The 57671-nt window shown below is 44.7% G+C and carries 55 protein-coding genes, 1 tRNA gene and 1 pseudogene (1 of these 57 running past the window's edge); 43 read left to right on the top strand and 14 right to left on the bottom strand.

What is annotated here, in order from left to right; all coding sequences use genetic code 11:
- The 7 genes in view from L2W36_RS21460 to flgA are tightly spaced (at most 60 nt apart) and all read left to right on the top strand, a layout consistent with a single transcriptional unit that may run on beyond the window.
- A protein-coding gene (locus L2W36_RS21460; RefSeq protein WP_236111572.1) for a flagellar hook-basal body complex protein FliE crosses the window boundary here: on the top strand, positions 1-106 show its 3' portion. The gene continues 278 nt to the left of window position 1, outside the view; the window shows 106 of its 384 coding nt (coding positions 279-384); its start codon lies off the left edge, out of view; the stop codon is at positions 104-106.
- A 14-nt stretch (positions 107-120) separates the two neighbouring features.
- A complete protein-coding gene (gene fliF, locus L2W36_RS21455; protein ID WP_006074316.1) occupies positions 121-1794 on the top strand; it encodes a flagellar basal-body MS-ring/collar protein FliF in 1674 nt (557 codons plus the stop codon).
- A gap of 25 nt (positions 1795-1819) precedes the next feature.
- Positions 1820-2824, top strand: coding sequence for a FliG C-terminal domain-containing protein (locus L2W36_RS21450; protein ID WP_006074317.1), 1005 nt, complete (start codon positions 1820-1822; stop codon positions 2822-2824).
- A gap of 13 nt (positions 2825-2837) precedes the next feature.
- The gene (locus tag L2W36_RS21445; protein WP_198557442.1) at positions 2838-3845 is read left to right on the top strand and encodes a hypothetical protein; all 1008 of its coding nucleotides are present in this window, start codon (positions 2838-2840) and stop codon (positions 3843-3845) included.
- Positions 3846-3905: 60 nt separating this feature from the next.
- A complete protein-coding gene (locus L2W36_RS21440) occupies positions 3906-4193 on the top strand; it encodes a flagellar biosynthesis anti-sigma factor FlgM (protein WP_198557443.1) in 288 nt (95 codons plus the stop codon).
- The gene (locus L2W36_RS21435; RefSeq protein ID WP_236111570.1) at positions 4183-4602 is read left to right on the top strand and encodes a hypothetical protein; all 420 of its coding nucleotides are present in this window, start codon (positions 4183-4185) and stop codon (positions 4600-4602) included. Before L2W36_RS21440 ends, L2W36_RS21435 begins: the two co-directional genes overlap by 11 nt.
- Positions 4595-5302: a flagellar basal body P-ring formation chaperone FlgA gene (gene flgA / locus L2W36_RS21430; RefSeq protein WP_236111568.1), complete on the top strand. Its 708-nt coding sequence runs from the start codon at positions 4595-4597 to the stop codon at positions 5300-5302. Before L2W36_RS21435 ends, flgA begins: the two co-directional genes overlap by 8 nt.
- 68 nt (positions 5303-5370) lie before the next feature.
- Here flgA and L2W36_RS21425 read toward each other — a convergent pair whose 3' ends face one another.
- The gene (locus L2W36_RS21425) at positions 5371-5970 is read right to left on the bottom strand and encodes a thiol:disulfide interchange protein DsbA/DsbL (protein ID WP_124940750.1); all 600 of its coding nucleotides are present in this window, start codon (positions 5968-5970) and stop codon (positions 5371-5373) included.
- 63 nt (positions 5971-6033) lie between these two features.
- On the bottom strand, positions 6034-6387 hold the full coding sequence (locus L2W36_RS21420; RefSeq protein ID WP_236111566.1) for a hypothetical protein: 354 nt from the start codon (positions 6385-6387) through the stop codon (positions 6034-6036).
- Positions 6388-6579: 192 nt separating this feature from the next.
- On the opposite strand from L2W36_RS21420, the gene L2W36_RS21415 reads away from it, so the two are divergent.
- Positions 6580-7095 (top strand): glycine zipper 2TM domain-containing protein, encoded by a 516-nt coding sequence (locus L2W36_RS21415; RefSeq protein ID WP_124940752.1) that lies wholly within the window; start codon positions 6580-6582, stop codon positions 7093-7095.
- Between the two features lie 67 nt (positions 7096-7162).
- Here L2W36_RS21415 and L2W36_RS21410 read toward each other — a convergent pair whose 3' ends face one another.
- Positions 7163-9250 (bottom strand): flagellar biosynthesis protein FlhA, encoded by a 2088-nt coding sequence (locus L2W36_RS21410; protein ID WP_124940753.1) that lies wholly within the window; start codon positions 9248-9250, stop codon positions 7163-7165.
- Between the two features lie 165 nt (positions 9251-9415).
- On the opposite strand from L2W36_RS21410, the gene lafA reads away from it, so the two are divergent.
- The 17 genes from lafA to L2W36_RS21325 all read left to right on the top strand — a co-directional run bounded on the left by lafA (position 9416) and on the right by L2W36_RS21325 (position 25773).
- The gene (gene lafA, locus L2W36_RS21405) at positions 9416-10306 is read left to right on the top strand and encodes a lateral flagellin LafA (protein ID WP_124940754.1); all 891 of its coding nucleotides are present in this window, start codon (positions 9416-9418) and stop codon (positions 10304-10306) included.
- A gap of 66 nt (positions 10307-10372) precedes the next feature.
- A complete protein-coding gene (gene fliD / locus L2W36_RS21400; RefSeq protein ID WP_236111563.1) occupies positions 10373-11695 on the top strand; it encodes a flagellar filament capping protein FliD in 1323 nt (440 codons plus the stop codon).
- A 12-nt stretch (positions 11696-11707) separates the two neighbouring features.
- Positions 11708-12112: a flagellar export chaperone FliS gene (gene fliS, locus L2W36_RS21395; RefSeq protein ID WP_006074328.1), complete on the top strand. Its 405-nt coding sequence runs from the start codon at positions 11708-11710 to the stop codon at positions 12110-12112.
- The gene (locus tag L2W36_RS21390; RefSeq protein WP_006074329.1) at positions 12096-12398 is read left to right on the top strand and encodes a hypothetical protein; all 303 of its coding nucleotides are present in this window, start codon (positions 12096-12098) and stop codon (positions 12396-12398) included. Before fliS ends, L2W36_RS21390 begins: the two co-directional genes overlap by 17 nt.
- Positions 12398-13579 (top strand): flagellar hook-length control protein FliK, encoded by a 1182-nt coding sequence (locus L2W36_RS21385; RefSeq protein WP_236111558.1) that lies wholly within the window; start codon positions 12398-12400, stop codon positions 13577-13579. Before L2W36_RS21390 ends, L2W36_RS21385 begins: the two co-directional genes overlap by 1 nt.
- A gap of 2 nt (positions 13580-13581) precedes the next feature.
- A complete protein-coding gene (locus tag L2W36_RS21380) occupies positions 13582-14016 on the top strand; it encodes a flagellar biosynthesis sigma factor (protein WP_124940757.1) in 435 nt (144 codons plus the stop codon).
- 9 nt (positions 14017-14025) lie between these two features.
- A complete protein-coding gene (locus tag L2W36_RS21375; protein WP_006074332.1) occupies positions 14026-14733 on the top strand; it encodes a sigma-70 family RNA polymerase sigma factor in 708 nt (235 codons plus the stop codon).
- Entirely contained in the window at positions 14721-15587 is an 867-nt protein-coding gene (motA, locus tag L2W36_RS21370; protein ID WP_006074333.1) for a flagellar motor stator protein MotA, read from the top strand. The genes L2W36_RS21375 and motA overlap by 13 nt, the downstream gene beginning before the upstream one ends.
- A gap of 16 nt (positions 15588-15603) precedes the next feature.
- Complete coding sequence (locus L2W36_RS21365) at positions 15604-16572, top strand: OmpA family protein (RefSeq protein ID WP_124941227.1); 969 nt, start codon at positions 15604-15606, stop codon at positions 16570-16572.
- Positions 16565-16855: a hypothetical protein gene (locus L2W36_RS21360; RefSeq protein WP_006074335.1), complete on the top strand. Its 291-nt coding sequence runs from the start codon at positions 16565-16567 to the stop codon at positions 16853-16855. Before L2W36_RS21365 ends, L2W36_RS21360 begins: the two co-directional genes overlap by 8 nt.
- A gap of 418 nt (positions 16856-17273) precedes the next feature.
- Positions 17274-18731, top strand: coding sequence for a protein adenylyltransferase SelO (locus L2W36_RS21355; RefSeq protein WP_236111557.1), 1458 nt, complete (start codon positions 17274-17276; stop codon positions 18729-18731).
- 161 nt (positions 18732-18892) lie between these two features.
- Complete coding sequence (locus L2W36_RS21350; RefSeq protein WP_006074338.1) at positions 18893-19621, top strand: response regulator; 729 nt, start codon at positions 18893-18895, stop codon at positions 19619-19621.
- Between the two features lie 3 nt (positions 19622-19624).
- Complete coding sequence (locus tag L2W36_RS21345; protein ID WP_038229791.1) at positions 19625-21079, top strand: ATP-binding protein; 1455 nt, start codon at positions 19625-19627, stop codon at positions 21077-21079.
- Between the two features lie 98 nt (positions 21080-21177).
- Positions 21178-22434, top strand: a complete 1257-nt coding sequence (locus L2W36_RS21340) for an ABC transporter substrate-binding protein (protein ID WP_062462752.1) — start codon at positions 21178-21180, stop codon at positions 22432-22434.
- A gap of 242 nt (positions 22435-22676) precedes the next feature.
- Positions 22677-23675, top strand: coding sequence for a TRAP transporter substrate-binding protein (locus L2W36_RS21335; RefSeq protein WP_006075543.1), 999 nt, complete (start codon positions 22677-22679; stop codon positions 23673-23675).
- Between the two features lie 80 nt (positions 23676-23755).
- On the top strand, positions 23756-24409 hold the full coding sequence (locus L2W36_RS21330) for a TRAP transporter small permease (protein WP_006075544.1): 654 nt from the start codon (positions 23756-23758) through the stop codon (positions 24407-24409).
- A gap of 2 nt (positions 24410-24411) precedes the next feature.
- Positions 24412-25773, top strand: coding sequence for a TRAP transporter large permease (locus tag L2W36_RS21325; protein ID WP_006075545.1), 1362 nt, complete (start codon positions 24412-24414; stop codon positions 25771-25773).
- A gap of 32 nt (positions 25774-25805) precedes the next feature.
- On the opposite strand, the gene L2W36_RS21320 is transcribed toward L2W36_RS21325, so the two are convergent.
- The 3 genes from L2W36_RS21320 to L2W36_RS21310 all read right to left on the bottom strand — a co-directional run bounded on the left by L2W36_RS21320 (position 25806) and on the right by L2W36_RS21310 (position 29231).
- Positions 25806-25994 (bottom strand): hypothetical protein, encoded by a 189-nt coding sequence (locus tag L2W36_RS21320; protein WP_236111556.1) that lies wholly within the window; start codon positions 25992-25994, stop codon positions 25806-25808.
- Positions 25995-26090: 96 nt separating this feature from the next.
- Positions 26091-27437 (bottom strand): sigma-54-dependent transcriptional regulator, encoded by a 1347-nt coding sequence (locus L2W36_RS21315; RefSeq protein WP_236111555.1) that lies wholly within the window; start codon positions 27435-27437, stop codon positions 26091-26093.
- Between the two features lie 3 nt (positions 27438-27440).
- Complete coding sequence (locus L2W36_RS21310) at positions 27441-29231, bottom strand: sensor histidine kinase (protein ID WP_236111554.1); 1791 nt, start codon at positions 29229-29231, stop codon at positions 27441-27443.
- Between the two features lie 560 nt (positions 29232-29791).
- Here L2W36_RS21310 and tig point away from each other — a divergent pair.
- From tig to L2W36_RS21275, 7 genes are all read left to right on the top strand, one after another.
- Positions 29792-31096, top strand: a complete 1305-nt coding sequence (gene tig / locus L2W36_RS21305; protein ID WP_062462760.1) for a trigger factor — start codon at positions 29792-29794, stop codon at positions 31094-31096.
- Between the two features lie 105 nt (positions 31097-31201).
- Positions 31202-31825 (top strand): ATP-dependent Clp endopeptidase proteolytic subunit ClpP, encoded by a 624-nt coding sequence (gene clpP / locus L2W36_RS21300; protein WP_038229800.1) that lies wholly within the window; start codon positions 31202-31204, stop codon positions 31823-31825.
- A gap of 123 nt (positions 31826-31948) precedes the next feature.
- A complete protein-coding gene (gene clpX, locus L2W36_RS21295) occupies positions 31949-33229 on the top strand; it encodes an ATP-dependent protease ATP-binding subunit ClpX (protein WP_038229801.1) in 1281 nt (426 codons plus the stop codon).
- A 117-nt stretch (positions 33230-33346) separates the two neighbouring features.
- Positions 33347-35698 carry an endopeptidase La gene (gene lon / locus L2W36_RS21290; protein ID WP_236111552.1) on the top strand — a complete coding sequence of 784 codons (2352 nt, stop codon included), beginning with the start codon at positions 33347-33349 and terminating at the stop codon, positions 35696-35698.
- 195 nt (positions 35699-35893) lie between these two features.
- Positions 35894-36166, top strand: a complete 273-nt coding sequence (locus L2W36_RS21285; protein WP_006075676.1) for an HU family DNA-binding protein — start codon at positions 35894-35896, stop codon at positions 36164-36166.
- 185 nt (positions 36167-36351) lie between these two features.
- Entirely contained in the window at positions 36352-38211 is a 1860-nt protein-coding gene (gene ppiD / locus L2W36_RS21280; RefSeq protein ID WP_124940764.1) for a peptidylprolyl isomerase, read from the top strand.
- 171 nt (positions 38212-38382) lie between these two features.
- On the top strand, positions 38383-38676 hold the full coding sequence (locus tag L2W36_RS21275) for a ComEA family DNA-binding protein (RefSeq protein WP_236111551.1): 294 nt from the start codon (positions 38383-38385) through the stop codon (positions 38674-38676).
- Here the strand turns inward: L2W36_RS21275 and rrtA are convergent.
- The gene (rrtA, locus tag L2W36_RS21270) at positions 38659-39222 is read right to left on the bottom strand and encodes a rhombosortase (protein ID WP_236111550.1); all 564 of its coding nucleotides are present in this window, start codon (positions 39220-39222) and stop codon (positions 38659-38661) included. The two genes, L2W36_RS21275 and rrtA, sit on opposite strands and share 18 nt — an antisense overlap.
- Between rrtA and L2W36_RS21265 the strand changes: the two genes are divergently transcribed.
- Positions 39221-39841, top strand: a complete 621-nt coding sequence (locus L2W36_RS21265) for a tRNA-uridine aminocarboxypropyltransferase (protein WP_236111598.1) — start codon at positions 39221-39223, stop codon at positions 39839-39841. The two genes, rrtA and L2W36_RS21265, sit on opposite strands and share 2 nt — an antisense overlap.
- 20 nt (positions 39842-39861) lie before the next feature.
- Here L2W36_RS21265 and L2W36_RS21260 read toward each other — a convergent pair.
- From L2W36_RS21260 to L2W36_RS21250, 3 genes and pseudogenes are all read right to left on the bottom strand, one after another.
- Positions 39862-41192, bottom strand: a pseudogene (locus tag L2W36_RS21260) (anti-phage deoxyguanosine triphosphatase).
- An 18-nt stretch (positions 41193-41210) separates the two neighbouring features.
- Positions 41211-41795 carry a 5'-deoxynucleotidase gene (yfbR, locus tag L2W36_RS21255; protein ID WP_236111545.1) on the bottom strand — a complete coding sequence of 195 codons (585 nt, stop codon included), beginning with the start codon at positions 41793-41795 and terminating at the stop codon, positions 41211-41213.
- Positions 41796-41878: 83 nt separating this feature from the next.
- Complete coding sequence (locus L2W36_RS21250) at positions 41879-43093, bottom strand: pyridoxal phosphate-dependent aminotransferase (RefSeq protein WP_006075260.1); 1215 nt, start codon at positions 43091-43093, stop codon at positions 41879-41881.
- 228 nt (positions 43094-43321) lie between these two features.
- Here L2W36_RS21250 and L2W36_RS21245 point away from each other — a divergent pair, with 228 nt between their 5' ends.
- The 7 genes from L2W36_RS21245 to L2W36_RS21215 all read left to right on the top strand — a co-directional run bounded on the left by L2W36_RS21245 (position 43322) and on the right by L2W36_RS21215 (position 50923).
- On the top strand, positions 43322-44629 hold the full coding sequence (locus L2W36_RS21245) for an isochorismate synthase (protein ID WP_038223273.1): 1308 nt from the start codon (positions 43322-43324) through the stop codon (positions 44627-44629).
- Positions 44626-46338 (top strand): 2-succinyl-5-enolpyruvyl-6-hydroxy-3-cyclohexene-1-carboxylic-acid synthase, encoded by a 1713-nt coding sequence (gene menD, locus L2W36_RS21240; protein ID WP_236111543.1) that lies wholly within the window; start codon positions 44626-44628, stop codon positions 46336-46338. Before L2W36_RS21245 ends, menD begins: the two co-directional genes overlap by 4 nt.
- Complete coding sequence (menH, locus tag L2W36_RS21235) at positions 46331-47185, top strand: 2-succinyl-6-hydroxy-2,4-cyclohexadiene-1-carboxylate synthase (protein ID WP_236111542.1); 855 nt, start codon at positions 46331-46333, stop codon at positions 47183-47185. The genes menD and menH overlap by 8 nt, the downstream gene beginning before the upstream one ends.
- A gap of 3 nt (positions 47186-47188) precedes the next feature.
- On the top strand, positions 47189-48055 hold the full coding sequence (menB, locus tag L2W36_RS21230) for a 1,4-dihydroxy-2-naphthoyl-CoA synthase (RefSeq protein ID WP_006075264.1): 867 nt from the start codon (positions 47189-47191) through the stop codon (positions 48053-48055).
- 195 nt (positions 48056-48250) lie between these two features.
- Positions 48251-49252 (top strand): o-succinylbenzoate synthase, encoded by a 1002-nt coding sequence (gene menC, locus L2W36_RS21225; protein WP_107306236.1) that lies wholly within the window; start codon positions 48251-48253, stop codon positions 49250-49252.
- A 3-nt stretch (positions 49253-49255) separates the two neighbouring features.
- Entirely contained in the window at positions 49256-50641 is a 1386-nt protein-coding gene (gene menE / locus L2W36_RS21220) for an o-succinylbenzoate--CoA ligase (protein ID WP_236111541.1), read from the top strand.
- Positions 50642-50713: 72 nt separating this feature from the next.
- Complete coding sequence (locus L2W36_RS21215; protein WP_006075267.1) at positions 50714-50923, top strand: hypothetical protein; 210 nt, start codon at positions 50714-50716, stop codon at positions 50921-50923.
- On the opposite strand, the gene L2W36_RS21210 is transcribed toward L2W36_RS21215, so the two are convergent.
- The 3 genes from L2W36_RS21210 to L2W36_RS21200 all read right to left on the bottom strand — a co-directional run bounded on the left by L2W36_RS21210 (position 50868) and on the right by L2W36_RS21200 (position 54445).
- The gene (locus L2W36_RS21210) at positions 50868-51794 is read right to left on the bottom strand and encodes a YeiH family protein (RefSeq protein ID WP_236111540.1); all 927 of its coding nucleotides are present in this window, start codon (positions 51792-51794) and stop codon (positions 50868-50870) included. The two genes, L2W36_RS21215 and L2W36_RS21210, sit on opposite strands and share 56 nt — an antisense overlap.
- Before the next feature lie 170 nt (positions 51795-51964).
- Positions 51965-53839 (bottom strand): MFS transporter, encoded by a 1875-nt coding sequence (locus L2W36_RS21205; protein ID WP_236111539.1) that lies wholly within the window; start codon positions 53837-53839, stop codon positions 51965-51967.
- Positions 53840-53854: 15 nt separating this feature from the next.
- Entirely contained in the window at positions 53855-54445 is a 591-nt protein-coding gene (locus L2W36_RS21200; protein ID WP_006075270.1) for a TetR/AcrR family transcriptional regulator, read from the bottom strand.
- Positions 54446-54708: 263 nt separating this feature from the next.
- On the opposite strand from L2W36_RS21200, the gene L2W36_RS21195 reads away from it, so the two are divergent.
- The 3 genes from L2W36_RS21195 to L2W36_RS21185 all read left to right on the top strand — a co-directional run bounded on the left by L2W36_RS21195 (position 54709) and on the right by L2W36_RS21185 (position 57473).
- Positions 54709-55593: a Tim44 domain-containing protein gene (locus L2W36_RS21195; protein WP_062462786.1), complete on the top strand. Its 885-nt coding sequence runs from the start codon at positions 54709-54711 to the stop codon at positions 55591-55593.
- Positions 55594-55705: 112 nt separating this feature from the next.
- Entirely contained in the window at positions 55706-56878 is a 1173-nt protein-coding gene (locus tag L2W36_RS21190; protein ID WP_236111538.1) for a BamA/TamA family outer membrane protein, read from the top strand.
- An 82-nt stretch (positions 56879-56960) separates the two neighbouring features.
- The gene (locus L2W36_RS21185; protein WP_236111537.1) at positions 56961-57473 is read left to right on the top strand and encodes a GNAT family N-acetyltransferase; all 513 of its coding nucleotides are present in this window, start codon (positions 56961-56963) and stop codon (positions 57471-57473) included.
- A gap of 101 nt (positions 57474-57574) precedes the next feature.
- On the opposite strand, the gene L2W36_RS21180 is transcribed toward L2W36_RS21185, so the two are convergent.
- A tRNA-Tyr gene (locus L2W36_RS21180) sits at positions 57575-57659 on the bottom strand.
- Positions 57660-57671 lie beyond the last annotated feature (12 nt).

Below are 57671 nucleotides of genomic sequence, written 5' to 3'. Positions count from 1 at the left end.
CGCAACGGTAGCGTCGCAAAAAGCGCAATTGTCCTTTAACGCACTGATGCAAGTGCGAAACAAAATGGTGTCGAACTTCCAAGACATCATAAAGATGCCTATTTAGGCTAGGGAACGGCGATGGCTGCAGAATTAGAAACAAAACCAGCGTTAGCCAACAATATGGGAGCGGCGAAAGAGAAGCTCAACAAAGCCTCTGGCTGGCTTAATACGTTTTGGCAAAGCTCGCAACGCAACGTCATTATTATCACCATATTCGCCACGATTACGGCGGCGATCATTGTCATAATGCTGTGGACATCGGCGGAGCGGTTTCGGCCCTTGTATAGCAAGTCAGCCAACTTCGATTCTAGCCAAGTTTTGCAGCTCCTCGACGAAGAATCGATACGTTACCAGCTTAGTCAAGATGATGGTCAGATATTGGTTCCGGAAGGTGATGTAGCTAAAATTCGCATGATTCTGGCGTCAAAAGGGTTAAAAGAACAACTGCCAAGTGGCTTTGATTCACTCGATAGTTCAAAAAGCCTTGGTGAAAGCCAGTTTATGGAGAATGCCCGTTACCGTCATGCATTAGAAGGAGAGTTGGCGCGCAGTATAACCACTATGAGTGCGGTCAGCTTGGCCCGGGTGCACCTCGCTATTCCGAAAGAAAGCTTGTTTATGCGTGAAGACGGAGAACAACCAAGAGCGTCTGTTATCGTCCACATCATCAATGGAATGGATCTCAAACCGACTCAAGTTGAATCGGTAATCAATTTGGTATCTGGTGCTGTCATTGGTCTTAAGTCGGAACATGTGAGAGTCGTTGACCAGCACGGCCGCTTATTATCTAACGATGCTACCGTTGGCGATATCACGGTCACCACAGGTAAGCAATCTGACTATAAACGTAACCTAGAAAGAACCTTGGTTGCGCAAGCCACAGATATGCTAACTCCAATTCTAGGTGCCAGTAATTTCCGAGTTCAAATCGCAAGTGATATTGATTTCTCCCGCATAGAAGAGACAGAAGAAATTTATGCTGACCCCGTTGTGCGAAAGGAAACTCTTCTTAACGATGTAAATGAGTCCTCAATGGCTCTGGGTATTCCGGGTGCCTTGAGTAACACGCCCCCAGTGACCGATGGCGAGCCTCAGCCGGAGCCAAACGCTAAGGTGAATCGCAGCGAAACGTCACGAGATTATGCGGTGAGTGGCAAAGTACGTCATATCCAACATCAACAGGGCGTGTTACAAAACCTTTCTGTTTCTATTGTCGTCAATGACTTGGCCAACGCCAATCAAACCTGGACACCGGAAGAGCTTACTAATGTCGAAAATGTGGTTCGCTCTGCAATAGGGTTCAGCGAAACTCGCGGTGACACTATACACATCACACATTTCCCGTTTGTGGTTGCCAGTATTCCAGATCAAGCCCCCGTAGCTTGGTTTGAAAATACCAATATTATGCAGCCACTCAAGTATCTATTGGGTGTGATGTTGAGTGGTTTAATGATCATGGTGGTCTTGCGCCCGCTGGCTCAATACTTAACCAAGTCTGCTGAGCAGGAAGAACAAGAAGCCGAGAGCATGGAATACGATGATGTGATTACCAAAGAAGAGCGCGCAGCAGAAGCGGCCTTACAGTCGAAACTGGAATCACTAGGCATTGATGCTACGGGTATCAAAGCGTTGGACGACAATTTGCCATCGGCCGATAGCCCGCTAGAGGTGCAGATCAAGCACCTGAAACTTATCGCTAAAGAAGACCCAAATCGAGTAGCCGAGATTTTGCGAACGTGGATTCAGGCATAGCAAAGGATTATCAGAGGGGACGTGTATGGATGACAAACAAACTTATCAGTCTGTGGATGGTGTCGCCATGTTGGTATTGAGTATGGGCGAAGATATTGGGTCTGAGGTTCTCAAAGGATTCACCCATGAAGAGATCAAACAGATTACTCATGCGATGAGTAAAATGAAAGACATTAAGGCTAAAGATGCGCTGGTTTCGTTGTCCGGTTTTTTTGATGATTTTAGAAAGCACTCAGGCATTCTAGGTGGGACACGACAATATATAACCAATGTCTTGGAGAAGACGCTCAACGGTAACTTAGCACGAGATTTGGTATCCGAAATCTACGGTGATGAGATTCGTTCGCACGCAGAAAAACTGGCTTGGATTCCGCCTGATTTGTTAGTCAACGACCTCAAGAAAGAACACATTAATTTGCAGGCGTTACTGATTGCTCATTTGCCACTTGAGTACAGCGCTAGAGTCATGGACGAATACGATGAACAAGAGTGCCACGAGTTGATTCTGCAAATATCCAAAACACAGGTTTTGACCTCTGGGTTAATGGAGACGCTAAAGGACCTTATCGATCGCTGCAAAATCAATTATCACAGCGGCGGATCAGCAAGCCTACAAGGCTCAAAGGTGGTGGCAAACCTTATCAATCGCTATTCCGGCGATAAGAGCAACTTATTCCAATTTCTTCACGATCATGATGAAGAAGCTGCTGAGCTGGTAGAAGAGGCGATGTTTGACTTCTTCACTCTGTTTAATCAAGACCTTGAAACTATCAACCTCATTAATGAAAGAGTCAGTCTTGAGTTATGGGCATACGCCCTTAAAGGGACAAACAAAGATTGCCGCCTGTACATCATCAACTCTATGCCACAGCGGGTTTCTACCGAGCTAAAAGAAAATTTGGTACGTATCGGTGCTGTGCCCGTAAGTCAGGTAGAACAGGCTCGAAAAGAAGTAATCGACATTGTTAAGCAGATGCAGTCTGAAGAGATAATTAAGCTCAACTTTGCCAACGAGCCACGATTGACCTAGTGGGAGAGGTAGGATGAAGTTAACCGGGATTACACAGAGGAAAAATCAGGTCAATCCAGCGAGTGCGGGCAAGATAAAACGTCCGGAAAAGCTTTCGACGCGCCAACCCTCATCAGTCTTATTGCATCAGCAAATGATGCAGTTGAACTTGCAAGAACGCCCCAAGCTTATCGCAGAAGTGTCCGATTCGCACAAGATGTATAGCCGCTTAATGATGGCCGGAGAAGTTCTAAGAACTGTCGCTAGTGAACTTATCAAACTTAGACAGATTGCTGAGTTGGCGCATTACAGTCCAGATCAAGCTAACCAAATCGATACCATCAAGAAGAAGTTACTGTTTTGGAGTCAAAAGCGCTTGTTTGGTCACTATGTCGTGGATTCTAGCTTTGCTCCTATTCAAACCGATAATCCTCTCATTGAATTTACGATACCAGGGCTCGATTTCCAACGAGAGCGTTTGCGAGATGAGGTGGTGTCGCTCTACATCAATAATCGGCTGGTGGCGTTAGCCTTTGAGCGCACAGAAGACCGTGAAGTCTTGTTAGAGCAGTTTAAGATGATGTTTGCGTATGCCCATTTGCAGTTACGACTTAATCAACAACAAGAGTTTGTGATTGGAATGCGAGATGAGCATTGGCGTGCGTGGGACGGCCAAGTTTTCGTTTCCGGACAGGGTGGGCGTTACGCTGAAGGTGCTCCGATAGCCGTTCAAGCTCAAGCCTGTTATCCAGTGCTAGACACCATTGGTCGTTTACTGGTGAATGAATCGGGCGCGATACAACACATCGAAGCACTGCTTGAGCGAGTCAATAAGTTGTATTTAGCGCTATCGAAAGTACTAAAAACAAAAAAAGTACGAGCAAATCAACTCATTGCTTTTTGTACCCATCCTGAATTGGAGCAGTTTGGCAGCTTTAAACAGCATTTAGCAAATAACCCAGAGCTATCGTTGAAGTCCATTCATCGTGGTTTTAGTGGCCCTAGCCGAGACAACGTTATCAAGTTACTGAGAAAAAGGTGAAACAGACGTGAAATATTGCCGTTATAGTTAATTAGAAGTGAGCAAAGTGAGTAACGGGATATGAGTCAAATCAAGGTCGATAATGTGAAGCATATTGTTCCGCATACCCAAGTTGATGTGGTTCAAAACAAAAAGGTTGAGCCAGACCAAAAGGTCAAAGTGAAGCAAATCAACCTGTCACAACATGAAGTGGACTTGTTGGAAAATGCGAAGAGTTTTTTTGACGGAGTTGAAGAAATTGATAGCGCCAAGGTTGAACAAATCAAAGCGCAAATAGCCTCGGGGGAATTGGTGTTTGATATGGATGAGCTAGCGAAAGTTATAGCGAGACTAGACCATGGGCAATAAAAGCACGTTGATAGGCTACATTACCTATGGTCAGCATATTTTGGAGTTTTCTCGCCAGCTATCTTCTGGACTAGACGATATTCGCGCGGCGATACTCAATCGCGAATATCAAAATTTAGAGTCGCTTAACCAAACTATCACTTCACTAACTCATCGAATGGCTGAAGCCGACCTAAAGCGCTACGCAATGGCAAAGCGGCTGGGTTGTCAGGACAGGCAATACACCAAAGTGATACAGGCAAAACTACAAGGTGGGGTGCTGCAACGAGTTCAAGCTTTGGATAAGCAGATTGAACAATCAATTGGACAATGTAAGACCAAGCTGGAGCGCCAAGGTAATATCATGCTGATGCAGCACCAAGCGATGGAGGAAGCGCTTGGAAAACATAAGTTAAGGATTAATGTCTAAGACCGGATTATTACTCATATTGATTATCGCGTACGGCTGCATAACTAATATGCAAGCCGCAGTTGCTTCGAGTTCTGAGCTCGAGCAACACCTTTCCACTCGTATTCATTCGCTGATAGAGCAGACAGTTCGCTACCGTTACCCGCAACAGTATCAACTCGATGTCAGTATTCGTTTTTCAAAAGCTATTCATCAACTCGAGCCTTGCTCAAAACCAGTAGCAATTCATCATCGTAGTGAGATTAAACTGGGAAAGCAGAAGTGGACATTACGATGTGAAGCTCAGAGGTGGAGTTTATCTGCAACTTCGTCAGCCAGTCTCACTATCTGGGCTGTGACAGCCGATAAAGCTTTGCGAAAAGGCCAGCGCTTATCTCCCTCCGACATCGCAATAAAGCCAATTAAACTCTACACCGATAAAAAGGTATTTTTTAAACCCAGTGAAGTTGTGGGAAGTAAACTGAAGCGCTCGGTGAAAAAGGGCGAGCTTCTGACCACATCACGTTTGTATCTTGATTACGATGTGGAGAAAGGTCAGGCCGTTGATGTGGTTTACCAGTCAGAGACGATACGGCTAGAGACGTTGGGAACGGCTCTAGAAAGTGGTTTAGTCGGCGACACGGTATCGGTTCAAAATCAGCAGTCGGGGAAACTGTTGCGAGGTGTAGTGATCAAGAAAAATCAAGTGAGAGTGTATTAACGAAAAAACCTAGAGCGAAGGTGAAGCTCTAGGTTTTTCTTATGCTTGTCTGAGCAGAACTAAAGCCACTACAGCGTGAGCAGGTAATTCACTAATTCGTTGTACTCCTTATAACTTTTAATACCTGTCGGCTGAACGATGTATTTGTTGTTAACTAATACACCAGGTACGCCAGTTAATGTGCTCGCATCAAACTGCTTATCAAATTTCTTCTGCATTGAGTTGACGACAAAACTGTTGTACGCCGAGTCAAAGGCTTTGCCATCAATACCATTGCTGACAAAGATTTGTTTGAGCTCTTGCTCGTCAACTGGTCTTTTGCCTATTTCGTGGATCTGATTAAACATCGCAGGAACCATCTTATCTTCTACCTTTAAAGCAACCATGGTGGCGTACGATTTTGCCATTGGTACTGCCATATCATTGCCCATAAACGCAACGTGCACTTTCTCAAATTTAACGCCATCAGCTAGCGCAGGCTTGAGGTTTTCTACTACAGATTCGAATTTGTAGCAGTGTGGACAATAAAATGAAAAGAACTCGGTTACTTTGGGTGTGGCTGACTTTTCAACATCCAATACCTTGTAGTGAGTACCTTGCTCAAATTTAGCCGCATGAGCCGATACGCTGAGTAGTAGCGCAGAAAAAAGGGTAAACAATGCCTTCATAGGGATAACTCCGAAAAAATAAATAGGGTGCGAAATCTCGCGCTAAATGCTGGGGAAACGGAGTTATGCGATAGGAGGGCGGAAAAGGGTTTGAACTCTGCCAATTGCTTTGCCTATGTCATCAATTGACATTAAGGCGAGCGACGTGGTGCCCGAGTTAAGTACGACCAATGATTGTCCACAAGGAACTTTAAGCAAACAAAATGACGCACAGCATTGATGTGGATTAGCCATTTCCACTTTGTTTGATAGTGCTTTGTTAGAGACAGCTGAGTTGGTGTGGCTATCGAGCGTTGAGAGAGAATGGGAAAAGACTTCGTTTGACTCGTTACTGATCGCAACAAAACTCACTACCAGCATAATGACTGATAGGAACAGAGCTAGTGTAACGGTAAAACAACGAGAAAACATGGCCATCAAACAACGATTAGGACGCGAGCATCATACCCTAGGGACATTAAAAATACAGGTTTACCATCACAGTTTGACGCTGCGCTAATAGTGCTCTGATTCTTTACCAGACAATGACATAGAATTCATTCACCGCTGAAATACACGGTTCTTTTCTCCTTATCATGCAGCCGTAGCAACAATAACTAGGAGAATTCCATGAACAAGAAAGCAGTGGCGCTGGTAGTAATCACGATGTTGGCAATGTCTGGTTGTCAAAAAGAGCAAGAAGCTCCAACGGAAGCCAAAATAACTTTTGTAGAAGCGGTGACCAAGGCAATAAAAACACCGCATCAAGAGTGTAATGATGTAGTGGTGACTAGACAGGCTGAAGTTAGAGATGAGAATAAGCTCTTAGGGACGCTAGGTGGGGCGGCCGCAGGTGCTGCACTAGGTAATCAAGTTGGTGGAGGTTCAGGAAAAACCGTCGCAACGGCAGTCGGCACTGTAGCGGGTGCTATGACAGGAAGAAAAATCCAAGAAAATGCTCAGAAGAATGACACCATAAGTACAACAGAAAGACGCTGCACAACAAAATACACTACGTCTACCAAAGTGGTCGGCTACGATGTCACTTATGAAGTCTCAGGTACTCCAACGACTATCCGAATGGATAGTAAGCCAAAGACGGGTACTTTTCCGATTGTTTCAGGGCAAGTTGTTATTCCTCAATAAACGTCTCCACCCCCCAAAAAAAGAGTTGATTGATGCCGAGTTATTAACGTAACTCGGTTTTTTGACTCTACTCAACATCGCCAAGTACGTTTAACCCATACTCATTCGGAATTTCATTGTAGCTAAGCACTATAAGCTCTTTGGCAAAAGCCTTAGCTAATTTGGCCACCATAGGTCGTGTGGTTGGTGGAACAACGATAACGGGTGGCAGATTTTGGCTTTGCATGGTTTGTACTATGGTCGGCATACGATTTTGAAACTTCTGTAAGACAGAGGGCTCGACAGGGATGGCATCTAACGGAATGTTAGGATCGCTCTGTTGGCTAAGAGAAATCGCGCCCTTAAGCTCATTTTCCAACGCAGAACCGATAATAAAGGCGTTAATGGTTTTGCTGTTGGGTGATACCAAGTTTACTATGGTACGTTTTAACGCCACACGAATATTTGATGACAGCAAGATTGGATCTTTGACGGTATCGATACTTTCGATAATGGTATTCGCTATGGTTCGTACATTAATGATTGGCACTTGCTGAGCAAGTAACTGACGAATCACTTGCATTTGCAGGTTCGGTGAAATGATGTTGGCGAGGTTTTCTGCCAGTTCAGGGTGGTGAATAGCGAGTCGATGATTGATTGCCTTAACATCATCATAATTAAAGATATTATCGAGATGTTCACTGCATACCTTACTGACGTGAGTCGCAATTACGTCATACACCTCAATGACTTGAAATCCGAGGTTAATGGCTTTAGTTTTGTCTGCTTGATTAATCCATAGAGCTGGAAGCTGATAAGCAGGGTCGACGCCCACGATGCCATCTAAGTCTGGATGATCAATTCGGTTGCCCACTGCCATGGACTTATCGGCATAGACTTCACCACGTTCTATTTCATCACCATCAATGCTAATTGCGTATTCTGAGGGTTTGAGCGCGAGATTATCGGTGATAATCACTTCTGGAATCACAAAGCCAATTTGTTCGCTAAGTGTTTTTCGGCTGCCGCGAATACTCTTGATCAGATTGCCTCCTTTCTTGTTATTGGCAAGAGGTACCAATTTAAATCCCAGAGAGAGTGCTATCACATCGACATTGGGAATGATGCTCCAATCAATTGTGCTTTCATGATTGGTGCGAGGTAAAGAGCCCACATCAGATTCAACCTGTTCAGGGGTAGCCTGAAACTTTGACTGGCGCCAACCGACAAATGCCAGTAGGACAGTGAAAGTATAAAAAGCCAGATGAGGCATATTCGGCACGCTACCTATTACGAACATTACGCCCGCTGCCATATAAAGGTTGTTTGGCGAGGCGAGCAACTGCCTCTTTACGGTTTGTGCCATGTCATTATCATTGTCACTAATACGCGTCACGATAATGGCAGCGGAAGTCGCGAGTAATAGTGATGGGATCTGGGCGACGAGGCCATCACCTATAGTCAGTAAAGCGTAGGTTTGAAACGCTTCTTCTGCAGAAAGTCCATGTTCAAAAATCCCGATCAGCACGCCACCGATCAAATTGATGAACAGGATCAATAGTCCAGCAATAGCATCGCCTCGAACGAACTTACTCGCCCCGTCCATTGCGCCGTAAAACTCCGCTTCTTCACCGACTTCTAAGCGTCGAACTTTGGCTTCGTTTTGGTCTATGGCACCTGCATTGAGGTCGGCATCGATTGCCATCTGTTTCCCTGGTAGCGCATCAAGAGTAAATCGTGCAGATACTTCTGAGATCCGCTCGCCACCTTTGGTGATCACCACAAAGTTAATGATCATCAGAATCACAAACACCACAATACCAACAACGTAGCTACCACCAATAACGACTTCACCAAACGACTGAATGACTTTACCAGCGGCATCGCCACCGTTATGACCCTCAAGCAAAACGATGCGAGTTGATGCCACATTCAGCGTTAAACGAAGCAATGTCGCGACCAGAAGCAGGGATGGAAAAATAGAAAAGTCGAGAACTCGAGTGACGGTACTACTGACCAGCAGTACCACAATAGCTAGCATGATATTAAAGGTAAAAAACGCATCGAGCAGGATCGGTGGCAACGGCAGAATAACCATCGCGAGGATCATGAGTAGTACGATTGGAATCGTTAACCTTGATGCCACTGCCTTAAATACGTTTCCCATAACAGCCATTTTTGTGGTTATTGTTGATTAAAATACTAGGATATTTTTCACGCACTTCTCATTTTTGAGTCTTGCAATTTTAAGGTTTAGTGATTTTTTTCGAAAAAAATGAAATGGAATTTTTCCACTGTCGTTAGCAGTTACTGAACAGCAAACACAGATGGGGATCATCAGATGGCTATATCAGTACACACTAACTACGCAAGCTTGGTCACGCAGAACACTTTGCAGTCGACAAACAGTGCGTTAACTAAATCTATGGAAAAACTGTCTACCGGCTTTCGAATTAACTCAGCTGCGGACGATGCGGCGGGTTTGCAAATTGCTAACCGTTTGGAAGCGCAGTCTCGTGGTATGAATGTAGCAATGCGTAACTCACAAGATGCTATTTCGATGTTGCAAACAGCAGAGGGTGCCTTCGATGAGATGACTAATATCGCATATCGAATGAACGACCTAGCGACTCAAGCGGCTAACGGCACGAATACTACAGCAGATTTAGCTGCATTGGATTCAGAGTATCAGCAGTTAGGTGAAGAGCTGGCGAATATTTTGGCAAACACTAACTACGGTGGTAACAACTTGATGAGTGGTACAGGGGCTTTTGATGCCACTATCGATTTCCAGATAGGTAGCACATCAGCAGAAACGTTGACATTCGATACAACGGTTGGCGGAGGGTCATCGGCTCTAGCCGACATTCAGACTTTTGTAGGTACTTCTGGGTCATTAGGTATTGGTGATTTGACAACACAAGCTAATGCACTTGCCGCTATGGATGCTTTGACTGGCGTTCCAGCAACGGCAACGGACAATGGATTTGTCGGTAACCTAGGTGAAATTCGCTCTACATTTGGTGCCACAATCAATCGACTAGAACACACCATTACCAACCTTGGTAATATGACTGAAAATGTGGACGCTTCTAAAGGCCGAATTATGGACACTGATTTTGCCTCAGAATCGGGCAATATGAGCAAACAACAAATGCTAATGCAATCAGGGGCGTCAATGCTTAGTGCATCGAAAATGGTACCTCAACTAGCGATGAGCTTATTAGGATAACCATAGTCACAACATTCCAAGGAGGGGAGAGCTGTACCTCCTTATTGTACTAAAGAGGGAAGGATCATGAACGTTGATGCGGTGCAGCTCGCCAGTAATTTTGCAAGCTTAGATGTGCAGCCTTTTGAGCTGCGCTATAACCAAAAATTGTCAACGATTTCGTCTAAGACTTCTGCCATCAACAAAGTCAAATCTGCATTACAATCTCTCGAAGATAAAATCTACCAGTTTACAAAAACCGGCTCTAGTCTCACTCAAACCTCAACATCAATCTCTAGTGAAGACTACTTTTCGTTAACCACAAGTCCAGGTGCTGAAGACGTTAATCTTGATGTCTTCGTTAAGCAGATGGCTTCTAATCATCAAGTTGTATTTGATGCTAATTCTACCGACCCGAACGATGTTATGGCTGCGGCTGGAAGTTTTTCAGTGACTCAAGGTGGAGTCACGACCAACATCAACATTATGGATGCCGATACCGACATTAGTGGCGATGTCACCTACAGTGAATTTGTCACTTACTTCAACGATCAGTTTGACGGTTCAATTCAAGCAACGTTAGTGAAGTCGCAAGGGGCGATGAAAGTGTTGTTTGGCTCCGACAATGAAGGGGTTGATGCCAGTTTCACCTTATCTGCAGATGCGGCAAGTGGTTGGGATACTACGGTAGCAGCGGCAAGTGCGGCGCCGTTACAAGCTGGTCAAGATGCCATTATTACTCTCGGCAATGAATTTGGTACGCAGCTGACCAGCTCTAGCAATACTTTCGAAGACTTAATAGATGGTGTAGACCTCACGGTTCGCAAAGCCAACACCAGCGGTGATACTGCGACTAGTATCAATATAGGCGATGATATATCAGCCACCGTAGCATCGCTGCAAGAGTTTGTAGACGCCTACAACAACGCCGTCAGCGAAATCACTAACTTGACTCAATCAGGAAACGAAGATGAAGCACGGGGCGTGCTCGCTTCCGATAGCACAATACGCAATATCAAAAATCAATTATCTAATGTTATTAGAGCTGACTATGACGGAACTCGACTCTTTGAGTTAGGGCTGGAAATTGATCGCGACGGCAGATTGAGTTTGGACTCGGGTACGTTTGAAAGTGCGGCTCCTAGCATCGATTTTGAAACACTATTTACAGGTACGGGCGGCGTGTTTGAAGCGTTTGAAACGCAGTTAGAGAGCTATATCGACTTCTCAAATGGCTCGCTCAATCGCCGAATTGATACCTTGAACGATGAAAAAAGTCGTATTAACGACGCTCTATCCGTTTTGGATACGCGTTATGAAACCTATTACAACCGCTACCTTGCCCAGTTTACCCAATTGAACTCACTAAGTAGCCAATTGGATTCTGTTTCCGGACTTTTCACGGTTTAGGGAGAAACCGCCATGCTATTAGGAAAACAGCAACAAGCTAACTATGCCAATGTTCAAGTCGCTGCTAACGCATCGGTCTCATCGAGCTTTGAGTTGATATGTATGCTACATGAGCGTCTGATTCAAGAGTTAGAAAGCGTTAAATACGCGATAGAGCATAAGGATCTCGAGCTCAAATCCAAAGCTTCTCAAAAATCCATTGATATTTTAGTTGGGCTAGACGCTTCTCTCGATTTGTCGACAGGTGAAGCTTTGATTCAGAACATCCATGCGCTCTATGAACATGGTATTGCGACTGTATTTGAAGCATCTAAGGAGATGAATACCGAGCTGATCGACAAGCTTATTGAAGTGATGACTGATCTTAAAGAGGGATGGGAAGGCGCAATGGAGTGGCTTGATGAAGCCCAGTCCTGAGCAAGTAGAACGTCTTGTTCTCAAGCTAGAACAGGCGGTCAAAAACAGACAATTTTCTGAGATAGAAAAGTTAAATCGTTTGCTCAAACAGGTGCTGCTAACCATAGAGCAATCACATCCGAGCTATCTGCCTCTGGTCGTGCGATTGAAAAGTGTTCACAACCAATGCAGAGCATTAGTAGAGCATGAACAAGTCATCCTTAAACAGCAGCTTAGTGACAATTCAAGTCTGCGCGAGCGAGATAAAGCGTATGCCCAGACACAAGTGAGAGCAGGAGAACAGTGATGGAACTGCAAGGGAATATGGCATCAAATAGTTGGGCGACCAATGGATTGGTTTTTGATTTGCTGTCGGCGGTAGATGCGACGGTGAAGAGCAATTCGACCTCTACGGCTCTCAGTTCCTTGTCTTCTGAGCTTGGGGAAACCCGAATGACGCCACTCGCTCATTCATTTCAAACTCTGTTCTCAGTGCTTAATCAGGTGCAGCAGTCCTTGCCTATTGAACAAGACGTCGTAGTCTCTGAGAGCGTTATTCGCAGGGTTAATGAGAGCCGTAATTTAGAGTCTGTGAGTCTTGAAGAGCCTACGCGGACGTCAAGTGTTAACTTGCTTCTGCCAGCAGAACAGTTACCGCTTCGACTAAATGGAGTTGCACGCTCAATCGCAGATTCTATTAAAGTGCTAGAAGCGTCATCGCAGTCCCATCTTTTTTCTTTTGAAGCTGACGAGTACAAAAATGATGAAGTGCTAGTGACTTCAAACAATACCTCCTTTTCTCAACAGGTACTGAGTGCTGTGATATTGGATATTAAGGACAGATGGCTACCAAAGGGCCTTCCCCAGACTAATCCCAATTTGCTCAACTTGGAGTCGTCGTTGCCTAGCATTGCGTCTAAGGCTAGCTCTATGAACCCTTGGACACCAGCTAGCTTAAAGCTTAGTGCGCAATTACCGCTTGGATCAATCACCCATCAATCCATCGAAGCGCTGTATCTAGCCAATGAAACGACAGCAAGTCGATTAGTACCAACCATTGAGGTAAGTAAAGCGCTTGATGTAGATAGTCAAAGACAAATTCATCAAGTGTTGAGAGATAAAATACAACTTCAATTGGACACCATGAATCAAGCGGCTCGAATACGCTTTGATCCACCTGAGCTTGGAAAAGTGGAGATGCACGTAAGAGTTGATGGAGAGCGGGTCACGATACAAATGAGCGCTACATCTGCTGCCACGCGAGAGGCAATTTTAGCAACGTCAGAGCGTTTGAGGGCGGAGCTCGTCGCACAAAATAGTGAGCTGTCTGAGGTAAATATCTCTTTGGAACAATCGAACTCACAGCAGTTTCAATCTCAAGAGCAGCGCGATCATTCAGAGCAAGAGGTCAGCCCGCAAGCGAATGATCTTCCTTCTCAAGATAACGGCGATGTTTTGGAATATCGTGCATACATTGCGAGGGCTTAGAGATGACTAAAATTATCGTTACGTTCATCGTTACTCTCGCGCTTTCGGTCACAGGTTTCTGGTTGTACCAAAGTAATACGCTGAATATGGAGTCCTTGACCGCTTGGCTTTCACCGAAAGAACCAGAGCCAGCTAAAATGCAGCAGGTTGAAATTCAGCTAGAAAATGTACTGGTGCCTATTAACCTGGGCAATCGACAAAGCTTGCTTTTGCTTGATGTTTCGATGTTTACCCCACAGAAAAATGGCGCATACGTGTATGAGCAATTAAGCCGAATTAAGAACCGCATCATCAAAAAATTCAGTGTCAAAGAGGCCTCTTATTTCTACAACAAACAGTTTATCTATGTGATTCAGGATGATCTCAAAGATGACTTAGATGAGCTACCGAGCTTACAAGTTGGTGATGTACTTGTCACCAAAGCGGTATTTCAATAGGTCGCTACTATGTTGATGCAGCCCAAATACCAGCACACCCAAACTAACGACCAAGCGACGTTGCAGGAGTTAGAAAAATTGGTGCTGCAACAAAACATCAAGTTGATTAACGGACTGCTTTATCAATATCGCTACGCAGTTGATGAAGGAACGTTTGAGGATTTACGGCAAACGGCCATGATGACTTTGGTCATCGAGCTTAGGAAGTTTGACCATGTTGCTAATGATGATTTTCGACGGGCGGTAGCGGTACGAATTCGAGGCGAATTAGTCGATGAACTCAGACGTCGCGACTATATGGAGCGAGATAAACGCCAATTGGTGAATCGAATCAAGCTCGCTGAAAGACAATTAGTACAACAGTTGGCAAGACAGCCCACAACTAATGAGATTTGTCATTACTTAGGCATTGAAAGTAATGATTATCAACAAGCGATGACGTTAGTGGATGTGTTTGATGATATTGAGCTGGAAACGGTGGTGACAGCCGTTCCGGAGACAGACAGAGAAGTGCTTTTTAATGAGGTGAAACAAGTGTTGAATACTCTCCCTGAGATGGAGCAGCGCATTCTTTACTTGGTTTACGTGAAAAGTTTAAGCACCAAAGAGACGGCACTGGTCCTCGATATCAACGAAATCAAAGTGCATCGATTAAAACACCGAGGTTTAGACATTCTCAAGAGTAGAATGAAGGAGAGTGATGTATGCAAAAACTAATCGGTATTGTTATCGTGCTGAGCGTTATTTTTGGCGGCTTCATTTTTCTTGGTGGGAAGTTTGAATTTATTTTCAAGCTGTCGGAAATCATAATCATTTTTGGGGCGGCATTTGCCAGTCTATTAATGTCTACTACGTCTGCAACGATGAAATTGATGGCTCAGCAAGTTGGCATCGCTTTTCGTTCTACGCCTTATAACAAGGACTATTATCAACAGTTACTATCGTTAATGTTTGAGCTAATCAATACTGCACGAGTTCAGAATATCAAAGCGTTAGATATTCATGTTGAGAATCCTGATTCAAGTAAAATTTTCAGTAAGTATCCAAAGATCACGAGTGACGCTCTTACGACTCAATTCATTATTGATTCATTTCGACAAGTGATCACTGGTAAACAATCGCAACACGTATTGGAAGCATTTCTAGAAGAAGAGATCGAGCATCTCGAGGATGAATACACCAAGCCTTCCGAGAAACTACACGCTACTGCTGAGGCTATGCCGGGGCTTGGTATTTTAGCTGCAGTAATGGGGATCATTCTGACGATGCAAGGCCTTGACGGTGAGATCAGCGAGATTGGTCAGAATATCGCTGGCGCTCTGGTGGGAACATTTACTGGGGTTTTTGGTTGTTATTGTGTACTTGGGCCAATGTCTAGCAGTATCAAAGATGTTTCTGAGAATCAGTTAGCGCCACTACTGTGTGTGAAATCAATCCTGTCTGCTTACGCTCAAGGTCAATCGGCGCACATGTGTGCTAATGCTGGACGCAAAAACATCGAAACTCGTTATAAGCCGTCATTTGTTGAGCTAGAAAAAGCAGTCGAAGTGCTCAGACAGCAGCCTTCATAGAGCTAAGGAGCGAATGATGGAACAGCCAAATGTCATCATCAATAAAAAAGGGCGCCGTAAGCGCGGCGAGCTGCAACACGGCGGATGGAAAGTTGCCATGGCAGATTTGATGATTTCGCTAATGTGTCTTTTCCTCGTGTTGTGGATACTGCAAGTCGTCGATGTGGATGACCAGAAGAAATTGTTGAATTACTTTGCCTATGGCAATGATCCCATCATGCACTTAGGAACGAACGAAAGTGGCGGCAACTCAATTAACCCACTGCCATTACCTCATGTAGCAACCTCTCATTACGACGCTGAGCTGCATCGCATTAATGACACTTCTGTACTTGAGGGTGAGTTTAATAGCCAACAAGAACTGGAAGTTTTGGCGCAGCGAGTCAAACAAGAGTTATCCGGAATTGATGCCCTAGGTAGCGTCAGTGTGTTCGTAACACCTCAAGGCGTGAAACTAGTCATCGCAGACTCTGATAAAGGCCCGATGTTTTTCCGAGGAGGGGCCAAGGTAACGCCTTTCTATCAAGACTTATTGCTGAACCTAGCCGGATTACTAGAAAAAATCGAAAACAAAATGATTATCACCGGACACACGGATGCAAGTCGTTATAAAGGAAGTCGAATGACTAACTGGGAGCTTTCAAGCAATCGTGCTAATAGCGCTCGGTACTATTTGGATAAGGGCGGTCTTCAAGAGCGTCATATTTTTCAAGTAACGGGGATGAGTGATACGGCACCAATTGACTTTAATAACGCCAAATCCGGTATTAATCGCCGTATCGAGTTGTACATTTTAACCGCTGAAACTTTGGCGCAACTGAATAAGGTTTACAAAGCCTTTGCTCTAGAACAAGCGACCAGACCTTCGCCATTGGCAGAAAAAGAGCTCGACACAGTTTTACGAGAATCGCACCGTAAAGCGCTGCAAAAAGCAGATTATAATCAGCCAGTTACATCATTTGAAGTGATGAGCCGTTATGACTGAACTCATTCACTCTGTGCTGAACATGCGAAAGTGCTTAGCTTGGTTAGTGGTTATAGATTATGTATTAATTGGTTTTTACGTCTATTTGGCAACGAGCTTAGTATATTTTGATGTTTTTCTTATTGGAGTTTTGATCGCACTGTACAATATCCTATTGGTGACCGTTGTCATCAATCAGCCGCCAGGCTTTATTTCACTGGATAGAGACAAGCACCTTGTTATCCCAATCTGCTTTGCAACTTTTCTTGGTTGCACCATCGTTGTTTTGACCGTTTTCTGGTAATTTTTTGGCTCTATTTCAAAGATCTTTGCGAACAGCGTTGCAAAAATAACCATTTAGGCCTAAGTTGTAATGGTAGTGTAACAAAAAGGAGAGTTTGCCTATGCATCAAGAAATGATTCAACCTTCCAACCTCGGCGTTATTAGTCGCACTTGCCTGTTCTCTCTCGGTACAGTGGTAGCCATTCTGGCTATGCTCTAATAACTTAGACTTCTTAGGGGACAGCCCAAACGCAGACACTTTGTTTAGTAGATGGGCGTTCCTCTAGGCAACGTAAATCGTTTTTTCTCCCCGTTATAAAGTTCTCTTTTTTCTAATATCCTTACTTTTCGTTAATACCCACACTTTTCGTTTGTTTTCTATCCACCGCGACTCGCTATACTCTAAGTAATTGTTATTAAGACTTGTATAGAGCCGCCTATGTTTTCGCTGGATTCACTATCCTTTTCTCATCGTTTTTTAGCTCTGCCGAATAGCTTTTATACCCAAGTTGAACCGACGCCTCTCAACAATCCTCGTTGGGTTGCATGGAATCAAGAACTGGCAGGTGAACTGGGATTTCCAGAGATGGTTGAAGGCGAACAAGCCTTGCTTGATGTTCTTTCGGGCAGTGTATCGAGTGAGCACATCAAGCCACTCGCAATGAAATACGCGGGTCACCAGTTTGGTATTTATAACCCTGATTTAGGTGACGGTCGTGGTTTGTTGCTGGGTGAAGTCGCAGGAAAGTCAGGGCAGACTTTCGATCTTCACCTCAAGGGTGCGGGTCAAACACCGTATTCGCGAATGGGAGATGGTCGGGCGGTTCTACGCTCGACAATTCGAGAGTATTTGTGCAGCGAAGCCATGGCAGGGTTAGGTATTCCTACCACTAGAGCATTGGCAATGATGGTAAGCGATACGCCTGTGTATCGAGAGCAAGTGGAGCAGGGAGCGTTATTGGTTCGTGCTGCCGACACACATATTCGCTTTGGCCATTTTGAACATTTCTTTTATACCGCTCAGCATGAGCAGCTTCGCCTACTAGCGGATAAAGTAATTGAGTGGCATTTCCCTGATTGTTTGGACGCTGACAAGCCCTATGTTGCGTTCTTCGCTGAAGTTGTTCGATTAACTGCAGAAATGATTGCTCACTGGCAAGCCAAAGGGTTTGCTCATGGGGTGATGAACACAGATAACATGTCGATATTGGGTCAGACATTTGACTATGGCCCGTTTGGATTTATGGATGACTATGAACCGGGTTATATCTGTAATCATTCCGACTACCAAGGTCGTTATGCGTTCGACAATCAACCGTCCATAGCGATGTGGAATCTCACCGCGTTAGCTCATGCTTTGTCTCCACTTATAGATAGAAAAGACTTAGATCATGGATTGGAAACCTTTACGCCAATCTTGCAGACAGAGTACAGTTGCCAAATGCGCGACAAGTTTGGGTTGTCGACCAAGCAGAGTGAAGATGGAGATTTCTTTAATCGAAGCTTTGACCTCATGGAAAGTGAAAAAGTGGATTACACCCGATTTTTCAGGGCACTATCGAATATCGATAGTACCGGCATTGCTCCTGTTGTTGACCTGTTTATCGATCGTGCTAAAGCGCAAGCGTGGGTAGAAAGCTACCTGCTACGTTGTATGTTAGAAAATGATTCTGAAGCCGAGCGCTGCCGAAAAATGCGTTTAGCGAATCCAAAGTACATTCTCAGAAACTATTTAGCCCAACAGGCCATAGAACTTGCTGAGAAAGGCGATTTTTCACTGGTTCATCAGTTGGCGGACTTACTCAAATTCCCTTACGAGGAACAAGCAGAACATGAAGAATTTGCCAAGCTTCCACCTGAATGGGGTAAACGTATGGAAATCAGTTGCTCATCATAAAGATGAATGAATTTGTTAACCCTTTATGGCTAAAAAGTATCATCATGTCATTTTTGTGACCTTGCGCAAATTCGAGCTGCAAATTTTATAAACGAATCAATAATAAAATTTCCGCTAAAGCCTTACACTATAGGGAGTAAGTGCAGACTTAAGGAAATAAAATGCAGGCTAAGACGCACATTTTGGTTGTAGATGACGATGAAGAGATCCGTCTCTTACTCGATGAGTATTTGACGAAATCTGGCTTTCAAGTTTCTACTGCTGAAGATGGGGTAGAAATGGAGCTGTTTATTAAGGCTAAAGGCTACCCGGATCTTATTCTGCTCGACGTCATGCTACCGGGAGATGATGGTTTTACTCTTTGTCAGCGTGTACGACGAGACTCGCAAGTACCCATTATTATGCTAACCGCAGTATCTGATGAAACTGATCAAATTATTGGTTTAGAAATCGGTGCTGACGATTACATTGCGAAACCATTTAGTCCGCGTCAATTGATGGCTCGAATTAAAGCACTGTTGCGCCGGACCCATCTCAATGGCGATAAGGCAGAAGAAACGCCACCAAGAACGATCGATTTTGGCGACTGGCATTTGGATACCATTGCTCATCGTATGACCAATAAGGTGAATGGCCGCACGCATGATTTATCCGGTAGTGACTTTGCGTTGCTAATGCTGTTTTTGTCGCGCCCGAATGAAATTCTTGATCGCGATACTATTTCGTTTGCGACTCGTGGCCGTGAAGCCCTTCCTTACGAACGTGGCATTGACGTTCAGTTAAGCCGAATTCGAAATCGATTAGGCACTAGTAAAAACTTCCCTCACTATATTAAAACCATGCGTGGTAATGGGTATATTCTGTCTGTTCCAGTGGAATATGGCCAATAACACATGTCTAGAACTCATTGGCTAAAGCGTTTTAGCCCTAACTCTTTAGTCGCGAGAACACTGCTGCTGACTTTGTTGGCAGTCGTGTGCTCTCAAGGTGTACTCACGGCAATTTGGTACCAAAAAACTAAGCAAGATGAGCTATCAGGTATTCGTGATACCTCTGCTAGTATGGCGACCATGTTCGCTTCAACGGTGACCTTTTTCCAAAAACTCCCAATTAAATATCGCCATATTGTTCTCGACCAGATACGTAATATGGGGGGTACTCGTTTCTTCGTTTCATTCAATAAAGAAGAGCTCATCGTTGACCCCATTCCAGACACCCCACTTAAACTGGCGTCTATGGATTCGGTGACCAAAGTGCTGGAAGAGAAGCTACCGACCATAGAGGCTGTAAAGGTGAACTTCTCGAAAGCAGAGAACTTACGACTGCTTAAAAACGATATTTTTATTAAGGACCTGCCTAAATCTTGGGCTCACCATACGTTAACGCTAGGTCCACTAGACCCACCGATTCTGGTGGTGCAATTGAAGCTTAATCAAGATGAGTGGATCTATATCGCGGCTTTATTGCCTTCACCATATATTCAGCTCGAAGATACCATGCTGACTCAAGATCAAATGGTGTTCTTATTTACTTCTACAACCTTGTTGCTGATCCTGACTTTCCTTTTGGTTCGTGCTCAAGTTAAGCCTTTGAGAAGGTTGGCGAAAGCTGCGAATGAAATGAGTATGGACATCGATCAGCCACCATTAAGAGAAGCTGGTGCTTCTGAACTCGTGACGGCAACACGTGCGTTTAACCGTATGCAGACACGTATTCGCCAGTATGTATCTGACCGTGAACACCTGTTTTCTTCTATCTCTCACGATTTGAAAACGCCTATTACACGTTTGAGGTTGAGAGCAGAACTTCTAGATGATGATGTCAGGCGAGACAAGTTTAACCAAGATCTAGATGACCTTGAAATGATGGTGAAAGGCGCGCTGCAGTGTGTACGTGATACCGATTTACATGAAAACAATGCCTACATTGACCTCAATGAGATGATTCGCAGTGTTTCAGAGACACATAACCAAGTGCATACGCTGGTTAGTTTCACCGCGCTTCCGATGGAGCCAGTAGTTGTTAAGCCACTAGCCATTAAACGAGTGCTGACTAACCTAATCGATAATGCGGTTAAATATGGCAATCGAGCATTTGTCAGCATTGAAGAGAATCCCAAATGGATCATCATTACCATTTTGGATAAAGGTCCTGGCATTCCAGAAGCTCGCATCGAAGAGGTGTTCGAGCCATATGTTCGCATTGCAACGGATAAAGAGGGGCATGGTTTAGGCTTGGGGATCTGTCGCAGTATCTTGCACGGCCTTGGCGGCGATTTGATCATTCGTAACGCAGATTTTGGTGGGCTAGAAGTACAAGTGTTTATTCCGCCCAACCTAGAGGCCTAAGCAGGCTAGCTATTGAATTAACCTCAAACAGAGCGTTAAAGTCACTGAATCCAATAACTCGATATCACTATAGTGATATCGATGCACAGATAACGGCAATGAATATGCGTAAATCACTACTAGCGTTACTGCTTACTTCCACAATCTTTCCTACTTTTCTGCAAGCGAGTGAAGTTGAGGTGTTGCACTGGTGGACATCTGGCGGTGAAGCTAAATCGGTTCAAATCCTAAAACAGAAATTGGAGCAGCGAGGTTACACCTGGAAGGACTTTGCCATTGCTGGTGGAGGTGGTGAAAGCGCTATGACAGTGCTGAAAACTCGAGCGGTCTCGGGTAATCCTCCGTCAGCTGCCCAGATCAAAGGTGAGGATATTCAAGAGTGGGGAGGTTTAGGTTTTCTGACCAATCTTGATGATGTTGCCAAAGCTGATGGGTGGGATGAAGTATTGCCACCTGTCGTAGCGGCAGGCATGAAGTACGATGGCAAATATGTTGCTGTTCCAGTCAATATCCACCGAGTTAACTGGCTCTGGGTCAATCCACAAGTGTTAGAAAAATCGGGAGTGGATTCTGTTCCAGAAACTCTAGATCAATTCTTTGCTGCTGCGGAAAAAATCAAAGCTGCGGGCTTCACACCTCTTGCCAATGGCTCAGGCCCTTGGCAAGACACAACACTGTTTGAAACCATTGCCCTTGCGGTACTAGGACCTGAAGATTTTAGACAAGCGTTTGTTAATCTAGATATGGACACTTTGTCGAGCGACAAAATGGCGAAGGTATTTGAGACGTTCGGCCGAATGCGCGAATACATGGATGAGGACGTCCAAGGTCGAGAGTGGAACGTGGCAACCAACCGAGTTCTTAATGGTCAGGCTGCTATGCAGATCATGGGAGACTGGGCCAAGGGTGAATTTACCGCCGCAGGAAAAATTCCGGGTAAAGATTACCTATGCGTTCCCGCGCCGGGTACTAAAGGGCAGTTTATCCAGAATGTTGATAGTTTCGCCTTCTTTGATATCAAAGACGAAGCCGAAGTGAACGCCCAGAAAGCACTCGCCAGAACCATCATGGATAAGCAGTTCCAAGAAGTGTTCAACTTAAACAAAGGATCTTTCCCGGTTCGAACCGATATGGATATGCACGGTTTTGACAAGTGCGCTCTGGATTCTAGAAAAACATTTGAGCAAAGCATTGAAAATGGTGGTTTAGTACCAAGTATGTCGCAAAATATGGCGACAACGAGTTATGTACTGGGCGCGATTACGGATGTAGTTTCCAACTTTTTTAACGATCCAGAAGCTGATCCGAAGAAAGCTGCTCACAAATTAGCGAAAGCGGTTAAAGCGGCTATCTAGTAACTGCTTTTCCCGTTAGAAAAGCGGAAGTTACCATGGGTAGAAATGGGCTTGTTTCTACCCTTTTTCATTTTATAAATGTGTCACTTTCCACCCATTTCAAAGGCTGGTTCTACACTTGAAAATAGAAATCTTTTATAACTCTTTGTAATTATAGCTTTTTTTTGATTGGCATCGTTATTGCTCTAACAAGATTATCAGTACCCATTGAAGGGACTGCATTAACCCAAAGGAGAATAATAATGTTAAAGCCTCTATCCCTACTGTCTGTTTCTGCTATTGCTCTAGCAAGTTTTAATGCCTCTGCGGCGTGTGATCCAGGTGAGATTGTGATTAAGTTTAGTCACGTAACCAACACCGACAAACACCCTAAAGGTATTGCCGCGTCATTGTTAGAAGAGCGTGTAAATACAGAAATGAACGGTAAAGCGTGTATGCAGGTGTTTCCTAACTCTACTCTTTACGATGACAATAAAGTTCTCGAAGCCCTTTTAAACGGCGATGTTCAACTTGCCGCTCCTTCACTTTCTAAATTCGAGAAATTCACCAAGAAGTACCGCATCTTCGACCTACCTTTCCTATTTGAAAACGTAGAAGCCGTTGATCGTTTCCAAAACTCAGAGTCGGGTGAAAAACTGAAGAACGCGATGAATCGTCGTGGTCTGCAAGGTCTGGCATTTTGGCATAACGGCATGAAACAAATGTCGGCGAATAAGCCACTTCTTGTTCCTGGTGATGCGAAAGGCCTGAAATTCCGTGTTCAAGCTTCTGACGTGTTAGTTGCTCAGTTTGAACAGTTAGGTGCAAACCCTCAGAAAATGTCATTCAAAGAAGTGTATGGCGGCCTGCAAACGAAGGTTATCGATGGTCAAGAAAACACGTGGTCAAATATCTACGGCAAGAAGTTCTTTGAAGTTCAAGACGGTGTGACAGAAACCAACCACGGTATTCTTGACTATCTTGTAGTGACTTCAAAGGAGTTCTGGGATGGTATGCCGGATGATACTCGTGAGCAGTTCGCACAGATCCTAAAAGAAGTGACTGAGACTCGTAACTCAGAGTCGAGCAAAGTGAACCTAGCCAATAAAAACAATATTGTTGAAGCGGGTGGTGTCGTGCGTACTTTGACACCAGAGCAACGTCAACAGTGGGTTCAAGCTCTGCAACCTGTTTGGAAAAAGTTTGAGAAAGACATTGGTGCGGACTTGATCGAAGCCGCTCAAGCATCAAACCAACAATAACCTCGAAATTCATTGTTAAGGGCCCTACGGGAAGTGGGGCCTAACCCTCTGTCCCTACTATTACAAAAGCGATGTATCACATGGAACAGTCTCTTATTTCTCGTATTGGTAAAGTGACCGATGCTTTTGAAGAAACGCTGATTGCTTTCTTCCTTGGCGCGATGACTTTGCTCACTTTTGCTAACGTTATTTCTCGTTATGTATTTAACGATAATATCCTTTGGGCTCTTGAACTTACCGTATTTATGTTTGCCTGGATGGTCCTTGTCGGCGCGTCCTATGGTGTTAAAAAGCATTTTCATATCGGTGTGGATGTTGTCATCAACATGGTATCGGAGGATAAACGCAAACTGTTTGCCATTGCCTCGGTATTAGCTTGTTTGGTGTTCTCTATCTTATTGCTAATCGGTTCGTGGAACTACTGGTACCCCTTTGCCACCGAGCGAGCTTGGTATGAAACCGACGATATTCCTATGCCTGAGGTTTTACAGTTTTTAGCAGACTGGCTAAATGAAGGTGAACGTTACGAAAAACTGCCGCGCTTTATTCCTTATATGGCACTGCCAATAGGTATGGCATTACTGACCTTTAGATTTGCTCAAGCCGCTTACCAGATAATGACGGGTAAGTTGGACCGACTGATCGCAGGTCATGAAGCTGAAGAAGATCTAGAAGCGTTAAAAGCGGAAATGCAGGACAACGCGTTTGACAGTGTTAAAGACAAGGATAAATAAGCATGGATATTCTATTACTCTTCTTAATGGTGGTAGGCTTCATGCTAATTGGCGTGCCTATTGCCGTGTCACTGGGTTTGTCCAGTATCTTGTTCCTACTAATGCACTCGGACGCATCGTTAGCATCTGTAGCGCAAACCTTGTTTAACGCCTTTGCAGGCCACTACACGTTACTTGCAATTCCATTCTTTATTCTGGCATCGAGCTTTATGTCGACGGGTGGTGTAGCAAAGCGCATCATTCGTTTTGCGATTGCTATGGTCGGTTGGTTCCGCGGTGGTCTTGCCATGGCATCAGTGGTGGCGTGTATGATGTTCGCAGCGTTATCGGGTTCATCGCCTGCAACAGTGGTAGCGATTGGTAGTATTGTTATCGCGGGTATGATCAAAAATGGCTATACCAAAGAGTTTGCAGCAGGGGTCATTTGTAATGCTGGTACTTTAGGGATTTTAATCCCGCCATCCATTGTAATGGTGGTCTACGCTGCGGCAACGGACGTTTCTGTAGGCCGTATGTTCCTTGGTGGCGTTATCCCAGGCTTGCTTGCAGGCTTGATGCTAATGATCGCCATTTATATCGCTGCAAAAGTAAAAGGATTGCCAAAGCAACCATTTGTAGGTTGGAAGGAAGTTTTCGATTCCGCTCGTGAAGCGAGTTGGGGTTTGCTGTTAGTAGTGATTATTCTTGGCGGAATCTACGGTGGTGTATTTACACCAACAGAGGCCGCAGCGGTCGCAGCAGTGTATTCATTTTTGATTGCTAACTTTATCTACAAAGATATGGGGCCGTTTGCTGATAAGGAAAATACCAAGCCAGCGATAGTTAAAGTGTTCCAAGCTTTTGTGCATAAAGATACCAAGCATACTCTGTTTGAAGCAGGAAAACTGACTATCATGCTTCTGTTTATCATTGCTAACGCTTTGATCCTTAAGCATGTATTAACAGAAGAACGTATTCCTCAAATGATCACTGAATCAATGCTTTCGGCAGGCCTTGGTCCAATTACCTTCCTGATTGTGGTGAATGTCCTACTGCTTATTGGTGGTCAGTTTATGGAGCCATCTGGCTTGTTGATCATCGTGGCGCCGTTAGTTTTCCCTATCGCCATTGCACTGGGTATCGACCCGATTCACCTTGGCATTATGATGGTCGTGAACATGGAAATAGGGATGATAACTCCGCCAGTTGGACTCAACCTGTTTGTCACCGCAGGGGTGGCGAAAATGTCGATGATGGGTGTGGTGAAAGCAGCACTGCCTTGGGTTGCGGTTATGTTCCTATTCTTGATAATTGTTACTTACGTACCTTGGGTTTCCACTTGGCTTCCGACCACATTAATGGGGCCAGAGATCATTACTAAGTAACCATTTATTAATAACAAAAAAAGAGGAGGTCGTTAGACCTCCTCATCTATATGCTTGATATTCTGTGTTCTTGGATCCGGCTGAGAGCGTCTTTCATAAAAAACACGTCTACTCTGTTTTTTTCTTCTGTCTAGAGTCTCGCTGGAGCGATGCTCAACGTAAAAAATACCATCGATTTCTACCGTATCAGAAATAAAGGGAACCTTTGTTTTTTCGCCCATAATCGTCTCCCTACGTGTTCTTATACCCAATTGTTATGCAACATCCTGTCTATATAATTTAAGTATAGGAGACTTGGCTCACATTTCTACAGTATTTTAGTAGGAGCTTTTGTAGGATTCCTTAATGAGCTGATATTTCTGCATTTTATCGTACAAAGTTTTTCTAGGAACGTTGAGCTTTTCCATTGTCGCCTTGATGCTACCATTGGTTTCGATAAGGGCATGCTCAATGACATTTTTTTCGAATAACCCCACTTGTTCGGCGAGAGACTGTCCTTCGCTACTTTCTTCTTGATTAGGCGTGCCTGCTTGAATTTTACCCAGTAGGACAAAACGCTCAGCACAGTTTCTTAGCTCTCTCACATTGCCGGGCCAATCATGGCCAATAAGTTGGCTAAGTTCGTGAGGAGTAATTGCATTAGCGGTTTTTCCATAGCGGGATGCAGCGACAAGCTGAAAGTGGTGGAACAGTGAAGCGATATCGTCTTTCCGCTCTCTTAGAGGAGGTAAATCTAAAGTCACGATATTTAGGCGGTAATAAAGATCTTGGCGAAAAGTACCTTGCATCGAAGCTTGGTTTAGATCGGTTTTTGTGGCGGCGATAACGCGAATATTTAGGGGAATGAGAGCATTAGAACCGACTCGCTCAATGGCTCTTTCCTGCAATACTCGCAGCAGTCTTATTTGCGCTTGCATCGGCATCGATTCTATTTCGTCCAAAAATAAGGTTCCGCCTTCTGCGTGTTCAAACTTACCAATACGTTTGCTCTCTGCGCCGGTAAACGCTCCTTTCTCATGGCCGTATAGCTCGCTTTCAATCAAATTCTCTGGAACCGCGCCACAGTTTACTGCGACGAAATTACCGTCTTTCCGTGAGCTCTGTTCATGTAAAGAACGTGCAACCAACTCTTTGCCTGTGCCCGTTTCTCCAAACAGCAAAATATCGGCATCGGTATCGGCAACCACAGAGATAGTAGAGCGGAGTTCTTGAATCACATTGGTGTCACCGATAATCCTCGGTCCAAGTGTTTGGCTTGCTTTTAGTGAGCGCTTAAGGCTTTCATTCTCAAGGGTAAGTTGTCGCTTCTCAATCGCTCGTTGTGTTATCTCGATGAGACGTTCAGCAGAAAAGGGTTTCTCGATAAAATCGTAAGCACCATCTTGAATGGCTTGAACCGCCATCGAAATATCGCCATGCCCAGTAATCAGGATGACGGGAATACCTTGGTGGTGGCGGGTGACAGTGTTGAGTAAATCCAGACCTGATAACCCAGGTAGACGAATATCGGAAATAATGGCAAGCGGAAGGTCATTTTGTTTTAGACACAACATGGCATCTTCAACAGACGCGAAGAATCGCGCCTCAATATCGGCGAGTTCGAAGCTTTGTTCCAACGCGGCTCTTATATCAGCTTCATCATCGATAAAAAACACTTGGCTCATAATTTAGTCCTTGTCCGCATGGGTGAAAATAGGCAATTCAACCGAGAAACGAGCGCCCCCAAGAGGAGATCGAGCGACACGAATCTTGCCGTTTAGGTTTTGAATAATTTGTTGGGAAATGGAAAGCCCTAACCCAAGACCATTCTCTTTGGTGGTATAGAAGGGCTCAAACAGCTCTGCAATCGAGTTGCCATCCAAGCCCGGTCCAGAATCATCGATATGAATCGTCACTTTGGTTTGACCCTGTTCTATGGTCAACTCTAGTCGTTTTTGTTCACTATCATGCATGGCTTGCATTGCGTTAGTCAGCAAATTGATGAGGACCTGTTCAACCTGAATGGGATTGATTTGTACTAAGGTATCTTGTTGACCAATTTTACAATCGAGCGTGACTCGATGACTCTTAAGTTGTGGTTGAATTAACTCTATGGTTGAAAATATCACCGGAGCAAGCTTGATACGGCTTAACTCATTGGCATCACTGCGTTTGGCGAAAGATTTAAGTTGCTGGCTGATTTTTGCCATTCGTTCAGTCAAAGCGACGATACGCTGTAAATTATCTTTTGCTCGGTCAACTTTGTTTTTGTCGATAAAACGTTGCCCGTTTTCGGCAAAGCTGCGAATGGCTGCAAGAGGGTTATTTAGCTCGTGACTAATACTGGCAGACATTTGACCTAGCACTGCCAATTTAGCGGCTTGAATGAGTTCATCATGAGCTTGTCGCAAGGCTTTCTCAGTTTTGACCCTTTCATCAATTTCTACATGCAGTTCGGCGGTGCGTTCCATCACCAAAAACTCAAGCTTTTGTTTCGCCTCAGTTTGCACCTGTTCGATCTGTCGGTGGCGATAGCGGCGGTTCTCAATCAGAGCGACGACTAGGTAAAGCGTAATAAAAACCAGTGCTAGCACGCTAATAAAGCCGAAAAGCTCAATATAGAGCGTGGAGAGAGGAGTTAATACCCTTAAAATAAGGTTTGGAATACCAGATTCACGTTGGGTAACCAAGTAGTGTTTGGTGAATATATTACCCTCAGGATTAGCAAGTTGGGCGGATTTTGCCGTCAGGTCACCGATGAATCCCAAACTGTGAATGTCGGTTTCTAAGTATTGTCTTGAATTACGGATACGTTGCAGTGTTTGCGAGTTCAGTGTTGAAAGACTGTTAAACAGCCAATTAGGGTTGCTAGACATGAACACGACGTGATTATTGTCGGTGGCAACATAGGTGCTAGTTTCACTTTGCCAGTTGCGTTCAATGGAAGACAGATCCATTTTGACCACCACCACACCAATGTGCTCTGCAGCATAAGTTACAGGAAAAGAGTAATAATAACCGCGTTGCCCAGATGTCGAGCCCAGCGCAAAATAAGTACTTCGTCCACCGTTAATGGCTTCTTGGAAATAAGGTCTAAATGCAAAGTTTTTGCCGATAAATGAACGTTCTAATGCCCAGTTACTTGAGGCAATGGTGTTGCCGTAACGGTCGATGAGATAGGTATCTGAGGCTAAGATAATTCGGTTGGCTTGCTCCAAGTAGCGATTAGTTACTTCAATTTGAGCGGTGTTGCTTGGGGATAATAATGCGTCTACTAGTTCTTTATCTTGCGACAGGAGTTGTGGGATATGTCGATACTTGTCCAGTTTACTGTCGATGGTTTCTACGAATCGGTTCAGCCAATTGTTATGCTGTTCTTCAAGAGCAGCGTAGCTGTGCTGCCAGTACCATTGACCGCCTACAGTCGAAATTAAGAGAAATAGGGCAACAAAGCCTAGCAAAATCCGTTTCAATCGCATCGTCGAACCCCAACGTTAAGCACCAACGATTCCGTATGTCGTTTGAAAGCATAGGTTAACGAATTTGAGGGTTTTGTGGCAAAAAAGTTATAAGAACTGAGAGGTTAACGCGTTGCAAAACAGGAGCAAGATCTCTTTTTTCGCCATTCACCAAAAAAAGCCCTTCACTCTCTTGAAAAAGCCGATATTGTCCCCATTTCAAGTTGGAATCGGTTGAAAACGTCATTGTTGAACGTTTTCTTGGAGTAATTAGAGACAAAACCACCGATTGACCCGACTTCGACTCGACAGGGTAGGCGGAGATCGCTAGAATGTCGCGTCTGAAATTTTGTCCTGAGACTAATCAGAGATGCCTTTGAGGCTGTCTAATCAGCCCGATGAAGACGTCACTCATTAGTCCGATAGCCAAGATAACATGCTAATTAAAGCATGATTTACTGGTTATCGATGCTCACTTTAAAGAAGTACCTATTGGTACTAACAAGGATGAAGCGGAAATATCCTCGTGATATGGATGCTCATACGCTCAGCCAACACTGAGCCAAACTGAGGTTTATACAATGCAAGTTACTGTTGAAACTCTAGAGGGCCTAGAGCGCCGTCTAAACATTACTGTTCCTGCTGCTAACATCGAAGACGCAGTGACAGCTGAACTACGCAACATCGCGAAAAACCGTCGTTTCGATGGTTTCCGTAAAGGTAAAGTACCGATGAAGATGGTTGCGCAAATGTACGGCAAAGCAGTACGTCAAGACGTGATGGGTGAAGTTATGCAACGTCACTTCATCGAAGCAATCGTTTCTGAGAAAATCAACCCAGCTGGTGCGCCTACTTTCGCTCCTGTTGAAAACGAAGCTGGTAAAGATCTTGTTTTCACTGCGACTTTCGAAGTTTACCCAGAAGTAGAACTTAAGGGTCTAGAAAACGTTGTTGTTGAAAAACCAACAACTGAAGTACAAGACGCAGACGTTGAAGAGATGATCGACACTCTACGTAAGCAGCAAGCAACTTGGACTGATGTTGAAGAAGCAGCTGAAGACGGTAAGCGTGTAACTATTGATTTCACTGGTTCAATCGACGGCGAAGAGTTCGAAGGCGGTAAAGCTGAGAACTTCCCACTAGAAATGGGCGCTGGTCGCATGATCCCTGGTTTCGAAGACGGTATCCAAGGTAAAACTGCGGGTATGGAATTTGAAATCGACGTAAACTTCCCAGAAGATTACCACGCAGAGAACCTAAAAGGTAAAGCAGCTAAGTTCCTAATCAAAGTGAACAAAGTTGAAGCACGTGAGCTTCCAGAAGTAAACGACGAGTTCGTTGCTAAGTTCGGTGTTGCTGAAGGCGGCGTTGACGCTCTTAAAGCTGAAGTTCGTAAGAACATGGAGCGCGAGCTTAAGCAAGCAATCAAGAACCGTATCAAAGAGCAAGCTCTTGACGGTCTAGTTAAAGAGAACGACATCGACGTTCCTGCTGCACTAATCGACCAAGAAATCGGTGCTCTACGTCAGCAAGCTGCACAACGTTTCGGTGGCAACCCAGAAGCTGCACAACAGCTTCCACGTGAGCTATTCGAAGAGCAAGCTAAGCGTCGCGTAGTTGTTGGCCTACTTCTAGGTGAAGTGATCAAGTCTGAAGAGCTAGAAGCTAGCGATGAGAAAGTGAAAGAGCTTATCTCTGAAATGGCAACAGCGTACGAAGATCCATCAGAAGTAATCTCTTACTACGAGCAAAACGAGCAAATGATGAACAACATGCGCAACGTTGCACTAGAAGAGCAAGCGATCGATGCAATTCTTGCTAAAGCACAGGTTTCTGATAAAGAAGTTAGCTTCAACGAGCTAATGAACCAACAGCCTGCTGCTTAATAAGCAATATCTTGTATAGAAGGTTGACTTAGAGTCGACTTCTCTGCTAACAATGGTCCGTATGATGTTTATCATCCGGGCCATTTATTTTAGGGACATAAGAATATGAGCTACCAAGAAAAAAATGCAATGTCGCCAATTATGAACGCGCTAGTACCGATGGTGGTTGAACAAACTTCCCGTGGCGAACGCTCTTACGATATTTATTCGCGACTACTAAAAGAACGAATCATTTTCTTGACTGGTCAAGTGGAAGACAACATGGCGAACTTAATTGTTGCCCAGATGCTTTTCCTTGAATCAGAAAATCCTGACAAAGATATCTTCCTCTACATTAACTCTCCTGGTGGTAGCGTAACGGCTGGTATGTCGATTTACGATACTATGCAGTTTATTAAGCCTAATGTAAGCACGCTTTGTACTGGTCAAGCATGTTCCATGGGTGCCTTCCTACTTGCAGGTGGTGCTCCTGGTAAACGTTTTGCTCTGCCTAACTCTCGCGTGATGATTCACCAACCACTAGGTGGTTTCCAAGGTCAAGCTTCAGACATTCAGATTCATGCACAAGAAATTCTGACTATCAAACAGAAGCTGAACAATCTTTTGGCAGAACATTCAGGTCAGCCACTCGACGTTATCGAAAAAGATACTGACCGTGACAACTTTATGTCAGCTGCTCAGGCTGCTGAATACGGTATTATTGACGAAGTTTTAACCCATCGCGGTTAATCGACAATCGGTTGAGTAACAATTGACCAAATTGAAGCCTGTGAAAATCAAATTGGCGGGCGCAATTTGGTCTAAATTGATATACACTCAAAACATAGAAAGTAAAGGCTAAGAGGTTAGCGAATGACAGATAAAAGCAAAGAGAGTGGTAGCGGTAAACTGCTGTATTGCTCTTTCTGTGGTAAAAGTCAGCACGAAGTTCGCAAGCTAATCGCAGGTCCGTCTGTTTACATTTGCGATGAGTGTGTTGATTTATGCAACGACATCATCCGTGAAGAAATCAAAGATGTGCTGCCGAAGAAGGAATCTGAAGCGTTACCAACGCCAAGAGACATTCGCGCACACCTCGATGATTATGTAATCGGTCAAGACTACGCGAAGAAAGTTCTCTCAGTCGCTGTTTACAACCACTACAAGCGCTTGCGCAATGGTGATACAACGGCAGACGGTGTTGAACTCGGTAAGAGTAATATTCTTCTTATCGGTCCAACGGGTAGTGGTAAAACACTGCTTGCTGAGACGCTTGCACGTTTCCTTGATGTGCCATTCACAATGGCCGACGCAACAACATTGACCGAAGCTGGTTATGTTGGTGAAGACGTTGAAAACATCATCCAAAAACTGCTTCAGAAGTGCGACTACGATGTAGCAAAAGCCGAGCGCGGTATTGTCTATATCGATGAAATTGACAAAATTTCACGTAAAGCTGAGAACCCATCTATCACACGTGATGTGTCGGGAGAAGGGGTTCAACAGGCACTACTAAAACTGGTTGAAGGTACAATTGCATCGGTTCCACCTCAAGGTGGTCGTAAGCACCCACAACAAGAATTTTTGCAGGTAGATACCTCTAAGATTCTGTTTATTTGTGGTGGTGCATTCGCAGGTCTTGATAAAGTGATCGACCAACGTGTTGCAACTGGCACTGGTATTGGTTTCGGCGCAGAAGTTCGTTCAAAAGACGAAACTAAGACTGTCGGCGAGCTATTTACCCAAGTTGAGCCAGAAGATCTAGTTAAGTACGGTCTAATTCCAGAGTTCATTGGTCGTCTACCAGTGACAACGACTCTAACCGAGCTTGATGAAGATGCACTGATTCAAATCTTGAATGAGCCGAAGAACGCACTGACCAAACAGTATGGTGCGCTATTCGACCTTGAGGGTGTTGAGTTGGAGTTCCGCGAAGATGCACTGCGTGCGATTGCTAAGAAAGCAATGGAGCGTAAAACAGGTGCTCGTGGTCTACGTTCAATCCTTGAAGGCGTGCTGCTAGAAACGATGTACGAATTACCATCGGCTACTGACGTAAGCAAAGTGGTTATTGATGAAAGTGTGATAAATGGTGAGTCAGAACCGCTACTTATCTACACAAACAACGATAATCAAGTTGCCAGCGCTGAGTAATTTGCGAAGCTGAGATAAAAAGGAGGTATTTGATACCTCCTTTTTTTATTTCTTTATTGAATCCAACGAATACGCCCCCATATACTGAAAATAATACTAAGCGGAAGAGAGAATAATATGAACTTGGAACGTTCCGAGCGTATAGAAATCCCGGTATTGCCTCTGCGCGACGTGGTTGTTTATCCACACATGGTGATTCCTTTGTTTGTTGGCCGCGAAAAGTCCATTAGTTGCTTAGAAGCGGCGATGGATAATGACAAACAAGTACTCCTTGTGGCTCAGAAAGAAGCAGATACTGAAGAGCCAAAAATTGACGATCTATTCACTACAGGCACAGTTGCAACCATTTTGCAGCTTCTCAAGCTACCGGATGGCACAGTAAAAGTACTGGTTGAAGGTCAGCAGCGTGCCAAAATCAACAATTACCGCGATGAAGAATTTTTCGTAGCGGATGCTGAATACCTGATCAGGCCAGAACTCGATGAGCGTGAGGAAGAGGTCATTGTACGCAGTGCAATCGACCAGTTTGAAGGTTTCATCAAACTGAACAAGAAGATTCCACCGGAAGTACTAACGTCTCTCGGTGGCATCGATGAAGCAGCGCGTCTTGCTGATACTATCGCTGCTCATATGCCGCTTAAACTCGTAGATAAGCAGCAAGTGCTTGAGTTGCTTGATGTAACTGAACGTTTAGAGTTCTTAATGGGACAAATGGAATCGGAAATCGACTTACTGCAAGTTGAGAAACGCATTCGTGGTCGCGTTAAGAAACAAATGGAAAAATCTCAGCGTGAGTACTACCTGAATGAGCAAATGAAGGCGATTCAGAAAGAACTCGGCGACTTAGATGATGCTCCTGATGAGTTCGAAACACTGAAGGCTAAGATTGAAGAATCAAAAATGCCTGCCGAAGCGAAAGAGAAGACCGAACAAGAGCTACAAAAGCTTAAGATGATGTCTCCGATGTCCGCTGAAGCAACCGTTGTTCGCAGTTACATCGACTGGATGGTAGGTGTTCCTTGGGCTAAACGCTCTAAAGTGAAAAAGAACCTAGCAAAAGCGGAAGAAGTACTGAACGAAGACCACTATGGCCTAGAGCGCGTTAAAGAGCGCATCCTTGAGTATTTGGCGGTGCAAAACCGCATTAACAAGCTAAAAGGTCCTATCTTGTGCCTTGTTGGTCCTCCTGGTGTGGGTAAAACCTCCCTCGGTCGCTCAATCGCGGCTGCAACGGGTCGTAAATATACTCGTATGGCATTGGGTGGTGTACGTGACGAAGCGGAAATCCGTGGTCACCGACGCACCTACATCGGTTCTATGCCGGGCAAGTTGATTCAGAAGATGTCGAAAGTTGGTGTTAAAAACCCACTATTTCTTCTGGATGAGATCGACAAGATGTCTTCAGATATGCGTGGTGACCCGTCATCAGCGCTGCTTGAAGTTCTAGACCCAGAGCAGAACAATGCCTTTAACGATCACTATCTAGAAGTCGATTACGACCTTTCTGACGTAATGTTTGTTGCAACGTCTAACTCAATGAACATTCCTGGGCCTTTACTTGATCGTATGGAAGTGATTCGTCTTTCTGGATATACAGAAGATGAAAAGCTGAACATTGCTAAGCGTCACCTCGTGTCTAAGCAAGTTCAACGTAATGGCTTGAAGCCGAACGAAATTGAAATTGAAGACTCTGCAATCATTGGCATCATTCGCTACTACACACGTGAAGCGGGTGTTCGTAGCCTTGAGCGTGAAATCTCAAAGATCTGCCGTAAAGCAGTTAAGAACATCTTGCTTGATCCGAAACTGAAAACGGTGACGGTAAATCAAGATAACTTGAAAGAGTACCTAGGTGTCCAACGCTTTGACTATGGTAAAGCGGACGACAGCAACCGCATTGGGCAGGTAACTGGCCTAGCGTGGACGGAAGTAGGTGGTGACCTATTGACTATCGAAACTGAAGCGATGGTCGGTAAAGGTAAGCTGACTCAAACCGGTTCATTGGGCGATGTGATGCAAGAGTCAATTCAAGCCGCGATGACGGTTGTACGTTCTCGTGCAGAGAAGCTTGGCATTAACTCAGACTTCTACGAGAAGCGTGACATTCATGTTCACGTTCCTGAAGGTGCGACGCCGAAAGATGGTCCAAGTGCGGGTATCGCAATGTGCACCGCTTTAGTTTCGAGCTTGACAGGTAACCCAGTGAAAGCTGAGGTGGCAATGACAGGTGAAATCACTCTACGTGGTGAAGTTCTACCTATCGGCGGCCTGAAAGAAAAACTACTTGCAGCGCATCGTGGCGGCATCAAAACGGTATTGATTCCTAAGGATAATGAACGTGACTTGGAAGAAATTCCTGACAACGTTATTGCGGATCTGAAGGTGATTCCGGTGCAATGGATTGATGAAGTTCTTGAAGTTGCTTTAGAGAGAGCACCGCTTGGAGCGGCATTTGAACCTGTAAAATAGTGATGTGCTCCAAATTTAGGTAAAAGAAATGCGCTGATAGGCAAAAAAAGCTTGTCAGCGTTTTTTTGTAGCACTAAGTTTAGCTATGTAACTCTGAAGCCCTTGATAGACAAGGCTTAGAGTCTTCAACTACGAGAATGGAACTAACGTTACCTTTTAAAAAATAACAATTCGGTAACAGAAAGGGGAAACACAGTGAACAAAACACAATTAGTGGAAAAAATCGCAGAGAACGCAGATCTATCTAAAGCTTCAGCTGGTCGTGCACTAGATGCTTTCATCGAAGCAGTTAGCACTACTCTAGAAGAAGGTGATCAAGTGGCTCTAGTTGGCTTCGGTACTTTCAGCGTACGTACTCGTGCAGCACGTACAGGTCGTAACCCAAAAACTGGTGAAGAGATCCAAATCTCTGAAGCTAAAGTTCCTGCATTCAAAGCAGGTAAAGCTCTTAAAGACGCTTGTAACTAATCATTTGTTACAGTTGTACGCAAACCTTGCGTCAACTGAGCAAAAATTAAGCTTTTGTAAGGCTTAATCGACAAAATAAGTCGAACTTTTTTTAAATATGCGCATCTTACTGATGCGCATTTCTTTTTCTGATATTATCCGATGCAGTAGAAGATAACCCTTCCTATCTGGAGAGTAATAAAATTATGATGGAGCGAATTCGCGAAGGCGTGAATAGCATCGCGGTTAAAATTATCTTAGGACTCATTATTCTGTCTTTTGTGTTTGCTGGTGTAGGTAGCTATATCGCAGGCGGAATTGGCAATACTGCGGCAAAAGTGGGTAATGTAGAAATCGGTCGTGGTGAGTTTGAACAAGCGTATCAAAATGAACGCAATCGCATGCAATCTCAGCTTGGTGATTACTTCTCGACTCTGCTTGGTGACCCAAGCTACGTAGCGTCTTTCCGTAAGTCAGTCCTTGATCGTATGATTAATGACGTGTTGCTTGAGCAACATGCAGAATCGCTAGGACTACGTATTAGCGACGCTCAAATCCGTCAAATGATTCTTGAGATGCCTCAGTTCCAAAATGACGGAAAATTTGACCAAGACATTTATCAAGCAACGCTGCGCCGTGCTGGTTTCAGTGCTGACAGCTTTGCAGAGTACCTTCGCCGTGATTTGGTTCGTAACCAACTACTATCGGCATTGCAAGGTAGTGAGTTTACGCTTCCTAGCGAAATTGAGCTTCAAAGCAAGCTGCTAACCCAAACGCGTGATATCAAAACGCTGACACTATCGCTAGCTGACTTCTCTAAGAAAGCTCAAATTACTGATGAAGAGATTCAAAAGTATTATGAAGAGAACCCTGGACAGTTTACGCGTCCAGAGCAAGTTAAAGTGGCTTACATTGAGCTATCTGCTCAAGCACTTAAAGATCAAGTTAAAGTCACTGACGATGAAATTCAGAAATACTACGACGAGCATTTAGACAAATACTCCACTTCTGAGCAACGTGAAGTGAGCCATATTTTGGTTCAAGGCGATGACGAAGCGAAAGCACAAGCAATTTTGGACGAGCTAAATGCTGGTGCTGATTTCGCGACGCTAGCGAAAGAAAAGTCAGAAGACATTGGTAGCTCTGAAGAGGGCGGTTCTTTAGGTTGGATCGAACGTGATGTAATGGATCCTGCTTTTGAAGAAGCTGCATTTGCTCTTAAGAATGTGGGCGATACAACAGGTTTAGTTAAGTCTGATTTCGGGTACCACATCATTAAACTTGACGCTATCAAAGCATCTGAGTCTAAGCCTTTAGCTGAAGTGAAAGACGAAATCATCGCTGAGCTTAAAGACCAAGTAGCGGTGGATGAGTTCTATAACCTACAAAACGAACTAGAGAAGGTTGCTTTCGAATATCCTGATTCACTGGATGATGCAGCGAAAGCGGTAAATCAGAAAGTCGTGACTACTGATTTCATTTCTCAAGTTGATGCGCCAGAAATCTTGAAAACGCCAGCAGTGATGCAAGCGATTCAGTCACCAGAAGTGAAAGAAGATGGCCTTAACTCTGAAGTGATGGAAGTGGCTCCAGAGCATATTATTGTGGTTCGTGTCGATGACGTTCGTGAACAAACTGTATTGCCACTTGAAGAAGTGAAAGAGCAAGTGGAAACTCAGCTAGCGAAGGTTAAAGGTGAGCAAGCGGCTATGGAGTTGGGTGTTCAGTTAGTGAATGAGCTAAAAGAAGGCAAACAAGACGCACTTCAAGCGAACAGTCTAAGTTTTGGAGAACTGGAAGCTATCGACCGTAGCTCTCCATTAGCAGGCACTGTGTTTGCAATGACTAAGCCAGCAGAAAACGCAGCGACCTACGCTCAGACTAAAGATATGGAAGGCAACATTGTTGTTGTTGAGCTAACTAAAGTCGCTTCTGAGTACAACGAAGCATACAACGAGCAAATCGGCGCTCAAATGGAGCGTGAGGCGACTCAGCAAGACTTAGCTTCCGTACTTTCAATTCTGCGCAAAAATACGGACATCGAGTATTTACTTGATGCTGAATAACAGCATTAACAGAGTCGATGACGCAATTCAGCTCACAGTTCTTGTGTAACTGATAAGCTAATAAAATCGGACCGCATTCGCGGTCCGTTTTGTTTTCAGTAGACAAAACTTTTCAGTTTGTTTTTTCTGGGTATCTTGAATGGCGACTTTTAGTGAGAAAAAGGAATTCAAATGAAGTATCTAAAAAACGTTTGGCTGCTAGTAGTTTTGTTAGTTGCCCCAGTAAGCTTTTCCTATGCATCTGAAGCGAAGAAACTAGAGGGGATAGAGATAACAGTCAATATCAACCAAGCGGGCCCTGAGGAACTAGCGGAACTGCTCAAAGGTGTTGGCGAGGAAAAAGCAAAAGATATTGTGAAGTATCGCGATCAACACGGAAGTTTTAAATCGGCAGATGATTTAACTCAAGTGAAAGGTATTGGTGAAGCAACGGTAGAGAAGAACCGTTCAAGAATCACTTTGTAACTTACGACGATAGACGCTTACCGAGAGTGCCAAAATCAAGCCGACGCCAAGTCCTATTGCGTGGGCTTGTGTCGCAACTGGAGCCGAGATTAACTGCGAGGTCGCTTCTGACGCGCCGTATAAGCTTTCCCAGGCCACTTTACCGATGATACCCAAGACCAACAGCCAACTTGAATTTCTTCCACTCAGTGCCTCTTGTAGCGCCCAATAAGCAAATAGAGCGTGGAGTACTCCTGATAGGCCTAAGTAATACGTTAAGTTTGTGAACAACAAAGCGAAACCAATAGAGGTCGCACTAATTAGCGTAACAGCCACCACTGACCGCCACGAAGGACGAAATACGTAGCAAATGACCCAGAGTCCGGCGAGGTTCATGCCCAGATGTGCTAGGTTGGTATGCGAGAAATTTCCTGATACTATCCGCCACCATTGACCCGCGTGTATTGCTAGCTTGTTCCACTCTACTAAGGATTGTAAGCTCGGAATTTGCAGTAATGCGCAAAGCAGAGAAAACAGCAATAGTCTTATGACGAAAGAAGTGTACATATCTCGATATTGTCCCAAGTGCTTGAAAGCTAAGCGCGCTTGTATTTGTCAGTGGATTCAACCCGTTCACTGTGACACACAATTGATCATTTTGCAGCATCCAAGTGAAGAAAAGCGTCCGCTTGGGACGGCGCGAATTTTGTCCTTGTCATTGCCAAACGGACATCTTTTTATTGGTGAGGATTTCTCGACCCATCAAGCGCTTAATGATCTGTTGGCTGATGATAGATACCAGTCAGTGGTGCTGTATCCGGGTGAAGACTCTGTTGAATTATCGCAAGTACAACTCGCAGCGTCTAACAAGCACTTGCGTGTCATTCTACTAGACGGAACGTGGAAGAAAGCGTTTAAGATGTGGAAACTGTCTACGAATTTGCATGCTTTACCGTTGGTTAAATTGCCAGAGACCTTGCAGGGCGATTATCGGATTCGCAAAGCACCATCACCTAATGCACTATCCACGGTTGAAGCGGGCCATCATATTATTCAAACGTTAGAGCCTGAACGGAACTTCGACGCTATGCTGGTTGCATTTGAAAAAATGATAGAGTTCCAGATTCAGCAAATGCCTTCAGGTGTTTATGAAAAAAACTATCGCGCTCCGGACTCCAACGAATAAGGCTTTACCCTTTCTAATCACTAGTAATTCGAATGCGCCGCAAACAGTTGTTGATGCATCTTTTGGGCATAGCCGTCAGTCATGGCGGAAATATAGTCGGCTATCACACGCATTCCGTTATCTTGTTGTCCACTGGCTTTACGCCAAAGGTTGCGTGTTGACTCAGGAAGTAAGCGCTCAGGGTCGGCGCTGAATGCTTCAAAAAGATCCATAATGATTTGTTGGCCTTTGTACTCGACGATTTGTACCCTTGGTACTTGAATCACGAACTCACTGACAAATCGTTTGAGAATCGCCAAAACACATTCCATATCACCATCAAGGTAGGCATTGTAGTGAAGTAGAGGATCGTCGAAATTTACCTCGGGGACCTTTTTGACTTCAATGCTAGTTAATAGAGCGTTGACGATGCCTCCAATGGCGTCTTTTCGCTCGTAGTGTTTGCCTGAAAAAAGCAGTTCAGTGATAGAGTCAATATGTTCTGAGAGCCAAGTGTTGGTTTGTGTCTTAAGCTGCGCCGCGGCGTTGGCTTGCCACATATCTTTGTCCACCAACTCAAGCACAATTGCATCTTCTAAATCATGCACACCGTAAGCAATATCGTCAGCTAACTCCATGATAGAGCAATCAAGAGATTTGAATTGCGTCTTGTTGTGTTGAAGTGGTGTCAATTGCTCAAATCGCATGGTTTGCAACAATAATTTATCGCTGTCAGATAGTGGGTCGATAACCCAATCAAACTGAGGCTTATCTTTATCGTAGATCCCTTTTGCAGGCGCCCAGTCCTTCGTTTTAACTGGCGTTGGCTGCTCACTGGGTGGGGCTGTTTGTCGGCGCAAGTTTGGCTAATAGGGGCGGGATATTTAAGCAAACCTAATAGGCTGCGGCGGGTGAGGTTCATCCCGTGATGCTCGGTGTAGGGTTCGAGTTGGGTGACGATACGAAACGTCTGGGCGTTACCTTCAAAACCACCATATTCACGCATCATGTAGTTGAGTGCGACTTCACCGCCATGCCCATAGGGTGGATGACCGATATCATGAGCGAGGCAGAGTGCTTCAATGAGTGCATCAGAAGGCAATAATGGTTCGAGTTCTGGCTGTTTTTGTTTTAATTGAGCTGCGATGCCTGAGCCAATTTGAGCCGCTTCGAGCGAATGCGTTAGGCGTGTGCGGTGAAAATCGTTAACACCTGTACCGTGCACTTGCGTTTTCGCTTGCAGCCGCCTAAAAGCTGCGGAGTGGAGAATCCTAGCCCTATCACGTTGGAAGGGGTCGCGATGATCATTACGTCTGAGTTTGTGCTCATCACTATGTCTGGCTTGCCAAATTTGCATGGATTCTAACTGCATCTCAATTCCTCGAGTTGGCTAACTGATTTCATCAAGAGAAAGCTCAAAGCTTGGTGCAAAGGTGTTTAGGAAATAGTTCATCTCTTCGGTTTGCTTTTCAAGTAGTGTTTGGTCCAAACGTTTTTTAGCGAGAGCAAACTCATGGTTTCCAGCGCTCAGCTCCTCAAGACATTTCAAATATGCGCATATAGAATCGGCTTGTTTGACAATTTGGGTGTCTTCTTCGTAAGCGTATTCTGAAATTAAGAAAGGTCGGAAATCATCTTGAAATTCTTCGGGTAACATAGACAACAGCTTTCGTTCAGCTGCAGACTCTATCTTTTTGTATTCCTTTGCGATTTCTGGGTTGTAATATTTAACTGGTGTTGGAAGATCGCCCGTTAGCACTTCACTGGTATCGTGATACATCGCGAGAATCGCGATTCTTTCAGGGTTGGTTTTACCGCCAAATTTCTTGTTTTTGATGATGGCTAAAGCATGAGCAACGAAGGCGACTTGAAGACTGTGTTCAGAGATGTTTTCCGTTGAAACCGAACGCATTAATGGCCAGCGTTGGATCAGTTTCATTCGAGCAAGGTGAGCAAAAAAGTGACTTTCTTTCATACAGCGTAATCCCTTAATACTAGCGCCGAACTATTTATTCGGCGCTCAATAAGAATAGGCTTTATATCAGTGTTATGAAAGAGTTACTGGCTATATGTTGCCAAGAATTTTTCAAATCGACCAATCGCCATCTCTAGATCTTCTACGTGAGGTAGAGTAACGATGCGGAAGTGATCAGGTTTAGGCCAGTTGAAACCAGTGCCTTGCACGAGGAGAACCTTTTCTTGCTTCAAAAAATCGAGCACCATGCGCTGATCGTCTTTGATGTTGTACATCTTGGTGTCGATCTTGGGGAACAGGTACATAGCTCCCTTGGGTTTCACACAAGAGATCCCTGGAATTTGAGTAATAAGCTCGTAGGCTTTATCTCGCTGTTCTAATAGACGACCACCCGGCAAGATCAGTTCATTGATACTTTGGTAGCCACCCAAGGCGGTCTGAATCGCGTGTTGCATCGGAACGTTAGCGCAAAGGCGCATCGAGGCAAGCATTTCAAGACCGGCAATGTACCCAGTGGCATGCTCCTTTGGGCCCGTCATAAACATCCAACCGCCACGGAAGCCACAAACGCGATAAGACTTAGAAAGACCATTGAAGGTCACTACGAGTACATCTTCGGTTAGGGTTGCAACTGAGGTATGAGTCGCGCCGTCATACAGAACTTTGTCGTAAATCTCATCTGCGAAGATGATAAGTTTATGCTGGCGTGCAATTTCAATCACCTCGAGTAGGAAGTCACGACTGTACACCGCACCGGTTGGGTTGTTTGGGTTGATAAGCACAATACCACGAGTTTTAGGCGTGATTTTCTTCTTGATATCATCTAGGTCTGGATACCAATCAGCTTGTTCATCACAGAGGTAGTGAACTGGGCTACCACCGGATAGAGAAACCGCTGCTGTCCAAAGTGGATAGTCAGGAGCGGGAACTAACATTTCATCTCCGTTGTTTAACAGAGCTTGCATCGCCATTACAATGAGCTCCGAAACGCCATTGCCAATGTAAACATCTTCAACGTCTAAGCTACGAATGCCTTTACGCTGATAGTGTTGAACCACAGCTTTGCGTGCGGAGTATATACCTTTGGAATCACAATAACCTTGAGATGTAGGTAAATTCCTGATGACATCGACTAATATTTCATCAGGGGCATCAAAACCAAAAGGGGCGGGATTACCGATATTGAGTTTCAGTATTTTATGTCCCTCTTCTTCCATGCGCTTAGCATGTTTGAGTACAGGTCCCCTAATGTCGTAGCAGACATTATCGAGTTTTGACGACATCTCGATATTTTTCATTGCTATATTCCTAAAAAAACGGCTATTTCTTTACTAAATTACACTAAATTGGCTTTTGAAAGAATAAAAATCTGCCTAAAGTGAAAATTAAAGATTGGATATGAATTCAGTGGCAATGAGCCACTTAACATTGCGAACAATTAAAGTGCGTGTTGCTTGATCTATGTAGTTGGTATAAATAGAGTATCTCGTGTATATAAGATTAAAAGTTACAGTTTTGAGGTTGATTTGTCTCATTTAACAAAAGCCATCACTCAGCTTGTTGAAAAACTAGAGCGTGCGCCACAAGGCACCAAGCGACTAGAGCAAGAATTGCAGGGTTCACCAAAGACTCATGGCATCGACTGGTTGGACGCTCAGCCTCATTATCCAAAGTTCTATTGGCAGTCTAGAGATACCCGCGAAGAAGTGGTTGCACTCGGTCAGCTTCATACTTTTTCAGAAGCGGCTCCTGCTTATACGATTCTTAGTGAAAACCAAAGGGTATGGGGTGGTCGCTCTTTTGATGGCCATTCAGACAAAAACCGTCGTTGTATGTCGGCATTCTTTTTCTTACCTCAAGTCGAGTTGATTCGCTTCGATGAAGGGTGGCGTTTAGCGGTTAATATTGGAATGAGCAAAGAGGTATCAATTAGAGCCTTGAAACAACTCGTTGCTGATGCAAAAGAACTCGCGCCGCTAGCAAGTGACATCGTCTCGTTGCGTCATACACCAGAGAAAGCACAGTGGTGTGATTTGGTTGATGATGTTTTAGCAGGAATTCAACAAGACAAATTCAAAAAAGTGGTCTTGGCTCGTAAAACCTGCGTTGATCTCAAGCATTCCATTTCTCCTGCGCAGCTACTCAAAGCAAGTTATGCTCAAAACCATCATAGCTTTCATTTTTTGATGGCCTTGTCCCCTGGTCACGCATTTGTAGGCTCAACGCCTGAACGCCTCTATCGAAGAGTAGGACAGGAGCTAGAGACAGAAGCCTTGGCGGGTACGATTGGTCGAGGTGGCAATGCCGCTCAAGATATGGAACTTGCCAATTGGTTGACTCAAGATGACAAGAACATCAATGAGAATCAGTACGTTGTGGATGATATTCTGCAAAGCCTATCGCCACATTCAGACCAAGTGCATTTAGAAAGCGAACTTCGCTTAGTTCGCTTGCGTAAAGTTCAACATCTAAAAAGAAACATCTTGGCGCATTTGCACAAGGGTATTAATGGTGTGCAATTGCTACAAGCGTTGCAGCCAACAGCTGCGGTTGCGGGGCTTCCAAGAGCAGAAGCAATGCAGTATATCCAGCAGAACGAACCTTTTGCGCGTGGTTGGTACGCTGGTTCAGTGGGCTATCTAAGCCATGAAAAAGCAGAGTTTTGTGTTGCGATTAGAAGTGCGTTATTGGTCAAAGATGAGCTACAACTCTTCGCGGGCGCGGGGATCGTGCCTGGTTCCATCGCCGAACATGAATGGCAAGAGTTGGATAAAAAGATGTCCACGTTATTGAGTCTAATTTCTGACCAACCGTCATTAGGTGTTGCGTCATGAGCCAAAACCAAGCTGCTTTAAATAGGGTTTGGACGGAAATACTGATAGAAGAACTCTATCGCCAAGGGGTAAGGCACGTATGCATTGCTCCGGGTTCACGCTCAACCCCGCTTACTCTTGAGGCTGTTGCTCACCCTGAGTTGACCGTTCACACTCACTTTGACGAGCGTGGTTTAGGTTTCTTGGCGTTAGGTCTTGCCAAGTCAAGCCAATCACCTGTTGCTGTCATTGTTACATCTGGCACTGCAGTCGCTAATTTACTTCCTGCGGTTGCTGAGTCGAAGTTGACTAAAGAGAAGCTGGTTTTACTGACTTCTGATCGTCCCATTGAGTTAGTCGATTGTGGTGCTAATCAAGCCATCGTACAGTCTGGAATCTTCTCACAACATGTGACGGAGACCGTTAATCTGCCATCGCCGACAACCCAGATTTCGCCAACGTGGATATTATCTACAGTTGACCATGCGTTATCAGTTCAAAAAGTGAGTGGTGGTAGTATTCACTTCAACTGTCCGTTCCCTGAACCATTATATGGTGGAGACGATAAGCGTTCGTTCTCAGCCTATTTGCAACCCATAGCGAAATGGCGTAATAGCAAGGCCTGCTTTGTCGACTACCATACGGTTAGCGTTACTGACTATACGGCGGAGCATAGTGCATTAAGACTAGGTGACAGAAAAGGTGTCATTGTCGTAGGCAGTGTAACTCTCGCGATTGCCCAGCAAGCAAAGTTACTGGCGCAGAAATTAGGTTGGCCAATTCTGCTCGACCCTCAATCGGGTTTGGGAGGTGACTGGCAGCGTTATGATATTTGGCTTCAGAATCCGCAAGCAGCAGACATGCTTTCAAGTGCCGATACTGTACTCCAAGTAGGTGCAAGGCTGGTTTCGAAAAGGCTGAATGCTTGGCTAAAGCAGCAATCTCAACACAGTGATTACCTAGTGCTGAGTGAATTTGGCGAGCGGTTAAACCCAGATCACGTTGCGTTGAAACATTGTCAGGTGTCAATTCCTCTATGGTTAGAGTCAGCCTTAGAAACAGTGGAGCACAGCAGAAATATCGGGTGGGGAGATGAATTAAAATCTTATGCCCAAGTCGTAACGACATTAATGCCTACTCGCTCACATCTGACCGAATTTGATGTTGCCAGTAGCATTGAGCGACTACCGCTAGACATTAGTGTTTTTATGGGTAATAGCCTTATAGTAAGGTTAGCGGATATGTTAACTAACCCGCTTGGCATCGAAACTTATAGCAATCGAGGCGCATCAGGTATTGATGGTTTGGTCGCTTCTGCCAATGGTGTTCATCGCGATAAAGGTAAGTCGATGGTGCTCTATTTGGGTGATACATCACTGCTCTATGATTTGAATTCGCTGTCACTTTTTAGTCGTACACAAGTACCTTGCGTAATCGTTGTGACTAACAATGATGGGGGGGCGATATTTGATATGTTGCCTGTGCCGCAAGACAAAAAAGTACGCTGTTATCAAATGCCCCATGGCTTAAACTTTGAACATGCGGCGGCTCAGTTTGGTTTGCAATATTGCGCACCTAAATCACGTGAAGACTTAGAGACACAAATTCAACATCATCTATTAAGTGGTAAAGACACTCTATTGATTGAAGTGCTTACCGCTGCCGACGAAGTGGCAAGTTTGATTCGCCAACTAAGTCAAGACATTAGTACTTATCAGACTCATGCTTAATAGTCAGTTCACAGCGTCCCTCCAAGCTCATACTGAAGATAAGCCTCTATTGGTTTTCTTACATGGCTTTTTAGGGGCGGGTGACGACTTTCACACCGTTAGTGAATACCTTCCAAACTACAACAAGCTGTTTATCGATTTACCGGGACATGGTCAAAGTCAGTCGATCCAAAGCACAAGTTTTAGTGATGTTTGCAGATTGATCCATTCAACCATACTAAAATGTATTGAAACACAAAACCTCAGTGCTACAGTGCCCATCTTTTTGGTGGGGTACTCGTTGGGTGCTAGATTGTCGATGTACTTTCTCTGCGAGTATGAGGGTGCAGATAATCAACTGCTGCCACTCACGATGTCTGGTGTCGTCATTGAAGGTGGAAATTTTGGACTGTGCTCAGAACATGCCCGTCAGGATAGATTTGCAAATGACTTAGCATGGGCGCATCGCTTCAAAAATGATGATATTGCAGAGGTTTTGGGCGATTGGTATCAACAACCGGTATTTTCTTCCTTAAATCATGAGCAAAGACAAGATTTGATTGCTAAACGTAGTGTTAACCTTGGTGACAAGCTAAGTCATATGCTGATGACGACTTCACTAGCTCACCAGCCTAACCTGCTGCCAAAAATCCAGCAGCTTCGGTTTAGTAACGGTAATCGACCTCTGTATATCGTGGGTGAACGAGACACAAAATTTACTGCGCTAGCTCAAGATAGCAACCTTGATTTTAAGGTGATTGCGGGAGCTGGGCATAATGTACACAAAGAGCAGCCTAAGGCCTTTGCCTCGGTGTTGCTGAGTTATCTAGAACAAATGGGTTTAAACCTAAAAGAAAAATTGGAATAGATCATGGCTAAAACAGTTGGACTAACAGAAGAAGAACTTTACGCACCGGTTAATTGGGCGGACGTAACGGGCGATTTTGAAGAAATTCAATATCATAAATCTGAAGATGGCATCGCGAGAATCACGATTGCACGCCCACAAGTTCACAATGCATTTACCCCAAAAACAGTCAGCGAAATGATTAAAGCACTGGCTGATGCTCGTTACGACGAGGGTGTTGGAGTCATTATTCTTACTGGATTAGGTGAAAAAGCCTTCTGTTCTGGTGGCGACCAAAGTGTTCGTGGCGACTATGGCGGTTACCAAGATGATTCAGGTACACATCACCTTAATGTGTTGGACTTCCAACGTCAAATTCGTACTTGCCCTAAACCTGTTATCGCTTCGGTAGCTGGCTGGGCTGTTGGTGGTGGTCATGTTCTACACATGATGTGTGATCTAACGATTGCAGCAGAAAATGCACAGTTCGGTCAAACGGGTCCTAAAGTTGGTTCATTTGATGGTGGTTGGGGTGCGTCTTATATGGCTCGCATCGTTGGCCAGAAAAAAGCTCGTGAAATTTGGTTCTTATGCCGCTTCTACGACGCACAAGAAGCTTTGGATATGGGCTTAGTGAACACGGTTGTACCACTAGAGGATTTGGACAAAGAGACTGTTCGTTGGTGTCGTGAAGTACTTCAACATAGCCCAATGGCACTTCGATGCTTGAAAGCCGCTCTGAATGCTGACTGTGATGGTCAAGCTGGCCTACAAGAGCTAGCGGGCAACGCGACCATGATGTTCTACATGACTGATGAAGGTCAGGAAGGACGTAATGCATTTAATGAGAAGCGTCGTCCAGACTTCAATAAGTTCCCAAGAAACCCGTAACCATCGGCTCCAAGGCACTATCAGCCTTGGCGTCATGTTTGTTTGGCCATATTTAGATACATTTTATCGATAGTTTGCTCAAGTAACTTGGGAACTCTTGTAGTGAAATGTGGCCTAACAACGGTGTATTCAACGTCGTCGACTCTCTCATTTTTTAGTTGACGACGTATACTTCCTATGAAGTGGGACTCTACTATGAGACAAGCAAAACTCTACCGCTACAGTCTGCCTATGGACAGCGGTGTTATTCTTCGAGAACAAAAACTTACTCACCGAGACGGTTGGATTGTAGAACTGTCTAAAGACGGCCAGACAGGCTTAGGTGAGATAGCCCCTCTACCTGGATTCAGCCAAGAAACGTTTGAACAAGCCGGCATAGAAGCACAAAGCCAATTAGAGCAATGGGTCAATGGCAAAGACATAGACTTGGAAGTATGCGTGCCTTCTGTCGCGTTCGGTCTGTCTGCCGCGTTAATGGAACTTGCTCACACGCTTCCTCAAACCGGCAATTATCGTGCGGCTCCTTTGTGTAGTGGTGACCCGGACGAACTGATACCTATCTTGAATAACATGCAAGGTACTAAAGTTGCCAAGTTTAAAGTAGGGCTGTACGAAACGATAAGAGACGGGATGTTAGTCAGTCTTTTCCTCGAATCGATTCCAGACCTTACTCTGCGACTTGACGCTAATAAGGCATGGACTTTGGACAAAGCTAAGCAGTTTGCCAAACACATTTCCCCATCGCTCAGACAGCGTATCGCGTTTGTTGAGGAGCCTTGCCAAACACCCGGTGATAGCGTGTCGTTTGCCTTAGATACGGGGATTGCTATTGCTTGGGATGAAACACTACAGGCCGCGATTAAAGAGCCTGACTTTTCGGTGAAAGAGTTAACAGGTGTCAAAGCGTTAATCATCAAACCAACCTTAATCGGCAGCTTTGATAAATGTATTCGTTTGATCGAAGAAGCGAGAAGCCATGCTATTCGAGTCGTTATTAGCTCAAGCTTGGAGAGTAGCATTGGTCTTGGACAGTTAGCTCGCTTTGCTCACTGGCAAGTGCCAGCAGAAACACCAGGTTTGGATACCATGCAGCTTTATGGTGCCCAGCTCGAAACACCGTGGCCAGGTTGCTTGCTTCCTGTCGAGCGTCTAGCAGACCAAACTTTGGTCTGGCAATCTGAATCCGTGGACAGTTAGTCAGTGGTTTCATCACACTTTTGGGAGCACTGGGCTCAGTCTGCTCCCAACGACATTGCCTTAATTACTCCTCAACGCCAACTGACGTGGGTCGATGTTAAACAACAAGTCGATCAATATCGACAGTTGCTTATTAATCAGGCTGTCAGTCAAGGTCAGGTGGTTTGCCTTATTGGTCGTGCTGAGGAAGCGTTAGTCTTCGCTTATCTCGCTTGCCTCACTCATGGTGCGGTGCCTGCGATTGTTGCCGCACAATCAAGTGAACTACTTGAAGCCAAATTGTCCTCTCTATATCTAGACGGTGAGCGTGCTGTGGTTTGGGATTGCAGTGACTCGACGTTGCTACCAAGTTTGTACTTCCTTTCTCGAGGGACTGCATCGCGACAGTCGTTGGTCTCCGCAAATGTTGATATCGCCTCCATCATTTTTACATCTGGTTCAACAGGGTGTCCAAAAGCCGTTGTCCATGGTAGAGATCAACACATAGCCTCTGCTAGTGGCTTACTTGAGCGCTTTCGTTTCACTGTCGGAGATTGCTGGTTATTGAGCCTACCTATGTACCATGTCTCAGGGTTAGGTATTGTTTGGCGTTGGCTACAAGCTGGTGCAACGCTCAAAATTGCTAGTGGTGACTTTTGCAAAGACATTTCAGATGTAAGTCACGCCTCGCTGGTGTCTACGCAGCTTAAACGGATTATTGATAATCAATGGCAGACTAAGTTAGAGCGAGTACTACTCGGTGGTAGCCATATTCCTTTGTCACTAATCCAACAAGCAAAAGCCCGAAATATCGATGCATGGATGGGCTATGGTATGACGGAAACCGCTTCGACAGTGACCGCTAAACCAGTAGATGAGTGGCCATCATCGGGGCATATTCTTCCGCGACGAGAGCTAAAATTAAATGGTAATCGTATCTTTGTGTCGGGTGAGACCTTAGCCAAAGGCTACTATTGGCAAGGTCAAATTCTGCCACTGGTATTGGAAGGGCAATGGCTGGATACCAGAGATCTCGGAGAGTGGGTCAACGGAAATGAGCTTAGAGTGGTTGGTCGTGCTGACAATCTGTTTATTTCGGGTGGCGAAAACGTACATTGTGAGGAGGTCGAAGCTGCTCTCAATGCACAGCCAACGATTACTCAGAGCATTGTAGTGGCGGTAGAAGATGAAGAATATGGGGCGCGATGTGTTGCAGTAGTGCAATCAACTGCATTGCCAACGGTCTCTGAACAGCGGCAAAAGCTTGCGGATTCGTTACCAAAATTCAAACAGCCGATCGCCTATTTCTTCTTGCCTGAGTCTCTTTCGCAATCGGGAATTAAAGTCTCACGTGCTGAAGTGAAAAAATGGCTATCGCAACATCAATCCAATTATGTAGTTATTTCATAGTCCAAAACTGAATTTTCATTACCTAATAGGCTCACCATAATATGAGACATGGAAAAACAGTGAGCCTATGGAATGAACAAATTACTGGTTATCGCAATTGCCCTTCAACTGGCGCTTGCCTTCTCAACAGATGGACTGACAAGAGCGCTTGCGGAACTGACAGCGTTTTTGTTGACTGTAGTGTTGTTCTTCAATGTAAAACAAGGAAAAACAGCAGACCCTGAGACTAAACGAGCGTTAGCCAAGCTAGAGAAGTCGCCGAAATCAACAACCACATCGTAACGCCAAACACCATCGGCTTACTCCCTGCCTGTTTAAGCTTCTCAATTGAGATACTGCAACCAATCAAGAACAGACACACGACCAACAGCTTTTTCGAGACATCAAAAATTCCCTGATATACCACTTCGAACTGAGGTAAGTAGTCGCTTACTAAGATTGCGACACAGTAAAACAAAATGAAGTAAGGGATAGTGATTTTATTTTGCTTGTTGCTAAAAATAGCTGCACTTACTAGGGCAACAGGAATAATCCATAGCGCACGGGCCAGCTTTAGTGTCGTTGCTGTCGTGAGTGCTTCCTCACCATAAGCGGAAGCCGCACCGACCACGGATGACGTGTCATGGATGGCGATCGCTGCCCACGTACCGAAAGTATGTTGATCGAGACTTAGCGTGTGACCAATGACGGGAAATACGAATAAGGCGACAGAATTTAGTACGAATACAGTTGCAAGAGCGATACCGATCTTTTCATCATCTGCGTTGATCGCCGGTGCAACAGCGGCAATAGCACTACCACCACAAATGGCAGTACCTGATGAAATAAGGTAACCCGTTTGTTTGTCCAATCCCATGCGGCGTGCCAAGAACCAACCTATGATTAAGGTGCCAACGATGGTCACTACGATGATTCCAATTCCATCGCTGGTCGCTTGCATGGCTTGATCTAAGTGGATACCAAAACCAAGTCCGACAATGGAGTAGGCGAGCAACTTTTTAGTGAATTTTGCTAATGGCAGCGTGGTTGGCACTAGGCTGAAAGTTGTTAAAAAGAAGCCAAGTATCAGTGCAATTGGCGAGGAAACCCATGGAGTGAGACAAGCAAGAATTGCGAGAAAAAACAGAGGGTATGAGCGTAACTGGGTGAACATGGAGTACCTTTAATAAAAAGGCGAGAATTTTCTCGCCACATAAAGGAATTGTATGAATTTCGCTAGATCAACAAAACCTAAAATTTCTTAACGAGCGTTCAGTAAAACTAAACGCTCGTTGTTTTGATATGAACAACATCGAAATAAACGAACAAAATCGCTTATGGCGATCAGCGATAATCACCACGAAGTGTTGCGACTTTTTCGAACATCGCAGCACTTGATGCTTCTTCAGGTGCTACCGGTGCTCCCGCTTCTAATTCCAACTTAGCTCTAAAGCGAGTTGGGAGCCCTTTACACGCGCGGCCTTTATGTCGACTAAAGTAGCTGCCCCATAATCCCTTTAACGCCATTGGGATGACAGGTACAGGAGAGCGGCGCAGGACAATATCAATACCACGCATAAATTCATTCATCTCACCATCTGAGGTTAGACGTCCTTCAGGGAAAATGCAGACAATCTCCCCTTCAGCTAAAGCGTGTTCGATATCGTTAAACGCTCTTCGAATGGAACCTTTGCGAGAGGAGGAGATAGGTATGACCCCTGCACGTCGTAAAAAGCGACGAACGGGTTTGTAGTTTGCGTAGTCTTCTTCCATGACAAAACGTATGAGTCTTGGGCTTGCCGCACTCATCACCAACGCATCCATATAGCTCACATGATTGCAGACAATCAAGGCGCCACCTTTTTCTGGTAGGTGATGTAGATTTTTATGGGTGATACGGTACATGATGGTAGTGAGTACCCAAATAAGGAAACGAACCACGAAGATAGGAGCTTGCAAAAATAGGTAAGTCGCCATCATAAAGTTCATCAGAGCTAGCACAAGGAACAGTTCGACAATAGTGAGTTCCAGCAATGACAGTCCTACGATACCTAAAACTGCACTTCCAACCATAAATAGCGAGTTATAGATATTGAGGGCAGCAATCACCCGGGCACGTTCAGTTTCTTTAGCCTGTTGTTGCATCAGCGCGTACAAAGGGACGATAAACAATCCACCGGACATGCCGAGTAACAATAAATAGCCAAAAACAGGCCATAAGCTAGAGTGGGAAATAAACTCGCTGAATGAAGTAAACTGAGGCAGTTCTGATGGAACTGCAAAAGCCATAAGCGCGCCAAAAATGGTAATGCCAATGCTGCCTATTGGTACGATGCCGACATCAATGCGATTCTTAGACATCTTATCACACAACATAGATCCGAGAGCGATGCCTACAGAAAAAAGTGCAAGTAGGAATGAAACGGCCGCTTCATTACCCATCAAATGTATTTTGGTGAAATTCGGAAACTGCGTTAGGTAAGCTGCGCCCAAGAACCAGAACCAACTAATGGCCATGATACATTGGAATACTACGCGGTCTTGGTGAGCAATTTTAAGTGTTTCTTTAGTTTGTTTTACGGGTTGCCAGCGAAATTTTAGTTCCGGTGCAGCCGCAGGCGCTTCTGGAATAGAGCGACTTGAAATGTAGCCAGCCAAGGCAAACAAAACTACGCATCCAGCAGCGACGTATTTCGCGCTTTCTGCTGAAGCTATAATGCCGGCGCCTAAGGTTCCCAACAGGATGGCAAGGAAGGTGCCAGTTTCAACCAATGCATTGCCGGACAAAAGTTCGTTCGGTTTCAGTTGCTGTGGCAGAAGAGCGTATTTCACTGGACCAAAAAACGCAGACTGTGTGCCCATTAAGAACAGCAATAATAATAAAATGCTATAGCTTTCAGTAATAAAGCCAATTGCGCCGAGACACATAATTGCGATCTCAGCCAGCTTTACTTTTCTGATGAACCATGACTTTTCGTATTTGTCGGCAAGTACACCTGCTGAGGCAGAAAACAGAAAGAACGGCAAAATGAATAGACCGGCCGCTAAGTTAATAAACAGGTTACTAGAGATTGGCAGAACCTGTGGTCCTGCAAATGCGACAAACAACAATAAAACGTTCTTAAAAATATTGTCGTTAAACGCGCCAAAGAACTGGGTCACAAAGTAGGGCAGAAAGCGCCTTTGAGATAACAGAGACGCAGATTTCGTATGTGGCATTACCTTTCCTTTTGATTACCAGCTTTGTAAATACTTTGAGATTAGATCTTTGATTAGCTCATCGCCATCGACGGGCTCTGAAGCAAAGAATTTGTCGTCAACACTGAGCAGTGTGATGCCATGAACTCCAGCCCACAGTACGCGACTGGCACGAAGGACTTCTGAGTGAGACTTTTCCGGTTTATAGACAGAAAGCAAGCTCTCCAGCATGCCTGTCATCCCATCGATACGTTGTGATTGCCATTCTGGGAGCGTATCACCGTTCATGTTGTGTTCGAAAATTAATTGCCAACGATACGGGTATTTCTTGGCAAACTCGTGATAACAGCTCGCGAGAGCATATAACGCTTCTTCGACATTATCAGCTTCATCCACAACCGCTTTTGCTTCCTGTGACAGCTCATCTAGAGTGCGAGCGACAGCGTGCAGTAGTAGCAGATTATAACTGCCAAATACATTCACTAGTGTGCTGGGAACATAACCAATCAGAGTGGCAATCTTCCGAAGGCTAAGCGTGTGATAAGAGTTTTCGCTAAGGTAGTCTTTTACCGTCGTGAGCGTAAGCTCAACAAGCTCTTCCCTGGTATGATCGTTTCTGCGGGCCATGGTTGCGGATCGTTAATTGAACACGGTTCGTTATTTTAGAGGTGTCATGATTAAGCGTCAACTAATGAAGCCTTGTATTGCAGGCTTTGCGCATAGTTTTGAATGCGGTTCTATCTAGCTCGTAACATACGTGCAATATTCTGAAACATGTCGAGGCATCAGAGTGTTTCCTTTAATGCTAAGCTCAGTATATTATGCTTGATGGGTCGTAGTTCATGTATAGTGGTTTCGGCTTAACGTAACAATATAACTAAAGGTCTAGAATGAAACGTTTATTTTCTTTCGTCGCTCTGCTTGTTCTTGCAGTAGCGGTGAATCCGGTAGCTGAAGCGAAGAAGTTCGGTGGCGGTAAATCATTCGGTAAGAGCTTTAAAACAGCTCCAGCTCCGAAACAACAGCAACAGAATACAAATAACATCAGCAGACAGGATCAAAACAAAGCTGGTAGCAGCAAAAAGGGCTTGATGGGCGGTCTTCTAGGCGGTCTATTGGCTGGTGGTTTGTTAGCGGCGTTCTTTGGTGGTGCATTTGAAGGCATCAACTTCATGGACATCCTAATCTTTGGCCTAATTGCATTCGTTATCTTCAAGTTTATGCGAGGGATGCTTGGTGCCAAGCAAGGCAGCATGAATCAGCAGCGACAGCAACCCGCGTTTGGTGGCAACACGCGCAACCAATTTGAGCAGCAACCAAACTTCCAAAACTTCGAGCAGCCGCAAAACGGTGGCGCAGCGACAGGTGGTTTTGGTGCAGCTGGTCATAGCGATGTTCCGCACAACTACCCACCAGGTTTCGATCAAGCGGCATTTCTAAATGGTGCTCGTGAACACTATCGAATCCTGCAAGGTGCATGGAACCATAACGAACTTCATACCATTGAAGAGTATGTATCGCCAAGCCTACTTCAAGATCTTATGGCTGAGCGTGCAAAACTAGAGGGCGAGCAGCATACTGACGTTATGTACGTAGATGCGGAAATTGTTCGCGCAGACTTCGATGCAAACAAAGCACAGCTGAGCTTGCAGTTCTCGGGTCGTTACCGTGATGCGGTAGAAAGCATCGAAGAGGATATCGAAGATATTTGGCACTTAGAGCGCGATCTTACTGTACCTAACGCGCCATGGCTTATCGTCGGTATTCAAGGTTAATTACCTCAATATCATGTTAAAAACCGCAGTCTGACCACTGCGGTTTTTTTATATTTTGCTGCTGTTTTATTCTATAATTCGGCCTCTCTTTTCTGATACATATAAATTATCCATGCACCAGACATTTTCTAGACTCGCACTTGTGCTTTGCGCTTCTTTGGCGACCACGACTTCACTGCATGCTGAAGAATCAGTGGTGCCTTTATTTGAGGCGACACCTAATCCAACAACAGACACTCTGGATGATGTGTTGAGTATATTTGGTGCAGAGCAAGAGTATGACGCTCAGCAAGGACTTAACTCGAGCTATATTCCGGCCGTGTTCTATACCCCAGAGCAAGGCTTAGGGCTTGGTCTTTTGTATGTTGGCCTTTATGGTGAACTGTCAGAGGGGGCGGGGCAACCTTCGTCTATGGTTATCAACCCATATGCTTCTAGTAACGGTTCAATGGGCATTACGTTCAGTAACAAGCACTTCTACAATTCGGGTAACGACCGCATTTTCACTGACATAAAAGTGTTTGATGATGCTGCCGTTTACTACGGTCGCGGTTACGAGAACGGTCAACAAGACGATAATAAGGTCAACTTTAAAGAGCAAGTCATTGATATCAAACCTACGTGGCTTACGAGAGTGAAAGGCGATTATTTCTTAGGTCTCGGTGGTAACATCAAATCGGTGCGCCCTCATGAAAAGGAATTTGATAATCAGTCAGCGGACTACCTTGCTGATGAGCTAACCGATAACACCAGCTACGGTGTGTTTTTATCTAATGTTTATGACACACGTGATAATGTGACCAATGCCTCTAAGGGAACGCTACTGCAAGCGGATATCGGTTATTACCATGATGCAACCAACTCTGCAGATTTTGGTAAATATTCACTGAAAGCTTCACAGTACCATTCACTGGCACCTGTGCCAGGATTACTGGCTTGGCAAGTACAAGCGAACTTAACTTCCGGGAATGTGCCATGGAATCAACTGCCCGATCTTGGTGGTGCTGATGCTATGCGTGGTTACATACTTGGTCGCTACCGTGACAACCAGATGATGATGGGACAAGTAGAGTACCGCTTGCCAGTGTATTGGCGAGTAGGTGTCGTGTTTTGGGGTGCAGCTGGCACCGTTGCCGATGACGTTTCAGGACTTTGGGACAATACACTTGCGAGTGCTGGTACGGGTTTGCGCTTAAAGATCAAAGACAAGGTTAATGTGCGTGCTGATATCGGTTACGGTGAACATGGTGGTACCTTCTATTTCCATGTTAACGAAGTCTTCTAAACAGAATTTTTGCGTTGGTTTTGTGCGTTAGGGTTATGCATTTAGCTAGCGCAATCAAAAATATTAAGGGTTGATAGCTTATATGGACATATCCATATCGCTTGTTGAGCTGGAAGATTGTCACGCTTTGTTATTGTTTGAACGGCAGAACAAAGCGTGGTTTGAACAGCATATTCCTCCAAGGGATGACGGCTTCTACAGTCAACAAGGTGTGGAAGAACATATTCGTGAACTGGTACTGTTTCATAGAGCGAAACTTTGCTACCCAATGCTCATTCGTAATAACGAAGGAGAGATTTGCGGTCGAATTAATCTCAATGTCTTTGAAGCCGACATGAGTTATGCGGAGGTGGGTTATCGAATCGGCGAGGCCTATACGGGAAAAGGTGTCGCTAGTTTTGCGTTGTCACTGCTCTTAGATTACGCAAAAAAAACTGCCGGTCTGAAAACTCTCAAAGCGCACGCATTAACGTCGAACTTGGCCTCACAAAAAGTGCTTGAGAATAATCAGTTCAAGCGAATAGAAAAGATCAAAGACTTTGCGGTATTTCATGAGATCTGCTCAGATGCATATTTATATCAGCGTGAGATTTAGAGTCTAAACTAAACTCGAAAATAGGTTGGCAGGAAGTGGTGTCAGCAATACAAAGTGGTAATAACAAAAAAGCCGACTCAGTGAGTCGGCTTTCGTTTGTATGGTGGGGGGGGACGGATTCGAACCATCGAAGGCAGTGCCGTCAGATTTACAGTCTGATCCCTTTGGCCACTCGGGAACCCCCCCAGGGTTTTTATA

Origin of the sequence: Vibrio sp. McD22-P3 (assembly GCF_021568915.1) — a bacterium.
Classification (GTDB): Bacteria; Pseudomonadota; Gammaproteobacteria; order Enterobacterales; family Vibrionaceae; genus Vibrio; species Vibrio mediterranei.
This window is presented reverse-complemented; position numbering and strand designations above follow the sequence as displayed.

Bases quoted from the DNA above. Each gene is read 5' to 3' on its own strand.
- rrtA (WP_236111550.1), bottom strand. From the start codon at position 39,222: ATGTACACTTCTTTCGTCATAAGACTATTGCTGTTTTCTCTGCTTTGC.
- L2W36_RS21205 (WP_236111539.1), bottom strand. From the start codon at position 53,839: ATGCCACATACGAAATCTGCGTCTCTGTTATCTCAAAGGCGCTTTCTG.
- L2W36_RS21215 (WP_006075267.1), top strand. From the start codon at position 50,714: ATGAACAAATTACTGGTTATCGCAATTGCCCTTCAACTGGCGCTTGCC.
- fliF (WP_006074316.1), top strand. From the start codon at position 121: ATGGCTGCAGAATTAGAAACAAAACCAGCGTTAGCCAACAATATGGGA.
- L2W36_RS21385 (WP_236111558.1), top strand. From the start codon at position 12,398: ATGGAACTGCAAGGGAATATGGCATCAAATAGTTGGGCGACCAATGGA.
- motA (WP_006074333.1), top strand. From the start codon at position 14,721: ATGCAAAAACTAATCGGTATTGTTATCGTGCTGAGCGTTATTTTTGGC.
- L2W36_RS21425 (WP_124940750.1), bottom strand. From the start codon at position 5,970: ATGAAGGCATTGTTTACCCTTTTTTCTGCGCTACTACTCAGCGTATCG.
- fliD (WP_236111563.1), top strand. From the start codon at position 10,373: ATGAACGTTGATGCGGTGCAGCTCGCCAGTAATTTTGCAAGCTTAGAT.
- lafA (WP_124940754.1), top strand. From the start codon at position 9,416: ATGGCTATATCAGTACACACTAACTACGCAAGCTTGGTCACGCAGAAC.
- L2W36_RS21380 (WP_124940757.1), top strand. From the start codon at position 13,582: ATGACTAAAATTATCGTTACGTTCATCGTTACTCTCGCGCTTTCGGTC.
- L2W36_RS21310 (WP_236111554.1), bottom strand. From the start codon at position 29,231: ATGCGATTGAAACGGATTTTGCTAGGCTTTGTTGCCCTATTTCTCTTA.
- L2W36_RS21330 (WP_006075544.1), top strand. From the start codon at position 23,756: ATGGAACAGTCTCTTATTTCTCGTATTGGTAAAGTGACCGATGCTTTT.
- L2W36_RS21375 (WP_006074332.1), top strand. From the start codon at position 14,026: ATGTTGATGCAGCCCAAATACCAGCACACCCAAACTAACGACCAAGCG.
- L2W36_RS21445 (WP_198557442.1), top strand. From the start codon at position 2,838: ATGAAGTTAACCGGGATTACACAGAGGAAAAATCAGGTCAATCCAGCG.
- L2W36_RS21345 (WP_038229791.1), top strand. From the start codon at position 19,625: ATGTCTAGAACTCATTGGCTAAAGCGTTTTAGCCCTAACTCTTTAGTC.
- yfbR (WP_236111545.1), bottom strand. From the start codon at position 41,795: ATGAAAGAAAGTCACTTTTTTGCTCACCTTGCTCGAATGAAACTGATC.
- L2W36_RS21275 (WP_236111551.1), top strand. From the start codon at position 38,383: ATGAAGTATCTAAAAAACGTTTGGCTGCTAGTAGTTTTGTTAGTTGCC.
- L2W36_RS21325 (WP_006075545.1), top strand. From the start codon at position 24,412: ATGGATATTCTATTACTCTTCTTAATGGTGGTAGGCTTCATGCTAATT.
- L2W36_RS21355 (WP_236111557.1), top strand. From the start codon at position 17,274: ATGTTTTCGCTGGATTCACTATCCTTTTCTCATCGTTTTTTAGCTCTG.
- tig (WP_062462760.1), top strand. From the start codon at position 29,792: ATGCAAGTTACTGTTGAAACTCTAGAGGGCCTAGAGCGCCGTCTAAAC.
- L2W36_RS21320 (WP_236111556.1), bottom strand. From the start codon at position 25,994: ATGGGCGAAAAAACAAAGGTTCCCTTTATTTCTGATACGGTAGAAATC.
- L2W36_RS21365 (WP_124941227.1), top strand. From the start codon at position 15,604: ATGGAACAGCCAAATGTCATCATCAATAAAAAAGGGCGCCGTAAGCGC.
- L2W36_RS21420 (WP_236111566.1), bottom strand. From the start codon at position 6,387: ATGGCCATGTTTTCTCGTTGTTTTACCGTTACACTAGCTCTGTTCCTA.
- L2W36_RS21315 (WP_236111555.1), bottom strand. From the start codon at position 27,437: ATGAGCCAAGTGTTTTTTATCGATGATGAAGCTGATATAAGAGCCGCG.
- L2W36_RS21415 (WP_124940752.1), top strand. From the start codon at position 6,580: ATGAACAAGAAAGCAGTGGCGCTGGTAGTAATCACGATGTTGGCAATG.
- L2W36_RS21350 (WP_006074338.1), top strand. From the start codon at position 18,893: ATGCAGGCTAAGACGCACATTTTGGTTGTAGATGACGATGAAGAGATC.
- clpX (WP_038229801.1), top strand. From the start codon at position 31,949: ATGACAGATAAAAGCAAAGAGAGTGGTAGCGGTAAACTGCTGTATTGC.
- L2W36_RS21450 (WP_006074317.1), top strand. From the start codon at position 1,820: ATGGATGACAAACAAACTTATCAGTCTGTGGATGGTGTCGCCATGTTG.
- L2W36_RS21250 (WP_006075260.1), bottom strand. From the start codon at position 43,093: ATGAAAAATATCGAGATGTCGTCAAAACTCGATAATGTCTGCTACGAC.
- menD (WP_236111543.1), top strand. From the start codon at position 44,626: ATGAGCCAAAACCAAGCTGCTTTAAATAGGGTTTGGACGGAAATACTG.
- L2W36_RS21190 (WP_236111538.1), top strand. From the start codon at position 55,706: ATGCACCAGACATTTTCTAGACTCGCACTTGTGCTTTGCGCTTCTTTG.
- L2W36_RS21360 (WP_006074335.1), top strand. From the start codon at position 16,565: ATGACTGAACTCATTCACTCTGTGCTGAACATGCGAAAGTGCTTAGCT.
- L2W36_RS21200 (WP_006075270.1), bottom strand. From the start codon at position 54,445: ATGGCCCGCAGAAACGATCATACCAGGGAAGAGCTTGTTGAGCTTACG.
- menC (WP_107306236.1), top strand. From the start codon at position 48,251: ATGAGACAAGCAAAACTCTACCGCTACAGTCTGCCTATGGACAGCGGT.
- L2W36_RS21390 (WP_006074329.1), top strand. From the start codon at position 12,096: ATGAAGCCCAGTCCTGAGCAAGTAGAACGTCTTGTTCTCAAGCTAGAA.
- L2W36_RS21335 (WP_006075543.1), top strand. From the start codon at position 22,677: ATGTTAAAGCCTCTATCCCTACTGTCTGTTTCTGCTATTGCTCTAGCA.
- L2W36_RS21195 (WP_062462786.1), top strand. From the start codon at position 54,709: ATGAAACGTTTATTTTCTTTCGTCGCTCTGCTTGTTCTTGCAGTAGCG.
- menB (WP_006075264.1), top strand. From the start codon at position 47,189: ATGGCTAAAACAGTTGGACTAACAGAAGAAGAACTTTACGCACCGGTT.
- clpP (WP_038229800.1), top strand. From the start codon at position 31,202: ATGAGCTACCAAGAAAAAAATGCAATGTCGCCAATTATGAACGCGCTA.
- L2W36_RS21185 (WP_236111537.1), top strand. From the start codon at position 56,961: ATGGACATATCCATATCGCTTGTTGAGCTGGAAGATTGTCACGCTTTG.
- ppiD (WP_124940764.1), top strand. From the start codon at position 36,352: ATGATGGAGCGAATTCGCGAAGGCGTGAATAGCATCGCGGTTAAAATT.
- L2W36_RS21210 (WP_236111540.1), bottom strand. From the start codon at position 51,794: ATGTTCACCCAGTTACGCTCATACCCTCTGTTTTTTCTCGCAATTCTT.
- L2W36_RS21435 (WP_236111570.1), top strand. From the start codon at position 4,183: ATGGGCAATAAAAGCACGTTGATAGGCTACATTACCTATGGTCAGCAT.
- flgA (WP_236111568.1), top strand. From the start codon at position 4,595: ATGTCTAAGACCGGATTATTACTCATATTGATTATCGCGTACGGCTGC.
- L2W36_RS21340 (WP_062462752.1), top strand. From the start codon at position 21,178: ATGAATATGCGTAAATCACTACTAGCGTTACTGCTTACTTCCACAATC.
- lon (WP_236111552.1), top strand. From the start codon at position 33,347: ATGAACTTGGAACGTTCCGAGCGTATAGAAATCCCGGTATTGCCTCTG.
- fliS (WP_006074328.1), top strand. From the start codon at position 11,708: ATGCTATTAGGAAAACAGCAACAAGCTAACTATGCCAATGTTCAAGTC.
- L2W36_RS21440 (WP_198557443.1), top strand. From the start codon at position 3,906: ATGAGTCAAATCAAGGTCGATAATGTGAAGCATATTGTTCCGCATACC.
- menH (WP_236111542.1), top strand. From the start codon at position 46,331: ATGCTTAATAGTCAGTTCACAGCGTCCCTCCAAGCTCATACTGAAGAT.
- L2W36_RS21410 (WP_124940753.1), bottom strand. From the start codon at position 9,250: ATGGCTGTTATGGGAAACGTATTTAAGGCAGTGGCATCAAGGTTAACG.